The 57,671-nt window shown below is 34.3% G+C and carries 50 protein-coding genes (2 of these 50 running past the window's edge); 19 read left to right on the plus strand and 31 right to left on the minus strand.

Annotation, left to right across the window (positions count from 1 at the left end; translation table 11 throughout):
- The 3 genes from ABWH96_RS12265 to ABWH96_RS12275 all read right to left on the minus strand — a co-directional run.
- Positions 1-406, minus strand: the 5' portion of a protein-coding gene (locus tag ABWH96_RS12265; RefSeq protein ID WP_375577823.1) for an OmpA family protein. The gene continues 1,592 nt to the left of window position 1, outside the view; only the first 406 of its 1,998 coding nucleotides appear in the window; it begins with the start codon at positions 404-406; its stop codon lies beyond the left edge, outside the window.
- A gap of 64 nt (positions 407-470) precedes the next feature.
- Positions 471-1,571: a mechanosensitive ion channel family protein gene (locus tag ABWH96_RS12270; protein ID WP_375577824.1), complete on the minus strand. Its 1,101-nt coding sequence runs from the start codon at positions 1,569-1,571 to the stop codon at positions 471-473.
- Positions 1,568-4,498, minus strand: coding sequence for a hypothetical protein (locus ABWH96_RS12275; RefSeq protein ID WP_375577825.1), 2,931 nt, complete (start codon positions 4,496-4,498; stop codon positions 1,568-1,570). Before ABWH96_RS12275 ends, ABWH96_RS12270 begins: the two co-directional genes overlap by 4 nt.
- 264 nt (positions 4,499-4,762) lie before the next feature.
- On the opposite strand from ABWH96_RS12275, the gene floA reads away from it, so the two are divergent.
- The gene (gene floA / locus ABWH96_RS12280) at positions 4,763-5,650 is read left to right on the plus strand and encodes a flotillin-like protein FloA (protein ID WP_375577826.1); all 888 of its coding nucleotides are present in this window, start codon (positions 4,763-4,765) and stop codon (positions 5,648-5,650) included.
- 27 nt (positions 5,651-5,677) lie between these two features.
- On the opposite strand, the gene ABWH96_RS12285 is transcribed toward floA, so the two are convergent.
- The 6 genes from ABWH96_RS12285 to ABWH96_RS12310 all read right to left on the minus strand — a co-directional run bounded on the left by ABWH96_RS12285 (position 5,678) and on the right by ABWH96_RS12310 (position 11,035).
- A complete protein-coding gene (locus tag ABWH96_RS12285; protein WP_375577827.1) occupies positions 5,678-8,137 on the minus strand; it encodes a leucine-rich repeat domain-containing protein in 2,460 nt (819 codons plus the stop codon).
- Complete coding sequence (locus tag ABWH96_RS12290; RefSeq protein ID WP_375577828.1) at positions 8,124-8,954, minus strand: hypothetical protein; 831 nt, start codon at positions 8,952-8,954, stop codon at positions 8,124-8,126. The genes ABWH96_RS12285 and ABWH96_RS12290 overlap by 14 nt, the downstream gene beginning before the upstream one ends.
- Positions 8,951-9,490: a hypothetical protein gene (locus ABWH96_RS12295; RefSeq protein WP_375581481.1), complete on the minus strand. Its 540-nt coding sequence runs from the start codon at positions 9,488-9,490 to the stop codon at positions 8,951-8,953. The genes ABWH96_RS12290 and ABWH96_RS12295 overlap by 4 nt, the downstream gene beginning before the upstream one ends.
- Before the next feature lie 74 nt (positions 9,491-9,564).
- Positions 9,565-10,068: a nucleoid-structuring protein H-NS gene (locus ABWH96_RS12300; protein WP_375577829.1), complete on the minus strand. Its 504-nt coding sequence runs from the start codon at positions 10,066-10,068 to the stop codon at positions 9,565-9,567.
- 395 nt (positions 10,069-10,463) lie between these two features.
- Positions 10,464-10,817 carry a DUF5615 family PIN-like protein gene (locus ABWH96_RS12305; protein WP_375577830.1) on the minus strand — a complete coding sequence of 118 codons (354 nt, stop codon included), beginning with the start codon at positions 10,815-10,817 and terminating at the stop codon, positions 10,464-10,466.
- The gene (locus ABWH96_RS12310) at positions 10,814-11,035 is read right to left on the minus strand and encodes a DUF433 domain-containing protein (protein WP_375577831.1); all 222 of its coding nucleotides are present in this window, start codon (positions 11,033-11,035) and stop codon (positions 10,814-10,816) included. The genes ABWH96_RS12305 and ABWH96_RS12310 overlap by 4 nt, the downstream gene beginning before the upstream one ends.
- A 346-nt stretch (positions 11,036-11,381) precedes the next feature.
- Between ABWH96_RS12310 and ABWH96_RS12315 the strand changes: the two genes are divergently transcribed.
- From ABWH96_RS12315 to ABWH96_RS12340, 6 genes are all read left to right on the plus strand, one after another.
- The gene (locus ABWH96_RS12315) at positions 11,382-13,007 is read left to right on the plus strand and encodes an ABC-F family ATP-binding cassette domain-containing protein (protein WP_375577832.1); all 1,626 of its coding nucleotides are present in this window, start codon (positions 11,382-11,384) and stop codon (positions 13,005-13,007) included.
- 42 nt (positions 13,008-13,049) lie between these two features.
- Positions 13,050-14,162: an MBL fold metallo-hydrolase gene (locus tag ABWH96_RS12320; RefSeq protein WP_375577833.1), complete on the plus strand. Its 1,113-nt coding sequence runs from the start codon at positions 13,050-13,052 to the stop codon at positions 14,160-14,162.
- Positions 14,155-14,880 carry a pseudouridine synthase gene (locus tag ABWH96_RS12325; protein WP_375577834.1) on the plus strand — a complete coding sequence of 242 codons (726 nt, stop codon included), beginning with the start codon at positions 14,155-14,157 and terminating at the stop codon, positions 14,878-14,880. Before ABWH96_RS12320 ends, ABWH96_RS12325 begins: the two co-directional genes overlap by 8 nt.
- 43 nt (positions 14,881-14,923) lie before the next feature.
- The gene (locus ABWH96_RS12330) at positions 14,924-15,274 is read left to right on the plus strand and encodes a translation initiation factor (RefSeq protein WP_375577835.1); all 351 of its coding nucleotides are present in this window, start codon (positions 14,924-14,926) and stop codon (positions 15,272-15,274) included.
- Complete coding sequence (locus tag ABWH96_RS12335; RefSeq protein ID WP_375577836.1) at positions 15,240-15,761, plus strand: DUF2062 domain-containing protein; 522 nt, start codon at positions 15,240-15,242, stop codon at positions 15,759-15,761. Before ABWH96_RS12330 ends, ABWH96_RS12335 begins: the two co-directional genes overlap by 35 nt.
- Before the next feature lie 174 nt (positions 15,762-15,935).
- The gene (locus ABWH96_RS12340) at positions 15,936-16,793 is read left to right on the plus strand and encodes a universal stress protein (RefSeq protein WP_375577837.1); all 858 of its coding nucleotides are present in this window, start codon (positions 15,936-15,938) and stop codon (positions 16,791-16,793) included.
- Positions 16,794-16,874: 81 nt separating this feature from the next.
- Here ABWH96_RS12340 and ABWH96_RS12345 read toward each other — a convergent pair whose 3' ends face one another.
- The 9 genes from ABWH96_RS12345 to ABWH96_RS12385 all read right to left on the minus strand — a co-directional run bounded on the left by ABWH96_RS12345 (position 16,875) and on the right by ABWH96_RS12385 (position 27,213).
- Positions 16,875-18,263, minus strand: a complete 1,389-nt coding sequence (locus ABWH96_RS12345; protein WP_375577838.1) for a sodium-dependent transporter — start codon at positions 18,261-18,263, stop codon at positions 16,875-16,877.
- A gap of 95 nt (positions 18,264-18,358) precedes the next feature.
- Complete coding sequence (locus tag ABWH96_RS12350) at positions 18,359-19,243, minus strand: bile acid:sodium symporter family protein (protein ID WP_375577839.1); 885 nt, start codon at positions 19,241-19,243, stop codon at positions 18,359-18,361.
- Between the two features lie 102 nt (positions 19,244-19,345).
- Entirely contained in the window at positions 19,346-20,671 is a 1,326-nt protein-coding gene (locus tag ABWH96_RS12355; protein WP_375577840.1) for a hypothetical protein, read from the minus strand.
- A 97-nt stretch (positions 20,672-20,768) separates the two neighbouring features.
- On the minus strand, positions 20,769-21,674 hold the full coding sequence (locus ABWH96_RS12360) for an AAA family ATPase (protein ID WP_375577841.1): 906 nt from the start codon (positions 21,672-21,674) through the stop codon (positions 20,769-20,771).
- Between the two features lie 121 nt (positions 21,675-21,795).
- On the minus strand, positions 21,796-22,389 hold the full coding sequence (locus ABWH96_RS12365) for a DUF4221 family protein (protein WP_375577842.1): 594 nt from the start codon (positions 22,387-22,389) through the stop codon (positions 21,796-21,798).
- A gap of 101 nt (positions 22,390-22,490) precedes the next feature.
- The gene (locus ABWH96_RS12370; protein WP_375577843.1) at positions 22,491-22,922 is read right to left on the minus strand and encodes a DUF4221 family protein; all 432 of its coding nucleotides are present in this window, start codon (positions 22,920-22,922) and stop codon (positions 22,491-22,493) included.
- Positions 22,923-23,016: 94 nt separating this feature from the next.
- Positions 23,017-24,732 carry an MASE1 domain-containing protein gene (locus ABWH96_RS12375; RefSeq protein ID WP_375577844.1) on the minus strand — a complete coding sequence of 572 codons (1,716 nt, stop codon included), beginning with the start codon at positions 24,730-24,732 and terminating at the stop codon, positions 23,017-23,019.
- A gap of 151 nt (positions 24,733-24,883) precedes the next feature.
- Positions 24,884-26,842 (minus strand): N-acetylmuramoyl-L-alanine amidase, encoded by a 1,959-nt coding sequence (locus ABWH96_RS12380; protein ID WP_375577845.1) that lies wholly within the window; start codon positions 26,840-26,842, stop codon positions 24,884-24,886.
- Positions 26,839-27,213 carry a BlaI/MecI/CopY family transcriptional regulator gene (locus ABWH96_RS12385; protein WP_375577846.1) on the minus strand — a complete coding sequence of 125 codons (375 nt, stop codon included), beginning with the start codon at positions 27,211-27,213 and terminating at the stop codon, positions 26,839-26,841. Before ABWH96_RS12385 ends, ABWH96_RS12380 begins: the two co-directional genes overlap by 4 nt.
- A 313-nt stretch (positions 27,214-27,526) precedes the next feature.
- Between ABWH96_RS12385 and ABWH96_RS12390 the strand changes: the two genes are divergently transcribed.
- On the plus strand, positions 27,527-29,662 hold the full coding sequence (locus ABWH96_RS12390; RefSeq protein WP_375577847.1) for an amino acid carrier protein: 2,136 nt from the start codon (positions 27,527-27,529) through the stop codon (positions 29,660-29,662).
- On the opposite strand, the gene ABWH96_RS12395 is transcribed toward ABWH96_RS12390, so the two are convergent.
- Positions 29,663-30,376, minus strand: coding sequence for a LytR/AlgR family response regulator transcription factor (locus ABWH96_RS12395; RefSeq protein WP_375577848.1), 714 nt, complete (start codon positions 30,374-30,376; stop codon positions 29,663-29,665).
- Positions 30,369-31,400, minus strand: coding sequence for a sensor histidine kinase (locus ABWH96_RS12400; protein ID WP_375577849.1), 1,032 nt, complete (start codon positions 31,398-31,400; stop codon positions 30,369-30,371). The genes ABWH96_RS12395 and ABWH96_RS12400 overlap by 8 nt, the downstream gene beginning before the upstream one ends.
- Positions 31,401-31,824: 424 nt before the next feature.
- Between ABWH96_RS12400 and ABWH96_RS12405 the strand changes: the two genes are divergently transcribed.
- Complete coding sequence (locus tag ABWH96_RS12405; RefSeq protein ID WP_375577850.1) at positions 31,825-32,706, plus strand: alpha/beta fold hydrolase; 882 nt, start codon at positions 31,825-31,827, stop codon at positions 32,704-32,706.
- A 162-nt stretch (positions 32,707-32,868) separates the two neighbouring features.
- Here the strand turns inward: ABWH96_RS12405 and ABWH96_RS12410 are convergent, their stop codons facing one another.
- From ABWH96_RS12410 to ABWH96_RS12445, 8 genes are all read right to left on the minus strand, one after another.
- On the minus strand, positions 32,869-33,285 hold the full coding sequence (locus ABWH96_RS12410) for a hypothetical protein (RefSeq protein ID WP_375577851.1): 417 nt from the start codon (positions 33,283-33,285) through the stop codon (positions 32,869-32,871).
- An 18-nt stretch (positions 33,286-33,303) separates the two neighbouring features.
- The gene (locus tag ABWH96_RS12415; RefSeq protein ID WP_375577852.1) at positions 33,304-34,734 is read right to left on the minus strand and encodes an amidohydrolase family protein; all 1,431 of its coding nucleotides are present in this window, start codon (positions 34,732-34,734) and stop codon (positions 33,304-33,306) included.
- A gap of 135 nt (positions 34,735-34,869) precedes the next feature.
- Complete coding sequence (locus ABWH96_RS12420; RefSeq protein ID WP_375577853.1) at positions 34,870-36,312, minus strand: serine hydrolase domain-containing protein; 1,443 nt, start codon at positions 36,310-36,312, stop codon at positions 34,870-34,872.
- Positions 36,312-37,478: an aspartyl protease family protein gene (locus ABWH96_RS12425; RefSeq protein ID WP_375577854.1), complete on the minus strand. Its 1,167-nt coding sequence runs from the start codon at positions 37,476-37,478 to the stop codon at positions 36,312-36,314. Before ABWH96_RS12425 ends, ABWH96_RS12420 begins: the two co-directional genes overlap by 1 nt.
- On the minus strand, positions 37,475-38,116 hold the full coding sequence (locus ABWH96_RS12430) for a hypothetical protein (RefSeq protein WP_375577855.1): 642 nt from the start codon (positions 38,114-38,116) through the stop codon (positions 37,475-37,477). Before ABWH96_RS12430 ends, ABWH96_RS12425 begins: the two co-directional genes overlap by 4 nt.
- 34 nt (positions 38,117-38,150) lie before the next feature.
- Positions 38,151-39,413 carry a hypothetical protein gene (locus tag ABWH96_RS12435; RefSeq protein ID WP_375577856.1) on the minus strand — a complete coding sequence of 421 codons (1,263 nt, stop codon included), beginning with the start codon at positions 39,411-39,413 and terminating at the stop codon, positions 38,151-38,153.
- 116 nt (positions 39,414-39,529) lie between these two features.
- Positions 39,530-40,381 carry a LytR/AlgR family response regulator transcription factor gene (locus ABWH96_RS12440; protein WP_375577857.1) on the minus strand — a complete coding sequence of 284 codons (852 nt, stop codon included), beginning with the start codon at positions 40,379-40,381 and terminating at the stop codon, positions 39,530-39,532.
- A gap of 203 nt (positions 40,382-40,584) precedes the next feature.
- Entirely contained in the window at positions 40,585-41,979 is a 1,395-nt protein-coding gene (locus tag ABWH96_RS12445) for a choice-of-anchor Q domain-containing protein (protein WP_375577858.1), read from the minus strand.
- Between the two features lie 418 nt (positions 41,980-42,397).
- On the opposite strand from ABWH96_RS12445, the gene ABWH96_RS12450 reads away from it, so the two are divergent.
- The gene (locus ABWH96_RS12450; protein ID WP_375577859.1) at positions 42,398-42,934 is read left to right on the plus strand and encodes a DUF1643 domain-containing protein; all 537 of its coding nucleotides are present in this window, start codon (positions 42,398-42,400) and stop codon (positions 42,932-42,934) included.
- On the opposite strand, the gene ABWH96_RS12455 is transcribed toward ABWH96_RS12450, so the two are convergent.
- The gene (locus ABWH96_RS12455; protein WP_375577860.1) at positions 42,906-44,933 is read right to left on the minus strand and encodes a penicillin acylase family protein; all 2,028 of its coding nucleotides are present in this window, start codon (positions 44,931-44,933) and stop codon (positions 42,906-42,908) included. The two genes, ABWH96_RS12450 and ABWH96_RS12455, sit on opposite strands and share 29 nt — an antisense overlap.
- A 118-nt stretch (positions 44,934-45,051) precedes the next feature.
- On the opposite strand from ABWH96_RS12455, the gene ABWH96_RS12460 reads away from it, so the two are divergent.
- The 3 genes from ABWH96_RS12460 to folE all read left to right on the plus strand — a co-directional run bounded on the left by ABWH96_RS12460 (position 45,052) and on the right by folE (position 47,162).
- Entirely contained in the window at positions 45,052-45,921 is an 870-nt protein-coding gene (locus tag ABWH96_RS12460; protein ID WP_375577861.1) for a bestrophin family protein, read from the plus strand.
- 154 nt (positions 45,922-46,075) lie between these two features.
- Positions 46,076-46,486: a 6-pyruvoyl tetrahydropterin synthase family protein gene (locus ABWH96_RS12465; protein WP_375577862.1), complete on the plus strand. Its 411-nt coding sequence runs from the start codon at positions 46,076-46,078 to the stop codon at positions 46,484-46,486.
- Entirely contained in the window at positions 46,464-47,162 is a 699-nt protein-coding gene (gene folE, locus ABWH96_RS12470) for a GTP cyclohydrolase I FolE (protein ID WP_375577863.1), read from the plus strand. The genes ABWH96_RS12465 and folE overlap by 23 nt, the downstream gene beginning before the upstream one ends.
- A 629-nt stretch (positions 47,163-47,791) precedes the next feature.
- Here the strand turns inward: folE and ABWH96_RS12475 are convergent.
- Both ABWH96_RS12475 and ABWH96_RS12480 read right to left on the minus strand, forming a co-directional pair.
- On the minus strand, positions 47,792-48,883 hold the full coding sequence (locus ABWH96_RS12475; protein ID WP_375577864.1) for an MFS transporter: 1,092 nt from the start codon (positions 48,881-48,883) through the stop codon (positions 47,792-47,794).
- Between the two features lie 89 nt (positions 48,884-48,972).
- Positions 48,973-50,838, minus strand: coding sequence for a M1 family metallopeptidase (locus tag ABWH96_RS12480; protein WP_375577865.1), 1,866 nt, complete (start codon positions 50,836-50,838; stop codon positions 48,973-48,975).
- 505 nt (positions 50,839-51,343) lie between these two features.
- On the opposite strand from ABWH96_RS12480, the gene ABWH96_RS12485 reads away from it, so the two are divergent.
- From ABWH96_RS12485 to purL, 6 genes are all read left to right on the plus strand, one after another.
- Positions 51,344-51,982, plus strand: coding sequence for a DUF4290 domain-containing protein (locus ABWH96_RS12485; RefSeq protein ID WP_375577866.1), 639 nt, complete (start codon positions 51,344-51,346; stop codon positions 51,980-51,982).
- Between the two features lie 3 nt (positions 51,983-51,985).
- The gene (murA, locus tag ABWH96_RS12490; protein WP_375577867.1) at positions 51,986-53,293 is read left to right on the plus strand and encodes a UDP-N-acetylglucosamine 1-carboxyvinyltransferase; all 1,308 of its coding nucleotides are present in this window, start codon (positions 51,986-51,988) and stop codon (positions 53,291-53,293) included.
- Between the two features lie 681 nt (positions 53,294-53,974).
- Positions 53,975-54,364 (plus strand): rhodanese-like domain-containing protein, encoded by a 390-nt coding sequence (locus ABWH96_RS12495; RefSeq protein WP_375577868.1) that lies wholly within the window; start codon positions 53,975-53,977, stop codon positions 54,362-54,364.
- Positions 54,361-55,116, plus strand: coding sequence for an EI24 domain-containing protein (locus ABWH96_RS12500; protein WP_375577869.1), 756 nt, complete (start codon positions 54,361-54,363; stop codon positions 55,114-55,116). The genes ABWH96_RS12495 and ABWH96_RS12500 overlap by 4 nt, the downstream gene beginning before the upstream one ends.
- A 27-nt stretch (positions 55,117-55,143) precedes the next feature.
- Positions 55,144-56,499, plus strand: a complete 1,356-nt coding sequence (locus ABWH96_RS12505) for an NAD-dependent succinate-semialdehyde dehydrogenase (RefSeq protein ID WP_375577870.1) — start codon at positions 55,144-55,146, stop codon at positions 56,497-56,499.
- A 727-nt stretch (positions 56,500-57,226) separates the two neighbouring features.
- On the plus strand, positions 57,227-57,671 hold the 5' end (the start) of the coding sequence (gene purL, locus ABWH96_RS12510) for a phosphoribosylformylglycinamidine synthase (RefSeq protein ID WP_375577871.1). 3,245 nt of this gene lie beyond the right edge of the window; the window shows 445 of its 3,690 coding nt (coding positions 1-445); the start codon lies at positions 57,227-57,229; its stop codon lies off the right edge, out of view.

The raw sequence follows: 57,671 nt of genomic DNA on the forward strand, positions 1-57,671 counted from the left end.
GATATTGCCAACGACCTCCTTTTTTATGTGAGATTGAAGCCCCATCTAAAACATCACCATACTCATTATAGCCGTTAATTATTAAAATAGTATTTCCATCAGGAGTTACAGAGCTAACCCCATTTGGATATTTATCATTTAAGGGTTCTCCAATATTTTGGGCAGGTGACCAACTTCCATTTTGTCTTTGGGAAATATAAATATCTTGGGGATCATTTGCGCCTGCATAATTTTCAGGATAATTTTGCCTGGCAAAAAACAAAGTGTTTCCATCAGGTGATATAACAGGTTTAGTTTCCTGATATGAAGAGTTAATATTTGAACCCAAATTTTTAGGAATATCATTTTGGGCTGATAAAATATTTGCAGCTAAAATGAATAGTAAAAAGAATAAAGATTGACGCATACTTAGTTTTTTATGCAAATTAATTAAAATATAAGCATTTTAAGAAAGTATCCGCTTGTACTTTTTAAAATTTCCCATCCAATATCCCCTCTTTAACCAATTCTGTAATGATTAATTCAGTCATATCACTTTTAAAACGGAATTCATCACGTATATCCATCACATAGGCTTTCACTTTCATTTTATAGTAGGAATGATTATTATTGACTTCATTCAAGAAAAGAACTGTTATTGGTTTCCCTAAATAAATATATTTGGAAACAGTAGCAGCCTGAGTGGCGATTTCTCTGGTTTTAATCGTATCAATAGTTAGGGGTAAGTATATTTCCGCTACCACCTGACAATTAGGTTCTCCTGCATTTGAATTGGATAATGAACTGTTCATCATCACTGCATTAGGCACCGAAACAAGAGAATCATCAGGCGTTACGATACGAGTAGAACGCAAACCAATTTCCACCACTTCGCCATAATACTTATCTACTTCTATCTTATCGCCAGAAACAAAAGGTCTATCAAGCAATATGACAATTCCGCCAAAAATATTTTTTAAAATATCCTGTGAAGCAAAACCAATGGCAACCCCTATTGAAGCAGAAACTGCTAGCATTGAGGCTACTGAAGGTTTATAAATTACTACGACTATTAAAAGGATAATAATTACCCAGCCTACAATTTTAACTATAGGAATTGAACCTTTAAAGGCAATCCTGTATTTCGTACTACGCTCGGCTAAGGCATTTAAAATAAAAGTGATAACTTTTATAAATACAAAGCCAAATAATAGAAAAACAATGGTATAAAAGATATTAGCACTAGAAATCAGATTAGATAGTTCCTTAATTTTACTTTCCCCAAAACCATCTTTGTCTTCTGTAACTTCAGTTTTCACCACTAAAGTATCAGCCGCAATATCGTTCTTCATGCCTGAAGTATCCACCTTAGCATCTTCTTTTAAACTATCTTTTAGAGTTTTAAAAGTATCTACTCTTACCGCAGGCTTTTCAGGTCTTTTTTTATTAGCTTTTTTAGAAAGATTATCCACGATAGGCTTAACTTCCACTAAAGTATCCTTATTAGACAGGCTATCTTGTGCCTGTATTTGAACAGTAATGAAAACCCCAACAAATAGGAAAAACACCCATTTTATTTGTCCTAACTTCATAATAAATTTCTTGATTTAAGGAGTTGAACAGTATTTCTATAAATTATCGGGTTAACAAGATACTGGCTATCTTTTTCAATCAAAACGCCATCTTCAAGTAATTCCAATAGTAAAAATTTTGATTTGGTTAAGCTGTAAGATAAAACATTGGCTACTTGTTCCAATTTTAATCCATCATGCATAATTAAAGCCTGCAATACAAAAACTCTATCCATCTTTATGGAGGCCAAGAAGGTTAAATCTGGCTTTTTAAAGTTTTTAATAATAATGGTTTGGTCATCTACTTTTTTGGTGGATAAAAGCCAGAACATCAATGCCATACTGATGTTACTTTTAGCAAAATTATTTAATTCTTTAAAGAAGCGATCTTTCAAAAACTGTTGCTTTTCACTCTCATTTAATTTTTTAAATTTCTTATCATTAGCATCTTTATCTAAAGCTTCAAACTTTATTTTAAATCCACTTATGCGATTTCTCTTAATAATTAGCTGACTAATTTCATTATCGCTAAGTGGCTCAAGTGGGATATGATAACTGAAAAACGCACTCATTTTCAATGATCTCTCCAAATAATTAAAGGTATAAATAGACATAGAGCCAATCCAAAATACATTTTTTTGAGTAGCTGTCATGATGTCAATAAATTCCACCAAAGCTTTTTGTCCGTGCATTTCTCTAAGAAAAAGCTTTTGTAGATTTTCATAAATGATAATACGCTTTTTCCCTAAATTTAAATAGTCTATAATAGCTTCTTTATCAGCAAATTCCTTTTCCAGTAATTCCGAAAAGCTTTTAATTAAATTCTTTGGATCAGGATTATTGAGTTTTAACTCTGTACGTAGTGGGACATTATTAAATTTGATGTTTTTCACAGCATAATTGATCAGAGATGTCATTCCGCTCCACTTTTCAGCTGTAATTAAAACTGAAGCATATTTTCCCTCAGTCCAGACGATGTATGCTTTGGAAATTTTATCAATCTCCTTTTCTCTTCCCTCAAACAACACCATATCAGTCAATGGCTCAATGGCATATAGTCTTTTGTAAATAATAGGTAATCCTTCAATTACTTGATTAGACTCGTTTAAAAAATCAGAAACTGCACGATTCGGTTCATTCTCTATGGTTGCAGAAAGGAAGCGTTTCGAAAGTTCTTCTTTAAGTTCCCAAGCCTTCTGGTAATAAGTAAGGGTAAATTTTTTAACTATTTCAAAATAATGCCTAATAAAATCAAATGCTTGTTGGGTTAAAGCTTCTGACTTGTGAATGGCTTTAGCCTTACTGATTCGAATTTTTAGTGCAGAAACATTTTCATTTTCTTTTAACTTTTGCAACTCTTGAATCAGCTCTTCACTCATTTTTCTAAGTTCAGACTGTGCATTTTCTATTACATCCTGAATTTGACTATCTACCTCTTCAGCAGTGTTTTCAGCTCTCTCAAATCCATCTACTATGATAGTCCGTGCTTGGTTTTCATTTGTATCAGATCCTAATGAATTGGAAGCTGAACTCAAGACATAGTGTACAATCTCATCAATATCGCCAACCTTTATCAGCAACTCTCCCATTTTCTGAAAAATATTACTTTTTAAAGTTTCAAGCTTATCGTTTAGTTTTGGTTTGATTTCAAATGACAACAACTCATAATTAGAAATAGATGAAAGCTCATTATCCTCAAGAGGTTTGTCAAAATGATTGAATTTAGTGACGACATAAACATTTGCCAGCTTTTCTATTCGATCTCCAATCAAATGCTCCAGTCTATCCATCTGATTTAGGATTGTATTTTTGGAAAGACTTTCTTGCATTTTCTGAATCAGTCCTTGATCCAATTGCTTGTTGGTGATATATTTTACCTGGGTAATCTTTTTAGCTATATCATCTCCCTCCTTATCTTCTTCATCAAATGTGGTTTGTGCTTCTGCTAAGAATGATTTGATAGGGCTAATAAAATTGTCCTGCAATTTATCGTTCCATTCACCTACATTATTATTTAAACCCTTGATACTTTTTTGTAAAAAGGATTGTAAAGCAGACAATTCCAGTTCTGAGCGCCAATCTTCAAAAAGCGCATGAATAGTATTATGCCAATTATGATCTTTCTTAGCAAATTGTTTTTTGAATTGCTTAAAATCCCTCTCAAGTCGATTAGAATTTAAGAGCTTTTCCTTATACTCAAAAGTACCGACCACTTCAAACTCTTCTTCATATGATTTACACAAGCGAAGATATTCATCGTTAATTTTTAACTTCACAGATTTCACGAAACCTTCATCAAAACCAAATCTAGATTCTTCAAAACTAGTATGGTTTTTATCAGTTGGTAAATCTTCAAAATCTCTAAGTTTAACTAAAGAAGCTGTAAATTCTTTTAAGATTTCTTGATTGAGCTCATTAAAAGTATTTTGAAATCCATTAAAGAAATGGCGTTCAAATAAGGCCTTAGCATTTACTTCATGCTTCCAATATTTTAAAGGTTTCTTTTGCTTCCTGAAAAGGTTAATAAAATGAAAAGGCAATTTGCTTAAACCGAAAAAGAAAATCTTGAAAGGCTTTCTTATTTTTAATCCAAAGCTATCCTCTTTTTGAATATTAAATCGATCTGACTTTTGCTCTTTAACAATTACGTCAGGAACGGAAGAAAGTAAATTTTGGAATTCTGTTATTAAAGAAGCGTGAGAATCTTCAAATTCTACATCCTCAATTTTAGGTCGCTCCGCAAAAGTATCTTTAATAAATTCAAAGATTGCTTGCTTATATTCGTCATCGGCTTTATAATTAATTTCATCAGTTTGCACAGGTTTTTGTTCCTTAACAAACTCAATATGAGTCTTTAAAAAATCTTTTTTTTGCTGAATGAGTTTTTGAAAATACTCTTGCAAAAATGAATGCCACTGTACTGCAAGCTGTTCTTGATTTTCTTCCATTAAATAAAACCTAAGCGTTTTTTAAATTTCATGCATTTTACCAAATAATCAATTCTGGTACAAGGAAAGGAGCTAGAAGTTAGAATATTGAAGTGGGATGCCTGTCCCCAAATAGCGTTGACCGTTTTGGTTAAGCATTTATTTTGAACAAAATATCGGAATCGTATCTCTTTAAATTCTCCAGCTAAAATAAAAGCAATTAACCAAGACAAAAAATGAAAGCATTTCACTACCTTTCTGAACACTTAATAAAGCTGATATTCAATGGCATTAAATTCTATCATCCTATTAGTTGCCATTTTGGTCGGCATATGGCTTTTCTTATTCATATTCCCCATTAATATCTGGATTACCGCCATTTTTTCAGGTGTCCGAATCAATTTATTGGAATTGGTTTTTATGCGGTTTAGGAAAGTCCCTCCTGTATTGATTGCAAATGCTATGATTAATGCTACCAAAGCAGGTATTTTGGATGTTACGACTGAAGAAATGGAAACACACTATTTAGCAAATGGAAATTTACCAAACGTGATTAAAGCCTTAATCGTAGCCGATAAAGCCAACTTACAATTAACCTTTAAGCAAGCGACTGCTATTGATTTGGCTGGAAGAGACGTTTTACAAGCCGTTCAGGTTTCCGTGACACCATATATGATTGTGGTGCCCGCTATCACTGGTGTTTCCCTAGATGGTATTCAATTAGTAGCTGAAGCTCGTGTAACTGTAAGAACCAATTTAGGAAGATTGGTAGGTGGTGCCGGTGAAGAAACCATTAAAGCACGTGTGGGACAAGGAATTATCTCTTGCATTGGAACTGCAAAAACCTATTATGAAGTATTGGAGAATCCTGAGAGCATATCTAAAAAGGTTTTAGCTGATGGATTGGATTCTGGTACTGCTTTTGAAATCCTCTCTATTGACATAGCTGATATCGATATCGGGAAAAACATTGGAGCATTCCTTCAAATTGATCAAGCTTCTGCTGATTTGAATATCGCTAAAGCCAAAGCAGAAGAAAGAAGAGCAATGGCCGTTGCCTTAGAACAAGAAATGTCTGCTCGAGTGCAAAAAGCAAAAGCAATGGTTATTCAAGCAGAATCAGAGATTCCTGTTGCGCTATCAGGTGCATTTAGGACTGGGAGGTTTTATTAGAAAATTATCCCTTTAGGGATTAAGAGGCTAGTAAAACCTAACTAAACAATCAGGATGCTCTTCTTTGAAATTATTGAGGCTAAAATCAAAGATTCGTGTGTTGTAGCAGATAAATTCCTGAAGGTTGTCCAATAATTCTAGTTTCCCAATCCATCGGACTTGCGTACTTGAGATATCGAGATATTTTAAGCTAATTATGCTTTCTATTCCTTTTAGGTTTTTAATTTGTGTTCCTGCCAAGCTTAAATGCTCCAAACTTTGAATTTCTTCTATTGGCTTTAAGTTATCAACTGCTGTGAAATCCAAGATTAATTTTTCCAACTCATAAAGCTGATTTAAAGGCTCTAAATCTTTTAACGGACTTTCTTTTATACTTAAAATCTTCACATCCTTTACTGCTGATATACTTTCTAAATTTTCAAGCCCTACCCTTTCCAAATACAATTCTTGTAAATAAACAAATTGGGATAAGGCGCTTAAATCTGTTATTTCTTCATCAACAATTACAATACTTTTGATGGCTGCCAGATCGTGTAATTCTTTATAAGTTGGTATGCTGCTTAATGGAAATTGCAGCTTAAAAATTGATTGCCATGTTTCATCTAAATTAGTCCACCAAGCATCGATACCTTCTTTATCATAAATCACACTGCATTGCGTGGGTTTTTTGGAGAGGAATTTTTTAACAGTTTCTTTCTGAATTCCACTTTGATCAACATTCAATTCTATCAAACTATTCAACTTACTTAATTGCAAAAACTGCTCCTCAGAAAGTTGATTTTGAGCTAAATTTAATTTCTTTAATTTTTTAAGGCTCATAATTGACTTCACAGAATTCAAGCCAACATCCTTAATTTCCAAAACACTTAAAGAATTTAAATTTTCGATTGGGGCCAAACTTTTAATTTGATTATTGGAAATAGATAAATAGCGTAAACGAGAGAATTTTTGCAAAGGATCTAAGTCCTTCAAACCTTTATCATTGAGACTCAAGCTATCTTGCAACAATAATTTTGTCAATTGTTCTTTGCCGAAATTTTCAATCACTTCTCCATCTACATAATTAAAAAGAGCAAGCTTCCAATCTACATTCAGTTCATTCCACCATTCCATTATTTCGCCCGAATTGACCACCAATAATTTACTAGGATTGGCATCAATAAATTCATTGATTTCCAGCTCACTCACAAAGGTATTATCAGCATAAATTTTCTCCAGTTTCTTTAACCTTTCTAATGGTTCTAGGCTTTCCACTTGTGTATTATTGATATTTAAAATCTCCAGGCTATTATAATTCTTCAATGGAGACAAATCAGCAATAAAAGCAAATGAAATATCAAGCTTTTGCAATGTTTCAGGACTCATTGCATCAGTCAACTTCGATAAATTACTCCTTGACATATTGAGATCCTTAAGCATTTCCATTTCAGAAAACGTTTCTGGCTGATTAAAGAAAGTCTCACTCAAATCAAGCTTTACAAGATTGCTAAAGTTGCTCAAAACTTCAAAATCTCTAATATCAGCTCCATTCAAATGTAATTCCTTTAAAGCATTCAGATTCTCCAATTCATCAATTTTCTGAACGGGTGTGAATGAAATATTCAAATGCTCCATGTTTTCAGCATAGCGCAGGAAACTCAAATCTTCAATGGCGGTGTTTGATATATCTAAATGTTTAAGTTCAGTCAAACTGCTTAATGGAGCTATATCTTCAATTTTAGTATGGTTAAGTTTTACATATTTTAAATCCACCAAAAAACTTAAGGGTGCCAAACTGACGATATAATCATTCTGTGATAGATCTAAGGAATCAATCGAAGCAATCTTATTTAATTGATTGATTTCAACGCTATCTTCAACTATTTGCATTTCTTTTCGGAAAATATCCTTCCAGCCTAAGGAAAGGTTATTCCACCATTCTTTAATGGCTTCATCTCTACTGACTTTAGTAGTATAAATACTTGCAATCTGAAGTTCGTCCATTTCTTTATCCAAATTGATTTCCACAAATCTAGTTTTGGTATTGAGAATGGACTCTCCCTCTATTCCTGTAGCTTTTAAGGTTCGGTTGAGCTCTATTTTAAAGGACAAACCACCATTATCTCTCAAAAATGGTTCTGTTGATTTAATATCAAAATCAAACTTGGCATTTTCAAAAAAGAATTCAATATCCTTTAAATAAGCCGTTACATCTTTATTAATTAAGACATTACGATTCTCAGTCAAATCATCTTCAATTTGAACTTTACTATCTCTGAAAATTTTTAAATAACTTTCCCTTATAATAACATCTTTATCTCGATGGCTGGCATCTTTGCTTCCAAGCGTGTTTAGCAAATATTCCAAAAAACGGACTTGGTCTTCCGCTTTGGATTTATAGGATTCGATTTCTTGCTTTTCAAATCCTTCTATATCTTGAGCGGATACATTAAGACTCAATACAAAAAACAAGCTTAAAAGAATTAAAAGGGCCTTATTTTGCTTCATAGATAAATGCTTTCAAATGTGGAATATCTTCTTTTTTTATAGGGGTCAAATCTGAAATCAACCATCCGCTATTATATCCTTTGCGGTTATATTCAGCAATTTGAAAATACCACCCCTCACACTGGAAGAAATGAAATTTTGAGCCTGTAACTGTTTTAAATTGTATCTGATTGGAAGCCATTTCATACAGAAAAATAGATAATGGGTCTGCGTTAAAATCATCTCCTGTGAAATCCACAGCATTTTCCTGTTTTAAAGATTTATGTAAATTCATAAAATCCAATTCATGGCTCATGGGGTGTAAAAATGGCTTTTCCTCACTGTCATCCTTTTCAAAGAATTGTTGATAATGACTAGAGGAAACCTGCTCTAACACCCATTCATAGCCTTTTCCCTCTTCTTGAATTTTAAAGAAAAGCAAAATGTTTTCTTCCTGTCCATTTCTTGAGAAAACGGCATTTACTTCAGCAAACCAGCCATTTTCATGAAAATCAAGGAACTGGGGATTACGCTTATCGGTAACATCATTTATAAATGATTTTTTTTGCTCTGAAGGGATGTTTTGATTTTCCCTGTCAAAAAGCAAGGTGATATAGTTTTTTCGCAAGGAAACTTCCCTAAATTCTTTATCACCTTCATAAAAACGCCTTCCTTTCTGGTCTTCTTCGCCATTAAATCGTCTGAAAAACTGATTTACCTGCTTGGTAGAAGCATATAATTCAGACTCATCAAGGGTACTTCCATCTCCCTGCACAATTTGCGCAGGGAGCATGAAAGGTAAGCATATCAATAAATTAATTAAAAGGATTCGTATCATGAAGAAGTTTCAGTCACACGGATATCACCCAACATCACATCCCAAAACTCGATAGTTCTACCTGAAATTTGGGTTTTCTTCTTCTCTACATAAATAGTGATATCCTTTTTAGTGGTGTCTTTGTAATTTAGTCCATCATCAGAAGTACCTTCAAAACGCTGATAAACCGTTACAACTCCAACATATTTTCCGTCAGGTTGCTTTTCCAAATCACTGATATAATGGATGTCATACCAAGAGATTTTTACATTATCGTAATTTAGTGCCATCAAACGCTCAAAGTACTTTCTTACTTTATAATACTCTACTTCTTCAGTAGTTAAGGAAGAAACACCCATTTCGCTATCTGGAGCAAATAATTCCTCTGCCCTGTCCATCACCCTGTTAGCTTCAGAATAAGCAGTTTCTTTATCTCCAATTATGCTGATGTACTTACTTAAGTCCCTTACTTTTTCCAAAGCCAAAGAATCAATTGCTTGTTTTCTTTGTGGAGAAACATCATCTTCTTGAGCCATTGCACCCAATGAGAAGCTCATCAAAAGAGCTGTAATAGCTATATATTTTAAATTTAATATCTTCATTTCTTTATTATTTTAGTTATTTCAATAAATTATTTACGGATCAATTCAAGTTCAGTAATTCTACCTCTATCGTTGGTTTTCACCTTGTAAATGTCATTGAGGTTTTTGCCTTGATCTTTCAAATAATTCATATAATCCAAAATATTGGTTGGCTCATCATAGTCCTTGGTTCCGTCTGCAGATTCATTAATAACAATCAAAACGGGAACATCTGGAGAGGCAAACATTGATTTTGCTTCATTGATGTTGCTATTCGCCCTTGCCGTATTACCTGATGCATTAGCAATTGCATCAAAGTATTGATCTAATTTGTTTGAAATTTCTTCTTCGGAAATCTCGGTATCGGCAGTTTCCGATGCTTTTGGAGACTCCAAGTCAATCGTGGTGTCATCAGGTCTTTCCTGTTGTTCTTCGGTGGTATCAGCATCATTGGCTGCATCCGCCATTTTTTTACTACTCTTACAAGCAAATAAGCCTGCACTTAAAATCAAACACAAGGCAGTAAGCCTAAAAATAGATTTCAATTTATTCATTTCACACAAATGTTTAGTACATGACTTCTAACGTAATTTTGGTAAAAAGTTATATTTGTCGATAAAAATAATTGGTTTATCGAAGGAAATGGATTGCTAATAGTATGCTTTATCAATTTTAGTCTTACTTAATCGCAATTTCAAAATGGACACACGCGAAAACGCGTGCGCGAACGGAAGGATGCTGTGTTCCCTTGCCCCTGGTTGTGTCTCCACAACCAGATTGCTGAATATTGCTTAGCATTCCTCCATGCATTTGTGAAGACCTGCCTGTGCAGACAGGCACAAATGCTGGCGGAAAAAGAGTAGAAGTATGCCTTAACTAAACGACATTGCGATTGCGCATGCGCCAATGGGAAATTATTGATCTAAAGTCAATACTAAAAACAAAGTTTTTAAGGTAACTTACGAATTCTTATAGACTCTTTAGTCACCACTGTGAAACTATCTACTAACTCCAAAAAATGGTTCTTAAAAGTCGAATCAACAATTTTCAATTTTTCATCTCTAGTGAGTCCAGCAAACCTAAATAGTAGAACTCCATGAGCTGCCTCTTTTAAGCGAAATATCAGTTCACCAAAATCAGTATCTAAAGTTATTAATAAAGCCTTATTCTTATTGGCTATTTCCAAAACAGCAGAATCCGGGATACCTGATTTTTCTTCAAATATATAATATACTTCATAGCCAAGCGCTCTTAGATGATCTACAATAGGTTTGTCAACACCTTCATCTGCAACAATTTTCATGATGCCACTGGATAAATCACATCAGCTTTTAATGCCTGCACAGCAAAAGAAAGCGCTGCATTTATGGCCTCATCGTTGATTTGAGGATGAGCCTCTAAGATTTGCTCTCGACTCTCCCCATATGATAGCCTCTCAATGATGGATTCTACTGTTATTCGGGTTCCTGAAATTACAGGCTTCCCCTTCATTATTTTAGGATTAGATTCGACTGTAACCATTTTTATTTATTTATATATTTTAAATTTAATCAAAATTACTGGAAATTTAAATGAGAATTCATAGATAATGAATAAGAGAGCAACACAAGGTTTAAAATATTTCAAACAAAAAAGTGCAAATAATCAGTCGCTAGGAATACGTACTATTTAAGAGTCAGTTACGAAATTGTACATCGCAAAGCAAAAAGCGTGATTAGTAAACTAATTTCTAACCACTACCATTTAAAGAATGTAAGGAACTAAGATTTTTCGTCCTCAATTACAATTTTTTTATAAATAACCCTACTGTAAAGTCCACCACTCTCAATGAATATCCTTACCTTTGCGCTCTTATTGAAAAAATGCTATGATTAATACCAGTAATTTAACCCTCCAATTCGGAAAAAGAGTTCTATTTGATGAAGTAAACATCAAATTCACGCAAGGAAATTGCTATGGCGTAATTGGCGCCAACGGAGCAGGGAAATCCACTTTCCTGAAAATCCTTTCAGGTGAAATAAACCCTACCAAAGGTAATGTAAGCCTAGATGCAGGTAAAAGAATGGCTGTGCTAAAGCAGAACCATAATGAGTTCAATGAGCATTCTGTTTTGAACACGGTGATGATGGGACACGATAAATTGTGGAACAATATCAAATCCAAAGAAGAATTATATAGCAAACCAGATTTTTCGGAAGAAGACGGTATTAAAGTATCGGAATTAGAAGAAGAGTTTGCAGAGATGGATGGTTGGAATGCTGAATCAGATGCTGCTGCCCTATTGAGCGGTTTGGGCATTGAAGAAGAACATCATTATAAATTATTGAAGGATGTTGATGGTAACTATAGAGTGCGTGTCCTTTTAGCACAAGCTTTATTCGGTAATCCTGATGTATTGATTCTAGATGAGCCTACCAACGATTTAGATATCTATACCATTGCTTGGTTAGAGGATTTCCTTTTGGAATTCAAAAACACCGTAATTGTAGTTTCTCACGATAGACACTTTTTGGATACGGTTTGTACACACATCGTAGATATCGATTTCAGTCAAATCAGCATGTATTCTGGTAACTATTCTTTCTGGTATGAGTCAAGTCAGTTGGCTTTAAGCCAAAAATCATCTGCCAACAAAAAAGCAGAAGAGAAAAAGAAAGAATTGCAAGAGTTTATTGCTCGATTCAGTGCGAATGCATCGAAATCAAAGCAAGCAACCAGTAGAAGAAAATTATTGGATAAAATCAATGTAGAAAATATCAAGCCTTCTACCCGTAGATATCCTGCTATTATATTTAATCAAAATAGAGAAGCAGGTGACCAAATTTTGCAGATTGAGAAACTTAACAAAGCAGTTGAAGATAAAGTCTTGATTAAAGATTTGGATTTATTTGTAAATAAAGGCGATAAAATATCCGTTTTAAGTAAGAATAGTTTGGCTACCACTGCCCTATTTGAAATCTTGAACGGCAATATGCAAGCGGACTCAGGAAGTTTTAAATTCGGTCAGACTATTACTACTTCCTATTTACCCAATCATAATGATGAGTTTTTTCAAGGTAATGAAAACCTTATCGATTGGTTAAGGAATTATTCAGATGAAAAAGATGAGGTTTACATCCGTGGATTCTTAGGTAAAATGCTCTTTACCGGAGAAGAAACCTTTAAATCAGTGAATGTATTATCAGGAGGAGAAAAGGTTAGATGTATGGTTTCCAAAATGATGTTGACAGGTGGAAACTTGTTAATGTTGGATGAACCTACTAACCACTTGGATTTGGAATCTATTCAGGCATTTAACAATGGCTTGAAAGATTTCCCTGGAACTGTTATTTTTACTTCTCATGACCATGAGTTTACAAACACAGTTGCTAATAGAATTTTGGAGCTTACGCCAAATGGCAATATCGACAGTTTGAAAACTTACGACCAATATATGGACGATGATAGAATTCAGGCTCAGAGAGAAGAATTGTACGGTAAGGTTACGGCTTAATTTTGAAGGAACTTTATATTCATATTTCAGTTTAAGGAAATAATGAAAATTTTAATTAAAATATTAAAAGGCTTACTAATTGTAGTAGCCTTTTTCTTTTTAGGCTATTATATGGTAAAATATTTTGTTCCGTCTGTCGGTAAAGCTCCCAACTCCAAGGAAATGGCATCATCTCCTTATTATAATAAAGGAAAGTTTGTTAATGTGGTGCCCACAAAAAGTGCAGAGTTCACTCAAGTTCCTCGTATTCTTCGGAATTACTTCAAAAGAGATGTAGAAACGAATCCTACTAAGGACTATGTATTTACTGAAAATAATAAACAGGAAAACGATAGCATTCTGCAAGTCAATTGGCTAGGACATGCTGCAGTACTATTTTACAAAAACGGCAAATATATTTTGGCAGACCCAATGTTAGGAAAACGTGCGTCTCCTTTCCAGTTTATGGGACCTGAAAGGTTTAGTGCTCCACCTATTTCGGCTGAAGATCTTCCTGAATTGGAAGCTGTTGTGATTTCACATGACCACTACGATCATTTGGATTATGAAACGATCAAAAAAATAACGGCCAAGACTAAATACTTTTATGTTCCAACAGGAGTAAAAGCAAGCTTGGAATATTGGGGAGTGCCAACTGAAAAGATTAAGGAATTTAGCTGGTGGGATACTCATACTGAAAATGGTATATCTATAACCGCCACACCCGCTCGTCACTTTAGCGGAAGATTATTTAGTCAAAACAATACTTTTTGGGCTTCTTGGGTGATAGAAATGGAAGGTGAAAACATTTATTTTGGCGGAGATACTGGAATATTTGATGGTTTTCGAGAAATAGATGAGAAACTGGGTCCATTTGATTTAGCCATAATGCCAATTGGGGCTTATAATGATGCTTGGCATGACATCCATATGGATCCAATAGAAGCCATTGAAGCTTTTCAGCAAATGAGAGCTAAAAAGATCTTCCCTATTCATTGGGGCACATTTGATTTAGCTTTGCATAGTTGGTATGAACCCATTTTAGATCTTGAAAATCAAGCTGTGGAAAAAGATATCCCATTATTAAGCATTCCACAAGGCAAATGGTTCCGATTGGATGCTGAAACTGAAAATGGATGGTGGAAGCAGTATTCAGAAGAGATAAGTAGTGAGTAAACAAGCCCTAGAAATAATATACCAAGACGACTATTTAGTGGCTATCAACAAACCTCATGGATTGTTGGTGCATCGAACTAAGATTGCTACTGAAACGGATGTCTTCGCTTTGCAATTGTTAAGAGATCAATTGGGCCAGCGAGTTTATCCAGTACATAGAATAGATCGCAAAACATCTGGGGTTTTACTCTTTGCTTTGGATGAAGAAAATAATTCAAAAACCACCGCTCTTTTCAGAGACCAGCAGATTGAGAAAACTTATTTAGCAATTGTAAGAGGTTTCACAGATTCCGAAGGCACTATCGACTATGCTTTAAGGAAGGAAAGCGGTCAATTACAAGAATCCGTCACACATTACAAAACTTTAGCAAAAACGGAAATACCGGTGCCTTTAGGGAAATTTGATACTTCCCGTTATTCTTTAGTGGAAGTTAAACCAGAAACCGGAAGGATGCATCAAATCAGAAAGCATTTGGCACATATTCACCATCCTATTATAGCAGATCGTCCTCATGGTTGCAATAAGCAGAATAAACTATTCAAGGAAAAATGGGGTATGGACAGCATGCTTTTACATGCTAAGGAAGTCAAATTTAAACATCCTGTTACTCAGGAAAATTTAACTATTAAAGCTAATATCTCCTCTGAATTTGAAAGGACTTTAAGCTTTCTTAATTTTGACACTAACATTTTTCAAGAAAACTTTTCCAAAGTTTAAAACTTTGGAAAATTTAAGCGTAATAACAGTATATATTGAAAATATGAGCAAGAAAAACAAAAAGCACAGAGAAGGCATTGTCTATTCAACTTCTGATGATTTCGAATATGAATATGAAGAACAGGAAGAACAAGAAACCCTTCCTCCTTCAGAGCAGCCATTAAAAGTGCAATTAGATAAAAAAGCTAGGGCAGGTAAGAAAGTGAGCCTTATTAGCGGATTTATTGGAACTGAAAATGATTTAAAGGACTTAGGTAAAAAGTTAAAATCGAAATGTGGTGTGGGTGGTAGTGTGAAAGATGGCGAAATTCTAATCCAAGGAGATTTTCGAGATAAAATAGTGGAAGTTTTACAAAAAGATGGCTACAACAAAGTTAAAAAAGTGGGCGGTTAGACGCCTACGCTTTTACAAAGATAAATATATATTTAAACTTAAGCGGTACACCATAGCAGTATTGACTTCAGACAAATCCGATGTTTCTATTGCTTTGAGTTATGCCTTTGGGACTTTAATAGCCCTTTTACCTACTCCTGGTTTTAGTACGGCCATTGGAATTGGTTTCATGACCATTTTCAAGCAATTGAATAAAATGGCTGTATTGCTTTCCATGATGGTCTGGAATGCCATCACAATTATCCCAGTATATTGGTTGAGTTATAAATTAGGAAGTAGTATTTCTAATAGTCTCCCAGACGTTGAAGTACAGAACGAAACTATGCGTCAAATTTTATTATTCTTCAAACAATTCGCTTTAGGAAATTTAGCTTTAACTATTCCTATTTCAATTGGAAGTTACTTTTTGGCTATTCTTCTATTACAGTTAGCCAGAAGAATGAGATTAAGAAAAGTAGAAAAAAGAGAAAATAAAATTATCGCATAACATTTTTCATTCTTTAAGACAGCCAATCTTAAAAAACATGACAATTATCAGTTATTAGCCATAAACAATGTCATGGTATTTAAATTAAGATATTTCTAATTTTATATTATAGATTACAAAAGAGAAGAAAAGTAATCTGATTATTGAAATTTGAACTTTTAAAAATAAGAAGCCATGATTAAGCACATATTAGTTCCAACCGATTTTTCCGATTGCTCAATGAATGCTTTGGATTATGCAACTAAATTTGCTAAGCAAATTAACCCTCAAGCTGAAATCACCATTTTGAATGCCTATACAGTTCCTTTAGCTTATGCTGATTTCAATATTGCTGATGATGTCGGGGAAAGTGAAGATGATATTAAAGAATTTATAAACTCAGAGTTTGACAAAATAGAGGAAAAAGTTCCACTTTTAAAGGAATTTGAATACGAAACCGTTAAAACCGAGAATTATGTAAAAGATGCGGTTGAAGAATACTGCTTAGAAAATGATGTTGATTTAATCATAATGGGAACCAAAGGAGCGAGCGGTGTGGATGAAGTAATTTTGGGAACAAATGCTCATAGAGTAATTAAAGCTGAACTAGCTCCTGTTTTGGTAATTCCTGAAGATGCCAAATATGAAGACATAAAAAACATTGCTTTGACTAGTGATTACAAAGGAATAATTGTAGATCTTCTTAGCCCAGTAAAAGCCATCAGACAAGCTTATGCTTCTGAAATTCATTTGATTCATGTAAGTGCTGAACCAATGTTGGATAAAGAAAAAGCTGAAGAAGCTAAAAACTTAGAATTACATTTAAAAGGACTTCCACATCAATACCATTTCATGGTAAATAAAAATGTAGAAGAAGGGATAGATGAATTTGCAGAGAAAAATAAAATTGATCTTTTAGTAGTACTGCCAAGAAAGAAAGGTTTGTTCGAAAGCTTATTTGGTAAAAGCGAAAGCAAGTCTTTAATATTCCACACTAAAGTGCCTTTATTAGCGCTAGCTCCATCCAAGAAGAAAGTGATTGAGGCTGATTGATGTATATTTAGAAATTTTAACGATTAAAAAAGGCTCGAAAAATCGAGCCTTTTTTATTATATCTATTTTCTCAGCTATTTATTAAAACAATTGAATATTAAAGAAAATTTGTAATACGCTAATAATAAATATTGCTCCAACTACAAAAGGTGAAATAAAACGCACCATAAATAAAATCATTTTCTCTAAGAAAGTACCTTCCAATGCTGCATTTCCAAAATACAACTCTTTCTGGAAACCTTTATTTTTCCATGACCAGCCTGCAAATATAGCAATAAAGAATCCACCTAATGGTAATGCTAAATCAGAGAAGACATTTTCAATTAATGTAAAGAAGTCTTTGTCCTCGCCTCCATAATAAACAAAGTTTGTAAAGAAATCTGAGGCACCTTGAGAGAGCATTGTTGGCAAGCCTACAAAAAAGATAAATGTAGCAACAAAATAAACCGTTTTCTTTCTATTGGTTTTAAATTGGTCTGTTACAAATGCAACTGGCACTTCTAATAGAGAAACTGTAGAAGTTAAAGCAGCAAAACACAATAACAAAAAGAAAGAGGCTCCAATAAATGGCCCGATACTTCCCATTGTTTCAAATATTCCTGGTAAGGCTACAAATACTAAACCTGGGCCTGCATTAGCTTCAATGCTAGGTTGACTGAATACCAAAGGAAAAATCATTAAACCAGCTAAGAAGGCAATGGAAATATCTGCTATAGTAATTAAAGCTGCTGCTCCAACTATACTATCGTCTTTTCCAACGTAAGAACCATAGGTAATCAAAGCACCCATACCTAAAGATAAAGAGAAAAAAGCTTGAGCTAATGCAGTATAAAATGTATTAGCTGTGATTTCACTAAAATCAGGCACCAAATAAAATGATAGCCCATCCATGGCACCGTCTAATGTTAATCCATAAGAAATTAATCCCACTATCATTACCACTAATAATGGCATTAATATTTTAGTCCATCTTTCAATTCCTTTTTGTACACCACCAGCAACAATTAGAGCAGTTAAAACCATGAAACCAATAGAATACAATAAGTTATCAGTTATATCAGATACAAAGCCACCAAAGTAATCACCATAATTTACACCCTCGCTCAAGAGCCCTCCAAAACCGATTTGTATGAAATAACCGAAAGCCCAGCCTGCTACCACATTGTAGAAACTAAGGATCATTACACCAGATAAAACACCCATTAAACCAACTAACCCCCATCTACGACTTCCTATTTTATTAAAAGCCCCGAAAGGGTTTAGTCTTGTGTTTCGCCCAATCGCTGTTTCAGCTAACATAATGGGCAAACAAATTAAAAATGCACAGGCTAAATAAATTACTAAAAATGCAGCTCCGCCATTTTCTCCTACTTCATATGGGAACTTCCAAATGTTACCTAAACCTACTGCAGAACCTGCTGCTGCTGCGATAAAACCTAAACGGTTAGAAAAACCTCCTCTTGATGCCATGTATTAAATTTTAGGTCGTAAATATATAGGATTAATCCAATAGCGCAATATTAAATCCGTACGGATGTGAAGAAATTGTTATGAATGGATGAATTTCAGAATCTAAATCCTGGAATTAATCGTTTTTGCATCAAAAATGCAATACCAAAAGTGGTGATGAATGAAAAGCTACTATACAAAATAGCCATTGTACTAATAGCTGAATTTTCCACTACTTGATTAGCTATAAACAGTGCTAAAACACTATTCTGCAAACCCATTTCAATTGCAATAGTATAATTAGACTCATGTCTTAGACCTATGAATTTCCCAATGCCGTATCCAGAAAGCATTGTTATGATATTGAAAATTATTAATGGAATCAATAAATTAAGGTGATCTAGGTAATTAATTTTTTTATTATCTTCATCTAAAAAAATTACTGCTAAAAGTGCTACAATCAATATTAGTGGTAAAATATATTTTAAAGGTTTTTTTAATGGCTCTGTAAACCTCTTTGAAGAAAATTCATTTACTAGAATCCCAATTGCAGCCGGTATTATAACTGTATAAAATACCTGAGCAGTAGTTTCCCAAAAGCTTAAATCAATAGATTGTTCTTTCCCCATGAACAAATTAAAACTAAGTTGTAGAATGGCAGGAATAGTAAAAAGAATAATAAAACTGTTAAATGCTGTCATGGAGATTGAAAGAGCTACTCTCCCACCCAGTAATTTTGTTACGAGGTTAGAAGCAGTCCCACCAGGACATGCTGCTAAAAGCATTAAACCAACCTTATAAACTGGATCTATAGGCCAGAAATAAATTAATCCGAATGCGATTAAAGGCATTATAATCATTTGACTAGCAACACCAGTAATAACAGCTTTTGGCTGAATAAATACCCTTTGAAAATCTTTAAACTTTAACTCTAAACCAATACCCAACATGATGAGCGCAATGGCAAAAGGCATAATAAAATCTACAAAGGATTGTTGCATTGATAAGACGTTTTAGAAAGAGTAAATTGAGTTAAATTCCTCTATTTAACCTAATAGCTTAAATGATAATAAACTTTTTAAGTTACACCATATTAAAAATAATTAAGTATTACTCCCTTTGCTATTCATACTTCTCACTGCCCTTTCAATCCCTGCTGGGGTTAGTGGGAACATAGGGATTAATTGCTTTATCAATTGAATGGTATAAGTATGTGGCCAATATTTGATAGGTTCAGGGTTTAGCCAAACGCACTTTTTAAATTTCTGTGGAATAGCTTTAAGGCTTTCAATACTTAATGAATTGATTTCATAGGGTGCCATTGCTGCATCTCCCATTATAAATACTCGGTAATCTTTATTGTGGCTAAGTAGTTTTTCGATGGAAATGGCTTTGTTTCTTCTTTCGTCTGTATAAACCCGATCGTAAATGGTATTATGAAAATAATATACTTCCAAGTCATGTGCGAAACGAGTACGCATTTTTCTGAAAAGGTTTTGAACAGTACGTACATAAGGCGCCATTGAATAACCTCCATTATCAATCAAAACAATGATTTTTAGTTCCTCATTTTTCTCACTTGACATTTCGGGAATAAACAAACCACCACGTTTTAAGCCAGATTTAATGGTTTGAGGCACATCTAACTTTTCAGTTGCACTTTCTTCTATCACACCTTTGATAGAAGCTAAAGCTGCATCAATATTATTATCGTTTAGCGTGGAATCCCTGTCAATAGGGAAATAATTTTTATCACCAATCACTTTTCTAGCCATCTTCCCTCCTCCTTGTCCACCAACACGAATTCCATTCTTTGCAGCTCCTCCATGTCCATAAGGAGAAATTCCGCCCGTACCAATCCAATGACTACCACCGCCATGTCTGGTTTTCTGCTGCTCACGGACTTTCTCCATGCGTTCCAGCAATTCCTCTAAGGATAATTCAGAGTAATCCGCCATTTTATCCAATTTCCTTCTGGGAATGTCATCATCCTCATTAATTGGATCAGTGTCTTCTTGATCTGGATTATCTTTATCCCAAATTTCCTTACCGGAAACGACTTCCTTAATGTCATAGCTAGTTAAATGTACTTCATCCAGAAAAGTATTGACCAATTCCTCATCCGTAATATCTCGATCTACTTCTTCAACATAATCCGTTTTCCATTTCTGGAAAGTTTCAGAACGCTTTATAGCATCCTCAAGGGTTTGCCCTGGCTTAATAGGAATATGCAAAAAATAAGCATAATAAGCTTTGGTGAAAGGCCCCATATCCTCAGGGTCCTTCACAATAATACCTTTTAAAACATTGTAAATATCTCCTAAGGTTTTCACCAGCCCTTTTTGCATAGCTTTTCTGAGTAAAAGCAAAGTACGGACATCTGCTTTTAAGCCATGTGATCGGAAGTGTTCGGGTAAAGAGCTAAGCATAATAATTTGATTCTAATTTAGAAACGCAGAATAAATTGTCGTTTGGTACTATATGTCACGTAAATACTAAAGAGTCTCACATAATTGCCTAATTGGCTCAATTTAAATTCGCACCAAAGCTTTCATCAGCACCTATCATTCTGCTGACTCTTTCCATATCAGCTTGCGTTTTGATTAAAGCACCAATTCCTTCCAAACCCGCAATTTTCTTTACCGCTTCATTTGGTGCAATTTCACCCATATATTTTAGCCAATTCAAGATTTCACGAGTGGTTGGTGCTCTTTCTAATCCTAATCTTCTCAAATGATAAAATACATCTAAAGCCACCCTTACAACTTTCTCATCCATGTTTGGGTGATGCTTATCAATGATTTTGTTCATGGTATCCTGATCTGGAAAATCGATGTAATGATAAATACATCTTCCTTTAAAAGCGGTTGGCAATTCCTGCTCACGATTAGAAGTGATTACTATCGCTGGCATATCTTCTTCTGAAACTTCAATTACCTCTCCAGATTCTGGCATAATGAATTTTCTATGACTTAAGGCATACAATAAATCATTCGGGAATTCTCTTGGCGCTTTATCAATTTCGTCAATCAATAAAACCGAATTAGGTTTGCTGTAAGCCACTGCAGCAGGCCCTTTCACCACATAATCATTTAATGATTCTGGGTTTCTATCGCCAGTGGTTAATTTACTATCTAAACCTTTTTCTTCCCTTTGAGCATTCAAGATTTCAATTTGAGAGTCACGTAAATATTTAACATGATCAAATCGAGCTACAAATTGCTCTACATTACTTTTTGAACCAACAGGATAAACTTCAAGGTCTAATCCTCTATCATTAGCATAGTGAATGGGTAATTCTGTTTTCCCTGTCCCTGGTTCACCTTCAATTAAAAGCGGCATTCCTAAAGTTCTTGCCATATGAAATGCTTGTGCTAGTGCGGGGTCGCATAAATATTTTTCGGATCCTGTCCAATGAGATGTTTCTGCCATAATGATTAAAACTGACTGATATGATTATAGTTCCAAAATGAACAAGCAAAATTGAAATTAAATGTTTGGACTTGCAAGTCTGCAAGTGTTGAGGTGATTAAGTTTGTAAGTGTTGAGGTTGTTAGTTTTTCAATCCTATTCGTATAAAACCTAATTCATCTTCCATATTTAAATGGAAATGGACTTTTCCGTCTTTTACAAAAAGAGGTTCGGCATAATTATCAAATGTCATGATTTCTTTTTCACCGATTAGATCGAGCTCTTGATCATAAACCATCATAGAGACCTCCCAAGTTGGCTTATTGCTACCTTCAGCATATACTGCTTGATTTGAAAAACGATAAAATTTATTCCCCTTTTCATCAAATAAAAACCGAGTGAAGGATATCTCTTCATTCATATCAAATACCATTTGAACGACTTCCTCCCGCGATTCAGATTTTTTCTTATAAGCCTTTTCCTTTCCTTCTGGAATTAACTTATGTTTAAATGACTTATACTTTAAATCATCTGATTTGTAAATATAAAGATCGTTAAAATGGTTATTTGAAATCAGAATACTATCTCCTAGGAAATCAATATAAATTTTAGGGTTTACACTTGTCAAATAAGTTTCATTGCGGTGCAAAACAATTTTATAGTTTTCCAGCCTTTGAAATTTTGGTAAAGAAATGCTTTTCTTTTTTTCTTCCACTATATCCAAAATGAACATCATAGCTTTATATTTATCAAAACCAAAATGAATACCTGCTAATTCTGTACCCTTATCATTTACATTTATCAGCTCAAAGCTTTCTGATTTTTCTAAATCACTGATTATCCATTCTTCTTCAAAACTACTTTTTTGAATAAATTACCTTCCAAATCATGAATTTTAAATGAGGTATTATCTTCAAAACCGAATAAGTTATTTGGTAAAGAATTAGTTGAAAACAAATAATTTGATTGTAATCCTTTAGGCCCTTCCTTTTCGAAATAAATTTTGTCTTTAAGCCTATAGTTTTCAATATCTATTATTTCTAAGGCGTAATTTTTTCTGTCCCAATTAAAGAATTTAGTTTTATCAGCTGAGACGGCAGGATTATCAATATAAGCACCCGCCATTAATATCTCATTCTCTGGGTCAACTTGAACAGTATCAATTTCTAATTCAAAGTCAAAATAATCTGATTTACTGTCTTTGCTGTTTGAGGATTCACAAGACCAAAGTATGGTACTTGAAAAAAATAATATCAATAAATTCTTCATTCAAAAAGGTTTAGCCGAATTGTAACGGTGTAAAGAAACAAAAATTTGATCTTAAATGATCATTATAGAAAAAAGCTATCCGTAGACGTATAAGCTAGTTTTTCAAATTAGGAATAACAAAACTAACGGTTGTTCCTTCCTTAGGAGTAGATTCAATTTGCACATCTCCTTTTAATTTGCTTACTGTTTCTTTTACGATATAAAGTCCTAAGCCTGAACCTGCATTATCATCTGTAGCTCGATAAAACATGTCAAATACTTTATCAATATGCTCTTGACCTATACCTCTACCATTATCTTTTATATTAATAAGAGCATTTTGATTTGAGGTTGATATATCGATATTAATTTTAGGAGATTTTCCATTTCTGTAACGAATTGAATTTGAAATCACATTATTCATAATCACTTTCAATCTCCAAGGATCAGAATAAAAAGGGTCTTTCAAATCTATCTTCAAAGTCTTTTCTACATCTTCATTTGTATTTGAGTATTTTAGTTGTTCAAAAGACTCATTTATGATTTTTTCGAAATCAATGGGTTCCCTTTTAACTTCTAGTCTGGCATTTCTTGACTGATCAAGAATTTCAGTGATAAAAGTGTCTTGCAAATTTGCACTTTGCTCAATTTTACTCAAATAAACAGCTTTCATTTCTGCATTTTTATCTGACTTAGCTAAATGCAATAATCCAAGCATACTAGCGATTGGAGCTCTTAGGTCATGGGAAACCCGATAAACAAAATTATCTAATTCTGCATTAATTTTCCTTAATTCCAGGTTAGAAGTTTTAAGTTCAAATTCTGCTTTTTTACGAGTTGCATTTTCCTTTTCAAGTTCTTTGGTTCTTGTTTTTACAATCTCTTCCAAATTAGTGTTTAAGCTTTTTAATTCTTCTTGAGCTTCAGTTCTTTCCCTCTGTGTAGCTGAAAGGATAATGGTTGACACACTTATTACACCTAAAAATGTCTGTAAAATCAACATGGCATTTCCAGATGTTTCCATGACAAACGGTCCAACTCCTTGTGTTGTCATGTAAACAGAAATCAACCCAATAATAATGGTTCCGGTCATGGCAACAGCCAAATGAAAACGAAAGGCCATCCAAAGTAGCATCGGTAATACTAAAAATGGAATAGACTGTTGAACAGGATATCTTAAGCTTTCCTGCTGTAAAAGGATAAATACGATTAATACCGCTATGCTAAAGAAGATCACTTCTATTAGATGCCCCTTCTTGAAATCTTTAGTAATAGGTTCTTTAAAGGATAAAATAAAAGGAGTGAAAAGTAATATACCTACAAGGTTTCCTACCCACCAAGTAACAAAACGGGTTAAAAATTCATCTATGCCGAATAAACCCTGAAAATAAAGTGCTCCGGTACCAATAATTGCACTTACTAAAGCGATAATGAAACCTATCCCCAGAAATCGAAAAACATGAATTGATTTATTGAATAACTGATCTTTCTTTATCCATTTTTCAATTAAATAATTTCCTAATAAAGCCTCAAGAGTATGTCCAGCCGCAATAACTGAAGAGAGCAAAATTACTGAATCAGAAGCAAGATCCCCAGTATTCCAATAAGCTAAAATATTGGCCAAAAGCGCACCTATAGTAATACCAGGCCAAGATTTACGTCCTAACAGAATCAAAAAAGCTAACGCCAAACCAGAAGGTGGCCAGGTGGGTAAAATATAGATATCCTCAAATACTAAAAAGTAGCCAAGGCGGGCAAAAAAGAAATAGCCCAGAGCGACAAAAAGTATTTTTAAATCTTGCTTATATTTAACTATAGCTTTGAGGTTCATTGCTTAAGTAGCTTATTATAAGGTAAATATGATATATTTTTTTGGTATTATTTCTATGAATCACTAATTTTTCCCGATTAATAACATAAAAAAGGCGGTAACAAGTAAATAACTACCTGAATACCGCCCTTTATCAGTTTAATAATATTCCTTATAGTGCCGCCACAATTGCATCTGATAATTCCTTGGCAATTTCCTTCATTCCTTTTTCAGAATTCAAGTATTCAACCGATTCTGGATTAGAAAAATAACCCATACAGAACATTACTGCAGGAGATTTTGCATTTTTTAGAATGTAATACCCCCTTGTATATCCAACTCTGAATTTTTTATTAATACCAGAAAATTCATGACTCAGTTGTTCAGAAAAATACTTTGAAGCTTCAGTGTTTTCATTGTTGTCATTATAAAAAGCCAGCATCATATTTTCTTCGGTGTCTTCATGCGCTTCAGCATTTAGAGAAACAAATAAATCTGAATTCTCAGAATAATTAATTCTATCCTCTAAACTAACCATTTCATCTTTATCTCTAGTCAAAATAATTTCAACTTTATCCGAGTTTTGAAAGTTTTTAGCTACTTCGTTCGCAACTAATAATGCTATTTCTTTTTCAGCATAGTTTGAGGAAGATATACCTTTATCTTTACCACCATGTCCTGGATCAAGTACTACCTTTAATTTTTGGTTGGGTTTCCCTAATTTTATAATAGTAGATAAACCAAGATCAGAATTTGTTTTAAAATCATAATCCTTGATAAAATCCACTGGGTTTAGATAATTTTTACCTATCTCTTTTACTCCATAATGTAAATGAGGTTCGACAGATTGACCAGAAGTCCCTGCAGTTCCAATTATATCGCCTTTTTTTACTTGATCGCCTTTTTCAACATTTATTTCAGATAAATGCGCATAAGCTGTTTCATATATACCATTATGCTCTATTCTAATTATTTTACCATATGCACCCTCAATAATTGAACCTGATTCTACAACAATCCCATCTGCTGTTGCCAAAACTGAATTCCCTTTATAAGTAGCCAAATCTATGCCCTCATGCATTCTTTCTTCTTTAAGAATTGGATGCATTCTATTTCCAAAACCCTTAGTAAGTTTAACATCTTTCACATTCTTCAATGGAAAAATAGAAGGAGTAAAATTATCAGATGAATTTAATACATTCTCAAACACTTCTGAAACATCGGATTTCACTGGTTCTACAAATTCTACATTTTCTTTATTGGCAAAAGAAAAAGTCATAAGCGCTAAAGCAGGCAATATCAATAAATAATGCCATTTCGATAGTTTTGTTTTCTTGTTCATCATTTTGATTCTAGTTTTAATAGTATTTAATTTAAAATGGTTGGCAGTTACCAAATTGTACTTGGAGTTAAGCTGTTGATAAAGTACCTTCTGGTAATGAATCGGATCATTTTGAAGTAAAATCACTTCTTCATCAGCTTGAAATTCGTGAGTTTCTATTAAGCGGTTTCTGAATAAATAATGAAATGGGTTAAACCAGCAAATAGCTAAAATAATCTCAAGGAATATCCTATCAATTGAATGTCCTTTATGTACATGAACTAATTCATGCTTGAGTATTATGTCGAATGAGGATGATTCTATTATACTTTTTGGAATAAAAACCGAGCTGAAATAACTAAATGGACTTTCTATATTACAGCAATAAATATTGAATCCATTTTTTACTACTTGCTCTGATTGCCTTTTCAAGTTTACTAATTTGAAATGACTAAAGATCAACCTTGCCAATAAAAATAAACTCAATAAAGAAATAGCAAGGATGATAAATTCTGTTATGTAATTAGATTGATTAGCTGTTTCAACTGGTATTAATTCTGTTTGAATTGTTGTAATTTCAGATAATTCATTCCAAACTGTTTTTTCAGTTTCAATAATCTCAGTGGCTGTTTCGTAGTTCAGATTCGGTAATGAAATAAAGGGAATAAGAAAACTTACAACTAACGCTAAGATTAAGTAAAACCTATTAATTGCATACCTTCCGCTTTTATGAAATATCAAGTTGTATATCAAGTATAAAATTGCCTGAACACCAACTACCTTAAGAAAATATATCAATAGAGCATTCATTTGCCTTTCTTTTTAATTTCATCATCAATCATCTTTCTGATTTCTTTCAACTCATCTACTGACAATTCCTTTCTTGAAGTAAAAAAGGAAGCAAACTGTTGGTATGAGTTATTGAAAAAATTAGTGACCAAGCCCTTTATGGATTGATTAGAATAATCTTCTTTGCTAATAAGCGGATAATAATGTTTGGCTTTTCCATGCAAATCAAATCCAATAATCCCTTTTCTCACCAAAACATTCACTACAGTACTGATGGTAGTGTATGCTGGCTTGGGTTCATCATATTCATCTACTATATCTTTTAGATAGGCTTTTTCAAGCTTCCATAGATGTCTCATGAGCTGCTCTTCTGCTTTGGTTAATTCTTTCATGTCACAATTATATTACTATTACGATAGTAATACAACTATTTATTAAATTATTTTACTATTTATATAGTAATAACCCAGTTCTACGATGACATAACACTCAAAAATAGGTTGATAGGGATCCAAAATCGTCCGTAACACTGTTTGTTAAGAGGTTGGTAAGCCAAAAAATTATCCCTAGTTTTGAACAATTTTGTTGTAAAGCAGTTGCTTTTGTAACTATTTACCTATCAAATCGCTATTTAAGACTTAATTAAGTTCTTAACTACGTACAACAAAGTTTAAAATCAGTTTTTAATTAACTTTTAAGTTATCTATGAACAAAATTTTAAGATTAGTACTCATTCCATTTTTTTTACTTGCATTACTTCAATCAAATTTACAAGCCAATTCTTCACCCACTAATGATTCTCTACAAGTAGAAGTAGAAGTCATTAACCCTTCTTCTACAATCAATAATGGAGAAATCAGGTTGAAGGTGACTGGTGGAAAAGAACCCTATCAATATAAATGGTCAAATCAAAATACGGCTTTAACAGCTTCTAAAGCATCCGGTCTGATCGAAGGAAAGGAATACACGGTAAGAATTTCTGATGCAAATAATCAAGTCCTAGATAAAAAAATTACTATTGAAGCAGAATCTATCACTGAAAATTTTAATGCGGTTTTTGATCCCGTGGTTGAAGTCATGGGAAATGTCCTTTTTTGGGATCCATTTGCTGCTATTGGATTGTATGATCCAGTAGTGATGACGGATCAGGAAATGATTAGAACTCCAGATTGGAATGCGAGAACGGATAAAATTTTCATCTTGAAAGAAAAACTTGTAGCCGATGGTGAGCAAGTTAAGGAAGGAGATCCACTTGCTATTGTTTCAATAGATAAACAAGATGCTGACACTGTGAAGGCTACCGCTGACGGAGAAATCAACTTTAATGTAGAAGAAGGTGCAGTAATTTTTAGTCCTGACAATACAAAAGATTTAATCGAACAAGGAGCTCAATATTTCGCAAGCATCAAATTTGATGAGGAACAACCATTGCTTTACGCAAACGGAGATATTAGGAAAAATAGCATTCCTTTCATTGTAGTTTGGTTGATTGCAGGTGCTGCTTTCTTTACTGTCAGAATGGGCTTCATTAATGTCAGAGGGTTTAAACATTCCATTGATCTGGCTAGAGGAAAACACAGTGATCCAAATGCTCCTGGTAAAGTAACCCACTTTCAAGCTTTAGCAACAGCAGTTTCAGCCACTGTAGGATTAGGAAATATAGCAGGTGTGGCTGTGGCAGTGTCCATTGGTGGTGCTGGTGCTACTTTCTGGATGATATTGGCAGGTCTATTGGGTATGTCCTCGAAATTTGTCGAATGTACACTAGGTGTAAAATACAGAGAGATAAAAGCCGATGGGAAAATATTTGGTGGCCCAATGAATTATTTGCGATACGGACTTGAAAAGCGAAATATCAAAGGGGTCGGAAAAGTGTTGGCAGGAATATTTGCTGTACTTTGCATAGGAGCATCTTTTGGAGCTGGAAACATGTTCCAATCCAATCAATCATTCCAAATTATGGCGTCTCAGTTTACCGTCTTAGAAGGTTGGGGCTTTTGGTTCGGAATTGGTTTGGCTGTTTTAGTGGGTGTAGTAATCATCGGAGGAATCGAAAGTATTGCCAAGGTAACCGAAAAAGTGGTGCCCATTATGGCCATTGTTTATGTAGTGGCCGCCTTGGTTATTATTGGAATTAATTTTGAAAATATAGGCCCTGCATTTTCAGCTATCTATAATGGTGCATTAAATTCTAGTGCCCTTAAAGGTGGATTTTTAGGTGTATTAATTATAGGATTCCAAAGAGCTGCCTTTTCCAATGAGGCTGGTGTAGGTTCTGCTGCGATTGCGCACAGTGCCACCAAAACCCATAACGCACCTTCAGAAGGTTTTGTAGGTTTGATGGAGCCATTTATCGATACGGTTGTGGTTTGTACGCTGACTGCATTAGTTTTGATCTTTACAGGAATGCACGAAGTACCAGATGTGACAGGCGTGAAATTAACCGCACAAGCCTTCGGTTCTGTGATTGGTTGGTTCCCTTATGTATTGGCAATTGCCGTTTTCCTCTTTGCATTTTCCACCATGATTTCATGGTCATATTATGGAATGAGAGGCTGGACTTATCTTTTTGGCAAGACCAATAAATCAGAATTAGCCTATAAAATTACTTTTTTGGTATTTGTGGTAGTGGGTGCATCTGTTAGTTTAGGAGCAGTTTTAGATTTCTCTGATATGATGATTTTGGCCATGGCTGTCCCAAATATGATTGGGCTATATATTATGTCTGGTGAGGTAAGGAAAGATTTAGCGCATTATTTTGAGAAAATGAAGGCAGGTAAATTAGGGCAACCTGATGATGATTTAAAAGCAGACGTATCTGCCATAAAAGGTGACGACTGATCATCTAATAATTCTACTCAAGACTTCTTGTTTATTTTGTCTTGAAATAGGCAACTGTTTGGATTTCACATTCAGGCAGTTGCCTTCAATTGATTCCACCTTGCTAATGTTGACTATATAGCTTTTATGGGATCTTATAAACTGATCTAGAGGCAATTTTTCTTCCATACTCTTCATCGTCATTAAAGACATAATTTTCTGCGAATCAGTATGAATAATGACGTAATTCTCCATTGCTTCAACATAGCAAATTTCATTTACCACCACTTTTTCAAGCTTCTGCTCTGATTTCACAAAGAAGTAATCTATCTCCCTATTTTTTGCTGATTCCTGATTGCTTGAATTCTCCAAAATAAATCGATCTTTGGCTTTATTGACCGCTTTCAAAAAGCGATCAAAAGGATAAGGCTTCACTAGATAATCGATCACATCCAATTCATAACCTTGCAAAGCATAGTTTGGGTATGCTGTGGTAAAAATCACCATTGGCGGTTTAGAAAGTGATTTTAAGAATTCAATTCCTGTAATTTTTGGCATTTGAATATCTAGAAATATCAAATCGATTGATTGTTCCGATAATATTTTATTGGCTTCCAATGCATTTTCGCAATAAGCAACCAGATGTAAAAACTCAATTTCCGCTACGTATGATTTTAAACCTTCCGCTGCCAGATGTTCATCTTCAACAATTAAAACTTTCAAGTTCTTACTCATAATCAGATAAGTCTAATTCAAGATTTACTATAAATAATTCATCTGTTCTATTGATTTCCAACTGGTGTTTGTCTGGGAAAAGCAATGATAGTCTTCTTTTAACATTAGCTAAGCCAATTCCTCCCTCCTTACGTGGTGCTGATTGCTTGTCAAAAGTATTAGAGAATTCTACCTTTAGTTTATGGTTTTGTTTGGCCATATTAATTCTAACTTGATTGGGCTTATCCGTATTGGAAGAAAGATGCTTAAAGCAGTTTTCTAAAAAAGGAATCATCAATAATGGAGGCAAAGAAAAATCATGTAGCGCTCCCTGTTTTTCAAAATTTACTTCCACTCGATGTGCCCTTCTTAGTTTTTCTAATTCAATATAGTTCTCCAAATAGTTGATTTCTTCTTCTATGCTAATTTTATCACTGCTGAAATCATATAATTGAGACCTTAGTAAATCTGATAATTTAATTAGCATATCAGCGGCCTTATCGGGATTTATTTTGATTAAAACATATACACTATTAATCGTATTAAACAAAAAATGAGGGTTTACTTGAGCTTTTAAATAGCTAAGCTCTGACAATAGACTCTCCTGTTTTCGTTCCTTCTCCAACTTTTGCTGACGAGATTTGTCTATCATAGATTTGACCCCAATCAGAACGCCTCCCATAAAGAGATTAGAGATCAAAAATACAGAGAATATGGTAAGAAACTCTTTTCCAAAATAAAGCGGCATCTTCTCACCAAGAATCAAATAAATTGCTCCATACATCACAAACGAAAGCAAAACTGCAAGCAGGACATAGCCGAGGAAAAATAACCACGGTTTGCCTTTTTTGAAACTGAAAGCTGTCAATACATATTGCGATATGTAATACATCATTGCATGTGAAAAAACATAAACCGCAGTTACTAATAGTAAATCGAGTTTATTGTCATAAAAACGGTTGTAGCCAGTAGCAGCAATGGAAAAGTAAAGTAGCCATCCTAAAACATGATGAATTTTGTACTGGGTTAATCTTTTTAAAATCATTCCCTAAAGATAGAAAAGAAGGTTTTAATCTCAACTTGTATTGACAAACTGTAGGGATAACTTGACGAATGGTGAGAAAATAAGCTTTATCATTCACAAACAATAAATATGACATGAAATAGTGATAAACCCAGCATACCAACCGAAATGAATGTAACATGTCATTAAAGGTTGGTTTACTAGGTTTCTCTGGTCTAAGGGTCCTTCTCTGGTCTAAGCGTCTCGCTTAGACTTTGTTTTTAGCTTAAGTAAGGTTCATTCTTTTAGATTTTAGTTTCAAGCGAGACGCTTGAACCAGTGCGGGGAAGTAAACAATAATATACTCATAAAATGCATTTGGTCAAGAAATTGATTCCACTGGTCAATCAAATTTACCTATTTAAAAATCTATGAGTTGATTTGGGCAAACAAAATCAAAAAACTCATGCAAAAACTTATTTACAAATTACACACAGTCTTTTTTGCCTTAGCAATTCTATTTATGGTAAATACAATGAAAGCAGAAGGAATTATAAGCACAACAGTTGTAGGAAAGGGACAACCCATGATTCTAATCCATGGAATGTCCTGCTCAGCCGATGTCTGGAATGAAGTAACTGAGCACTACAAAAATGATTACGAAATTCACCTGGTTACTTTAAAAGGATTTGGAAATAAGGAAAGCGTAGAAAGTGAGCATTTCCTAAAAGAGGTTAGAGATGAGTTGATTGACTATGTAAAAACTAATGAATTAAGGAATTCAATACTAATGGGACATAGCATGGGAGGTTTTCTATCGCTCTGGGCCGCTTCAGAGGCTCCTGATCTTTTTGCCAAGATCATTTCAGTTGATGGGATTCCCTATTTTCCTGCTATCCAAATGCCAGGGCTCACTCCTGAAAGAGCACAAAACATGGCTCAACAGATGCAGGCAAATATGAAAAATGTAAGTGAAGATGCTTTTGCACAACAGCAAAATATGATTATTTCCGGAATGATTGCAACTCCTGAAAAAAGAGCAGAAGTGGTAGAAATGGGAATTAACAGTAATAGAACTGTTACTACTCAAGCTTATGGAGAAATGTACACCACCGATATTCGTTCGGAAATGAGTAAAGTAAAAACGCCTGTTTTAGTATTGGGCGCATGGGCTGCCTATGAACAATATGGAAGTACAAAACAAGCTGTTGAAAACAATTACAAATCGCAATGCAAAGACATCAAAAATGTAAAAGTGGCAGTAGCTGATGAAGCCTATCATTTTATTTTCTACGATGAGCCTAAGTGGTTTTTTAATCAGGTGGACAGTTTTTTAGCTTCAAAATAATTGAAATCTAGAGTGTGATATCGAATCACACTCTATTCTTATTCACCAAAAAATAATAAAATCATGATGATCATGTCCGTATTATTAAGTGTGGCAATTACATTCTACATCCTCATAGTAACAGGAAAAATCAAAAAAATTGAAAAGTAAAAAAGCCTTCCATTATCTTTTTCTAATTGGCTCTAAAATAATCCTAAGCAGTAGTATGGCAATCATAATTGTTACTAAAGCTAAGGATTTCTCAAAGACCGATGCCGCCAATATATTTCCTAGGGTATTTAACAGAAACATTAAAAAGAATAAACTCAAGCCTATTCTTGATATCATTAACCAAACTGTAGATTTAGCATTCTTTCTTAATAAAATCAATGAAAAACAGAAGCTTGAAGCCAAGATTGAAATCATCTCCAATTTTATAAACTCATCTGAACTTGTAATTTCCCCACCCCAAGTATATTTCATAAAAAAATCGATCTCAAAAAGCGTGAGGGATACAATCAAGATGTGAAATGCAGTTAAGAAGCCAATCAATAACTGGCTTATAGTTAGAGCCTTTTGAAAAGTAATAATTTGTGACATAGCAGAACTTTCAAAGATTTATTTAAAAAGTAAAAATTCAACATAACGGAAGGCTGATGCTAAAAGATTTGATCTTTCTGCTGCTTTTACCTCAAAAGTATCGAGGGTAGTTCGATTGATCATTCTGCCCCCAGAAAAGACAATCTGAGGTTGTTCTAGTGCAGCTAAATTATCAAGAGGATTATCATCGATAAGTAACAAATTTGCCACTTTACCACTTTCAATGGTACCCAAGTCATTTAAAAAATTATGAGTTTTGGATGGATTTATGGTCGCTGTTTTTAAAACTTCATAATTGCTTAGTCCAGCCTGCTTGTAAAATGCAAGTTCTTGATGAATGGATTTTCCTGGAATAGTCACCCCTATTCCCGCATCAGTACCACAAACTATGTTTACCCCAGCCTCATGCAATTTTTTAATAGCCAATAAATGAAATTCATGTTGATTTTTAATGCTGCTTTCAATTGTGCTTTCATTTCTTTTCGCACTATTCCATCGACTAAATTGCGCCTCACTATCCACCATCCTTATTAAGGGATTCATATAATCTAAATCCGATGAATTTAGAATACTATCATTGATAATCATTTTATAAATATTGTGATATACAGTAAGTGTGGGGCAAAAGGATGTACCTTCAGCTTTCGAGAAATCTTCCACTACTTCTTCCAATTTCGCTGAATCCAATTTGTATTCTAATGGTTGCTGTACTATATCTTCTGCATGCTCAATAGTTTTAATCTGCGGATTAAAATGATAATCATAAGAAACTTTATTACTCGGATGCGCTGCAATATCCAATCCGCTCAACTTAGCTTGATCTATAACCACGTCAAAATACTCCTGAGGTAATCCATAATAGGTTTTGATGAAATCATAGCCTTTTTCCTTCGTATCTATAACTACCTGTCGAGCTTCTTCTTCACTGAAAATCTGATAATTATCATCCCCCATGAATTCTGAACCCGTCAACTTGGGGCCACTAGTAAAAAAAATAGGACTTAAAATCTCTCCAGATTCAATCAGTTCCTTCATTCTTAAATGCATGGGCTGACCCCATAAATTTCTTACAGTAGTTACTCCATTGGCTAAATACAAACCTAATTCATATTTATCCCAAACATGCACATGCATATCGATCAATCCAGGTATTATATATTGATCTTTACCATCAATGACAATGTGTTGCCCTACACTAATATCACTTGAAATTTCAGTAATAACTCCATCTTCGATAAGCACCATTTTATCAACTAAAATAGTATCGGAGGACATGGGTACAATATTTACATTTTTAATCAGATAAGAATTTCTTTCCCCTTCAGGATGGTTTGAAATTTTTAGATAACGAGTGTTTTGGTTATCCAATATAAACACGGCCAGAATAAAAATTACGATAACTGAAATAAGTACTGCAATAGCTTTAGCTACTATTTTCAGGAATTTCATTTTTTTTTAAAAGTAAAGTCTACTAGAGTTAATACACTAGTAAATATAGCAGTTTCCGAATAATTTCACTAGAAATCTAAGTAATGTTATTCCATCTTGACCTATTCACTTTATTTAACCAGAATTTAAATTGTATCACTTTTTAAATGATACTTCCCTTCCTTTCCAAAATTCATCTTCATCCTCATTAGGCTTGCGCACAAATTCGTGTTGCCACTCTCCCTCTAAATTGTCATTGGAATTTATTCGTAAATGAAAATCGGCAAACATGGGCGTCACGGCTATTAGGTGCAGGGAATCCTTTGTACTTCCGTTTATAACAACTGGATAAGTTTTTTTCTTACGACTTCTCTTGAACTCGATTTCTCCTGTAATTATATTATTTTCAGTCCTTTTTAATGTGAGTTTAGCTTTTTTCCTTTTGTCATATAAAGAAGTGACTTTACCTGTCCATACTCCAGTCAAATACTCACTGTTTGAATTAAGACCTGCTTTTGCTCTTTTGGCATCCAGAAAAATTTTGGCGATGGCGTGTGCTTCTGCATCATTAAAGAATACATGTTCGCCTGTATTACTCATATAAGCAAATACTATCTTCTCTTCTGGCAAAAGCACCCAGTGCGTTCTGGCAGTAGGCATGCTTCCATTATGATACCAGACTTCAGTATCGATTTTGCTTGATCCTAGCTCCCATCCCAATCCATAGTAGGTCAACGCTCCATTCTTGAGATGTAATGACTTGGTCAATGTATCTACTGTTGATTTTTTGAGAAAATCGAAATTGATAAACTGATGCCCAATTCTGACCAAATCTTCCGCAGTTGACAAATAACCGCCACCAGCATACATGAATGACCTATTTTCAAAAGCTGCCAATTCCCTGCTTTTTCTTCCTTTAATATAAAATTTACTGATGTCCTCAGAATCATGATTAGGAGAATCAAATGAAGTATTGTCAACTCCAAGCTGATTCCAACTGATATTCATTATTTTTTCAAAAGAAACACCAGCAGCTTTCTCCATTATAGCGCTCAAGAGTACCCAGCCATAGCTTGAATAGCCATATTCAGTAGCTGGCTCAAAATCCAGTGGATCATCTCGAAAAATAGCTAATGCTTCTTCCACGGTTTCATAATTTTCAGTTCTGAACTTAGGGTCGGCATCATTATAATGTCGAATTCCTGAAATAGAGCCGGCTAATTGCCGTACTGTAATTTGCTTTGTGGGAGCAGGATAATCAGGATAGAAATCTTCAACAGTATTGTCTAAACTTATCAGATTATCTTCCAGCATTTTTCCTAGTGCTATAGAGGTCAATGGTTTTGCAAGACTAGCCGTTCTAAACTGAGTTTTGCTCGTAACTGGAACAGCATTTTCCAGATCAGCATAACCCATGTATTCATTCCAAATCATTTCACCATCAATCATTACGGCTACTTGCAGCCCAGGAATATTAGTTTGCTTTTGATGTTCCAGAATGAGGAATCTCGCTTTGGCAATTGCTTGATCATATTCTTGTGCTACCAAAGAATAGCTCAGTAAGAAATATGAAATTAATACTGTGATTCTTCTGACCATCACTTCGAAATAGATTTATTATTAATAATGAATTCTTCTCCATTTGATTTCACAAGCTTTAAGCTGTCCGAATTAATTAGGGTCCCAACATGCATTAGATAGTCACAGTAATTATCAAATAATTCGTCTGGTGTTTTGCCATTTACTGAAGTTAATGTGTCCCCCAAATCAAAAGTTAAATCTTCAGTAGTTCTATCAACCACCCATTGATTATCATTCAAAATGCCTGGAATGAATGTAGCATTAGGCTCAATACTTACAGTCTTTCTTTCAATCAACTGAATTATATTCTTATCATAATTAATGATTACCTCAAAGTGCTTCAAAAACTCATTGCCCAAGAGCGCTTTTCCGTTTGCGGAGAAATTAACAGGAATACTAGTCTGAAATCCATCAATTTCAACTTCCAGCTGTTTTTCAATAAGTGTATCCGCTTTGGCTCCGTAAATTCCAGTAGTTGATCTGTCGAAAAATATCTTTTCACTACCTTCAAATTCTGCGGCTAAGGCAATGGGTAATACCAAACCACCATTATAGCCTAAATCAAATAGGATGTTCTGCGCTTCCTTTCCTCCTATTTTCATACTAATCAAGGGCGTTCCAGAAAGCAATGGGTTATCAAATTCAATATTGAAAGCTGATTCTTTAACTTCAAAGGGTTGATCTGAAAAATAGATCATCTGATGTTCGTAATCAATTTTCCAGTGGGCTAGCTTCATAATATTGGCTCCTATGATACCATGCTGCGCTATGCAAGGACTAGCAGACTGCTCATCATACTCAACTTTTCCAGCTCCGACATTATAAAAAGCCGTTTCTCCAAAAACTAAAGAATCTATTCTAGTGACCTCAATGATTCTAGTGACTCCAGCAGCTGTAGAATTGGATTTGGTAGTGATGGTTTTCAAGCTGAGCGACTCTGCCAATCCCTTTTCAATTTTGCTATTGAAAGCGCCCGTATCAAAAATGAATTCTCGCTCTGTGCTATCACCATTTACTTTTGCTTTTACCACAATCAAATCCTTTCTCATCTCAAAAGGGATTGCTTGTACAAACTGCTGACGCTTTAATTCTCCACCACTCAATAGCTGTACATTTTTCAAATAACTACAGCTTGTCAACGTACTGGAAAGGATGATGAATACTACGTTAAAAATATTTTTCATTTTGTCTTAAATTTTAATTCTGTTATGTTGGTCCAATATATTATAAATGGAATTCCGATTAGTGAAGGTAATGCAAACGCTAAAAATGGATTCATAAATTCAAATCGCGTTACCATAGTGGAGAAAAAAGCTGTGAAGGTGGCAATATAGCCGCCCATCATATTTCCTAAATGATAAGTGTACCAATGATGTGCTTTTTCAGGTTTGGAAATAAATGGTTTCATATTGATGTAACTGAGATACATTCCCCCTATACCAAAACCTGCAGAAAGCAATACGCCAGGCACATTTACATCTGGTGTCACAGCATAGTAAACAGCCATGCAAACAAATGAAAAGTTGGCTATGAAATTTATTGATCCTGCCAACCAATCAAACCATCTGGCTTCCTGCCCTTTGTGAAGCTTTTTCAATTTTAATATGCGAACTCCAGCAAAAACACTGTAGTAGCTGATGAAAGCGATTAAAAATAAGAACTTATTGAATTTATATGAAGCAATTGTGATTCCAGTGATAAAGACCACTAACATTGCCACTGCGTATATTTTCCCAGCTTTTTGATGCTTTTCCTTTCCTTTGGTGGTACTTATAGCTAATGCGCCACTCAATAAAGCAAGCGCCCCTGCGCAAATATGCATGTATAATATATTTTGAATTATGTAATTCATCTGATCAACGGGTATTTATGATTCTATTTGGATAAATGACCAATTGAATTATATTGAATTCAAATTGATCGACTCTTGATATTTCTCCAGTAGGATTTTTGACTTTTTGTAGCGGATAATATCGAAGGTTTGTTCGTAAAATCCAGGTCTCCAAGGGAGAAGCAATGATGTCCCAGCCAAATATAATTCCAGGCGAAATCATTTTAGTTCTGGCTACTTCATTTGTCATCACATCATTCTCAAATTCCGCTGCACCCCATCTTTCATAGCTAAGGCTTGGTCCAATGAATGGTACAAATCCATTGTAATCCCAGAAGAATTTTATCACTTCAAATGCCACAGATCTTCTTCGAATTACGTGCTCTAGACCGTAACTATTTGAATTTGAGCTGTAATCTCTATAGCTAAAACCAATATGAAGCCCCGCATCATGAAATAAGTAGCCTAGCCCAAAATCCCAATTAAATTCGCCTTTATGCCGTGGTAAAGACTGCTGCTCACCTTGAGAAAATTGCGGGGCTTGCAAGAAATATGCTGCACTCGGTGCGACTCCTACAGAAAAGCTATTTAATTTCCCTTTACTTCTCAATTCGTCTTCCTTCCTCTTAGTAGATCCATTTTTATAGCCTTTCTCTTCCTTTAGTGTAGTATCGAAAAACTTTACAATCCCAACTGAAAAATAATTTTGTGGTAAATGGAATATTTCTCTTTGATTTCGGCTTGTATAGAACTCTTTTTTGTTCGTGGGTACCCACATGAGTTCCGCATTGAGTTGCCACCCCTTATAAGCATAGGAAACACCTGCTAAGGGAGATGCAGTGAAAAATAAATCATCTCTGCTACCTAGCTCTTCATGATCCAACTTGAAAACCATCTGGTTAACTGAAACTCCAGCATAAGGTCTCAATTTGCCAAATTCCATTCTCCATGGATAGTATCGGGCACTTAAATCTGCTCCTGGTTGAAAGAAATACTCAGTTTCTTCTGCCACTTTTTTATCCCCCAAATGACCAAGCGGAAGGTTTACATTGAAATCCCATTTTCCCCAGAAATGTAAGCCTCCTATATTAAACCTAGGAGAAAAAAGCGTTGGGAATTTATTGCTTAAACCGTCTGATACAAATTGACCTTGTGCTGGTACTATCTGTGTATTAAATCCTATATAGGTTTGGGCAAATCTATGCTTGCTTTTCTCCTGCATGTAAACTTGCGCATGGAGTAATTCAGAAGTGAATAAAATAATAAATGCTAATAGAACCTGCTTCATTTTTTACTTTTGTGTTTATGAATGATGAAGCAAATATGAGTTGTCAAATCAGCATTTGAGCAGTCTTGAGTACTGTTTGGTATTAATGGGAACGATTAGGTATAAAAAGGAAGCACCTATATAGTACGACTGATTTTCTGCTTTAATTCGGAAGATTTTGATCTTGCTACAGGTATAGGAGAATTGCCATATCTTAGTATAACTTCAAAGTTTCTAGCATTACCCTGGACTTTCTGAACCTGATGCAGATTAATGAGAAAACTTTTATGGCAATGGAAGAAGGTATCATTTGGAAGTAGCTCTGCTAAGTTTTTTAATCTATTTCGAATGAGCTCTTTCTTGATTTCCTTAGCTTCGTTCAAATAAAATAATTCCAGGTAATTACCATCTGATTGCGCCCAAAGGATTTCATTAGTCTTTAACTGCAAAATAAGCTGACCATTTTCAGCAGTAATGGAATGAATAACATCCAAATCTCCATTTTCTGCTTTTACTTTTTGATTCAACTTTTCAGCTTCCTTCAACTGTTTCCTTTGGTAATTGTATTGTTCAAATAATACCATAAAAAGAATAGGGAAAGCACTAAATAAAAGTGTTTTGATGAAAACCATTTTAAATAGCTCCCAGGGACCATGCTCGGTTACATTGATACCGAAAAAAATAAAGAATATAGTTAATACGATAAAAACCAGCACCGTAAAGATCAAAAGGACCTCTTTGCCCAAAGTCCAACTATCTTCATCCATCCATTTAGGAGCAATAAATTTCAAAATCTTGACTGTGAACCAAACCACTGTTGAGGCAATCAATCCAAAGCCTAATGCAAAAGCTACAACATAATTTAATGGTAGGCTATTAAAACCAAGTGGTCTAAAAAGCAGAATCAACAGGAAAGTAAAAATACCAGGAATAAGAATACTTCCGGAATTGAAAATGAAGGGATGAGGTCGGTTAAAAATGAACGGCATGACAGCAAAATTAATTGATGCCTTTCGTTTAAATTAATAACTACACCAAAAAACAAACGGCAACTTTTTCAAAAATATTTTTATTAAGAGCAAATATAGAGAAATCTTGGAGCTGTATAATACTTATAACTAATTCAGGATGCAGAAAACTTATTTAGAGAAAGTAGGTAAAAGGTATCAAATGTACTTTCAATCATTTAGATTTATTGTTGTTCAAAAGCTCCAACATCAAATCCGGATCCGGAAGGTCTAGGTCTCCTCATGATATCAATATCTACTCCGAAATTAGAGAGATCAGTTCCCGCATCTATTGCCGGTGATTCCGGAAGTAATTCAAATTCATATGAATTAATACTCTTAAATTTCACAAAATCCAAATCCTGAGTAGTTATATTATGAGAAGTATCAATAGCATCTATTTGTGAACCAATAGCAAGCAACTGATCGCTAGCATTAATGACTAAATTATTTTTAAATCTCCTGTCTGCAGCTCTTTTATCAAAGATAACAAAGCCATATTCACCAGAATTTACGATATGATTATTAAAGAAGTTTAAATAAGGATTATTAAATATTAAATCAAATTCGTTTCCGCCATCAATACGAATACCACTCTTGCCTGACTCCATAATGATATTATTATACACGTCATTATTCCCTCCAATATTTAACATTCTAAGGCCATTTCCTGTACCTTTAATAATTACATTATTATAGAATAATCCTGTTATAGGACCTCCTAATAATACCCCTTCATTCTGACCATTTTCTCCACGTGTACCATAATTAAAAATATAATTATCATATATCTCAATATCCTCGTCTCCATTCTTTATTTGCATACCATCATACCCTGTGTTTTCTATGATATTTGAATAAACCTTAAGTCGTTTAATAACATGAGGATATACAATATTAGGGCAAGCATTTCCAGTCCACCCAGCATGGAAACCATGACCAATGTAAAGTCCTTCTCCATTTACATCATGGACATAATTATTCCTTATAGTAATGTCAGTCATAGTCCAAGGTCTAGATGGATCTTCAAATAATTGACAATCCTCATATGGACTAGTTTTTAGTCCAATTCCTGCAAAACCATCACTATTACCTGCAATCTCTAAATGGGCTATTTCAAATTGATTGGTAAATGTTCTCATCAGTACATAAAAACCAGTATTGGTAGTTACTTTTATGCCGTAATTAGAACCCCCACCATCCCCAAGCAATTTAAAATGTGAAGAATACTCAAAACTAATTCCACCAGGTTTTGTAGCTTGTATTATTGCCTGACCACCACAATTTCTAATAATAATAGGTTTTTCTGCAGTCCCATTAATGTTTGAAAACAAAAGTCTATCATATGCTATCTCACTATCTAAACAAATGACATCACCAGGCTTAAAATTCAATTCTGCTCCATCTGTTTTATAGTCTGTAACAATGTAGGTACATTGAGAACAATCAAAAGTTTCAAAATCAAAATCGTTAGAGGGTATCAAAGAGGATTTACTTTCTGGCTCAACATCGTCATTTTTGCCACAACTCACAATAAAAAATAATGCTCCAAAAAATATAAGAAATAAAAACTTCCTCATGATATTACTGATTTTTATAATAAAGATAGGAAAAAATAATAATAAATCAAGTTTAACTAATATTCTTTCTAGATCACCCGATTATTGCATTTCCAACCTCAAAATGCTTCTTAAGATTATTCAACGTAGATTTCAACAGAAGCTTCTTCAGTTGCATCTAGATGCTCGCACTACTCTTGCTATCAAGTATGTACTGGACAAAAAAAGAAAGCAACGTATCATAAACAATCAAACTGGCCATATCCAACACAGTAAAAATTAAGGCAAAAATGGCTCACTAGCAGTACCAAAACCAATTGATCGAAAAGATATTTTTTTTGTCCGAGTGCAATGTCCTATTGACTAGAAATAATGATAGGGAAATAGAAATGTCAAGTTTTATTTACATTTGCTTTTAAGACCTAGCTTAAATTATAATATGGATTGGATTTACGAGACTGATAAAAGTGGTGAGTACCGCTATTCTTTAGGTAAAAAAGGAAAAAAGACCTTGATATGTATTGGTGTAAATCCAAGTCAGGCCAAACCTGAACAATATGATGGAACAGTATCTTCAGTGGAAAGAATATCTAGTCACAATCAATTTGATAGTTGGATCATGCTGAATATTTATCCTCAAAGAAGTGCGGATCCAAAACTGCTTCATTACAAAATTGAAAAGAAATACCATGAAGAGAATCTAGAGATTATTGAATCTTATCTTGAAGAGGATGAGGTATTTATATGGGCAGCATGGGGAAATCTTATTGATTCAAGACCTTTTCTAAAGCACTGTTTATCAGATATTTTTAATATGAGTCAATTTTATGAATGTCAATGGCTATCTGCTGGTAAACCATTGAAAGCTGGACACCCAAGACATCCTTTGTATTTAAAAAGGACTACGGAATTATCTCAATTCGATATGGAGCTCTATATGGAAACCGTCATTCAACCTGAGGATGATAGACCTTAGCTGCATTTTTATAAATCTCCTCTTTATCTAAGGTCATTGGTTTTAATTCCTTATTCACAAACATCTCCATTTGATCTGTGTAGTGCGGACTTTCAGGCTTAGAAGATGCTCCATAAGGCATGATGGATTCCAATTTTGGCAAACCTTCCCCAAATCGAGCTAATAAAATGTAGGATTCTCCCACATAGGTCTTTTCCTTCAAGCCCACTCCCATTTTTATGGTGTACATAGGTGCAATGACATCTGGCAGTCCATCAATAGCCATTTCTTTCTTCCCTCGCTTATGTACCTGTAACTTACTAAGTGGTACTTCAATTGTCCCAAATTCGTCTATCAGTTGAGCTTGGGATTTTTTAACAATTTCAACAGCTGTGGCCCTATCAATTTCTTTTCCTTTTGCATTACTAATCAGCACTTTCATTAAACCTGCACCAATACTTTCTTTTTCTGCTCTTCTGTCCCACTCTTGAAGGATTTCTAGGGACTTCTGAATTTCAGGATAATTCTCAGGTTTTAGCTCAAAAACAATATTCACATTTTCCTTGAATTGAAATTCATCAGGATACTGGATATCGAATTTTAGCCTTTTAAAATCTTCATAACTTAATTTCTCTTCTTTGCTCATGAGGTTTTGAAATCGAATGCTTCTATTGTTATCCGTTATAGAAAAACCCATTTCTTGTGGAAAATCCAAAGAATCAAGATTGTCATCATAAGCAGTAGCATTAAATGGAGTATTATTCATATTAAATAAGTAACCTGCCTTTGGATCTGTATATTGAGGTAATTCTTCAAAAGAATGATACTTGCTCCATAGGGTAGCGGAGGTATCACCTGGCAAAACGTTTCGCCAGTTATATGCTTGATTCCTAACAGGTAATTTGGCATTGCTTACATAATAAATATGATGGTCTTTATCGGCATAAACAATATTAAAATCAGGTAAATATAGCTGTGAAACTACGCTTTTAAACTGCTCTAGATTTTTTGTTTTGGTCATTTCATACCATTGTTGGATTGCTTTCAAATCTTGATTTGCAGCAAAAGTTAAAGCAAAAAAACCATGATCATTTTTTAAGGTCGGACCATATACACTTTCATAATAGGTTTTGGAAATAGGAATAGGAATTCCTAAAATCTTGACCTTCAATTTAGCTTTCCGCTTTTCAAGAGCTAGGATTTCTCCATCGAAATAGTAATGCTCCTTTTTATCAGGATGCATTCGTAATTGATAAATATCCATTTTATCTGGGTGATTGACTGTATGCGCCCATCCTAAATCTTCATTCACTCCATGAAAAATAGTGGGGCTTCCTGGGAATAATGAACCCAGCATATTCCAACCTTCTTCACTACTCAAATGGACTTCATACCAGCTGGCAGGCCCTTCAAAAGGTTGGTGAGAATTAACAGCTAAAAAGCTTTCTCCTGAAGTTGTTTTAGATTTACTAATGGCAATTCCATTTGAGCCAATTCCTACATAAGGATTGTTAAATGATTTATTGGCTACAATATCGCCCAGTACCTTATCTGCACCGCTCATGGCGGATAGGGATAAAACAAAAGCCGTAAGCATATCATCTTCAGTAACTGGAAATAACTTTCTATGCAATACTTCTTTTTTATGATGGTGTGCATAGGAATTAATACCTTGAATATAGCCATCCAGGAGTGCCAAAAACTCTGGTGAGAGTTCATCCTTTTTTTCTTTCACTACATCAGGTGCTCCAATAAATTGTGTGAAGAAATCAATTCCAGCTCCATCCTTTCCAAATTGTCTACCTGCCATTAATTTGCCAGCCAATAAAGTAGATTGGATGGTTTTGAAATCATCTTCTGCATGTGCCCATGCCAAGCCATAAGCTACTTCAGCATCTTTCTCAGCATAAATATGAGCTACTCCCCATTTATCTCGAACAATATCAATTTTATCAGGAGATATTTGTGCAAATACCAAGAAGGAATTTAACAAACATAAAAGTAGAAGGATGTTTTTCATTTATGAATAAATAAACTGGCGATTTAAGTACTAAATTTATTAAGGAAAATTTAATCTGAGCATAAATTCTCATAATATTGCACATCCAGAATTTATATTTTTTTTAATTTTTTGAATAATGGTTAAATACAATCCCAAAAACTGGTTTGGACTTATTTTTCATTCCTACAGCCGACAAGTAGTAAAAACCCTCACCCCATTTCTATTGATTATGGTGGTTTATACTGCTTTAATCACTTTTTTAATAGAAGATTATTTCAAATTGGATTTTCATAGCACCACTGTAGTGCATTCCTTATTAGGTATAGTATTGGGTTTATTCCTAGTTTTTAGAGTAAATTCTGCTTATGACAGATGGTATGAAGGGCGAAAGTTATGGGGTTTGTTGCTTAACAATTCCCGTAACCTTGCTTCAAAGCTAAATGCTATGATTTCGCAGGAAAATGAAGAAGACAGAAAGTTTTTCAGGGAATTGATCCCTGCTTTTGCTTTTGCCATGAAAGATCATTTGAGAAAAGGGGTTAACATCAAATATTTGAAAATAACGGATGAAAATATCAAAAAGCAATTAGGAGAAAAGGAACATATACCCAATTTCATTACTTCTTTACTTTACCAAAAACTAAATAATCTACTGTTAAAGTCTAAATTAACTCCAAACCAATTCCTTGTTTTAGATAAAGAAATGAAGGAGTTTTCGGATATCTTGGGAGGATGTGAAAGAATAAAAAACACGCCTATTCCTTATTCTTATAGCATGTTTATAAAGAAATTTATTTTCACATATACTGTAACACTTCCTTTAGCATTTATAAGTGAATTTCATTATATCACCATTCCAATTGTGATATTTGTCTTTTTCATTTTAGTAAGTGTTGAATTAATTGCTGAGGAAATTGAAGAACCATTTGGTGGAGATACCAATGACTTGCCTACTCAGGAATTAGCAGATAAGATTGAAAAAAATGTTAAAGAGTTACTTGATTAAGATTATTTAATCATTCAAATCAATATTTTTCAAGGAATTGTGATATAGGCTAGACTAATATCGAATATTCGTTTAACTTTTTAATGTTTTTATTAAACACTTCAAACTCTTCCGTGTTATTGCCGTATATTTGACCTTCAGTAAATAAAAGTTAATGAAAGTAGCAGTTTTCAGGAAAGAGCATTTTAACGCAGCCCATAGATTAAACAATCCAAATTGGACGGAAGAGAAAAATCAAAAGGTTTTCGGAAAATGTAACAATCCCAATTTTCACGGACATAACTATGAACTTATCGTAAAAGTAACAGGAGAAGTGGATCCTGATACTGGTTATGTAATGGATATGAAAGTACTTAGTGATTTAATAAAGGAAAGGGTTTTGGATAGATTCGATCATAAAAATCTGAATTTAGATACAGATGAATTTTCCAATCTTAATCCAACTGCCGAAAATATTGCTATCGTAATTTTTAATTTGTTGAGGGAAAAAATTGACCCTAATAAAGAATTAAAAATTAAGTTGTACGAAACGGAAAGAAATTATGTTGAATACCCCACAGAATAATAAAGATTTGGAAAATATTAATGAATTTGATGAGCTAGGTGATGATCATGTTGCTTCCAATTTTGAAACACCATTGAGAGCAGATGCTTTTGAAATGGACGATGACTTAAAAATGGAAATGATTGCCAAACATTTTAAGGAAATCATGCACATTTTAGGTATGGATCTAAGTGATGATAGCCTAAAAGGCACTCCCAATAGAGTGGCTAAAATGTACGTTAAAGAAGTTTTCAGTGGTTTAAATCCAAAAAATAAACCACAACCAAAACTTTTTGAAAATAAGTATAAATACAGCCAAATGTTGGTGGAAAAAGACATCACTTTCTACTCACATTGCGAACATCACTTTGTACCGATTTATGGTAAAGCCCATGTTGCTTATATATCAAGCGGTAAAGTAATTGGTCTTTCAAAGATCAACAGGATTGTGCAGTATTATGCTAAAAGACCTCAAGTGCAGGAAAGACTCACAGTTCAAATTGCTGAAGAACTGAGAAAAGTAATGGAGACTGAAGATGTGGCAGTCGTTATGGATGCCAATCATATGTGTGTATCCTCTAGAGGTGTAGGTGACACAAACAGTAGAACGGGTACTTCATATTTTGGAGGTAAATTTAATGATGAGGCCACAAGAAGGGAATTTTTGGATTACATTAATTCACCTAACAATAGCTGAAGTTAATACAAAACTTAAAAAAACCTGTCTAGAAATATTATTTCAGACAGGTTTTTTACTTTATAACCACTATCAACTACTACGCTATATTACTATATTCCTGCTTTCCTCGCTGGGACACCCTTGTTATTTAAAGTATAAATATTTTAGTCAAATATTCTAAAAGTATCCTGAAACAAGTAAAACGAGGTTAAAGTAAGGGTATAATATGACCGAATTTATTTGCTGAGTTCATTAATGGCTAACTCCCCCAATTTCGCCTAAGCGAAAAAGCGGGCTGGAGGGTAAAATGGCGGGCGGGCGTTGGCATTTGCGGGAAGTAGCATCATTTTACCTAGATTTTTTGCCAGCCAATAGCTGGTCAGCCTCTGGCCGACATACTTTTTCATCAATGGAAAAAGTATGAATGATTAAGCTAGCATTAATATTCAATAATTGGCAATTTAATGCTTAATTCTGCTCTCTGGGGCACCATAAAACAATAGAAAAGTGCTTTTAATGCAATATTCTAATTTTACCAAAGAAAACAGGACATAAAAAAACCTGTCTAGAAATATTATTTCAGACAGGTTTTTTACTTTATAACCACACTATTAACTACTACTCAATTACTAGATTTTATTTATTCATTAAATAAGTAAAACATCAATTACGCTATTCGGAATTTCAAACCCACAGAAAAACACACCAACTCCTAAAACTTTTTGCTTCACACTAGTATTTTGTAAAGCCAATGGCAAAGCGGTAACATTAACCATTGCATAAAAAACGGCAAAAATAACAAGTGATATGATGATTAGTATATTGCTAGGGATTATAAAAATACCTGCCGTACTTACTCCAGCGAAAACCAATCCTATCAAAAATAATTTTACAATGTTGTCTTTAGTTACTTTTCTACTGATAATAATGGAGAAAATAGCAGTGAGTATTAAAACTAGAGAAGAAACCCACTGACCACTCATTCCCATAATGGATTGAAGCTTATTAAGGTAATCTGGAAAAACTTCTATGATTATTCCAGAAAATAACCCCATTCCAACACCAAGTATAATTACTTTCCCCATTTTGGTTTTGGGTCTATATTCATCAGGTCTGCTTTCTTCACCATCAACCGTCACTTTTAATGAATATTTTCTTAGTAAATAACCTGATACGGATACAATTATACCTCCGACTGCAAAGGTTGCAGCTCCTCCTAGGAAATCTATAATATCCACAATTACAGGCTCCAATGAATAAAGTAAATCAGAAGTAATAGTTAAGGCAGCTACTGTGATTGGCAATTTTGCGCTAGGACTAAATAGCTCTATAGTGGATATGGCAGGGCTGGTAAAAAGACTCATAGCAAATAGCCAAAGGATCACTAAAACAGGTAATGCATAAAGTACAAAAGAACGTGGTGGGTTTACGATCAATGTAAAAGCAACCGTCATAAAAATCATAGCTGCAAAACTTACACCTAGCGTGATAATCCTTAACCTATTACCTAATCTATCCCGATACTTATCTCCTAAATACCCTGCTATAGGAGGTGTGAGAATTAATATTATTGCTTGAGCCCATATCAACATAGGCTTAAATTCTGTCATATTAAAAGTATCAAGAAGTGCTGGTTGATATCTATGATAAGCTATCCAGCCAATAATTACGGAAGCATAAAGAGCTAATAAGCTGAACATTTGCTTCCATTGAATTGAAGAAGTTGATTGGTTATCCATAATAAAAAAGTCTTTACAGTTTTTCCAATTTACGAAAGCTCATCACTTTTTGGATTTCCTGTAAAGACTTTTTTATGGATAATATTTAATTATTTGTCAAATGTTGGCTGTAAATGCTTCTCCGCATTGAAAGAATTATTATCTCTATCAACATCTGCCATACCTTCTTTCTCATCTATCACCATACTTTTAATGTTAGAAGCGGGTTGATCTAACTCAAAAGTATAAGTAGGGTAAACCCATGGCCAATCTGCTATAGTTTTAACATTAGCATCATCACTAAATGATTTCTCTCCTCTCATGATTCTTAAAGGAATATAAACTAATTCAGTTTTGCCATCATTATAAGTAATTGACACTTCCAATGGCATAGGCATCTCTCCTATTTTTTCTAAAGTAACATAAGACTTTCCGTCTTTTTCCAATACAGATTTAATTCCGTAATCAATTTGTTTGGTAGAATAAACAAAATACTCTTTATACCAATCTAATTCTAAACCTGAAGCTTTTTCCATTACTCTAATGAAATCATTATCATTTGGATGCTTGTATTTCCACTCATTGAAATAAGTTCTCATAGCAGGATAAAAAACATCTTCACCTACTATGTATCTTAATTGACCTAAGAAAGTAGCTCCCTTAGAATAAGCTGCTCTACCATATGCAAAGTTAGTCATATAATGATCTGCATGAGTACTCATTGGTTCTTCATATCCACTTTCAGCCAGTGCTAAATATCCTCTATAATTTCCTGCCTGAGGATTTTCCTGACCTTGCTCCATAATTACATTCATCGTTTCGGCTGAACCAAATGAAGTAAAACCTTCATCCATCCATTCGTATAAAGATTCGTTTGAAGCTAAAACCCCCTGATACCAGCTATGGAACATTTCATGTACCGTAACACCTACAAGGCTTCCCAAGCTTCTTTCACCCGTAATTAAAGTGGACATTGGATATTCCATTCCACCATCTCCACCTTGAATAACTGAATATTGATCATATGGATATTTTCCAAAAGTTTTGTTCATATATTCGAAGGCTTTTACAGTATACTCAGGTAACTTTTCCCAGTTTTCTTTGGTTTTATCATTTTCCTGGTAAAGAAAATGCAATTCAGGTCCATTAGGAACTTGAGCCTTCACATGCTTATAATCAGGATCAGCTGCCCACATAAAGTCAATTACTTTTGGTGCTTTAAAATGCCAAGTTAATTTTCCTTTCTTACCTTTTCCACCTTCAGTTCCTTCTTTTTGGTATCCATGTCCAACTTCTTCAGGATTTTGAATATAACCTGTTCCGCCTAATACATATGTTTCATCTATGCTGATTTTAACATCAAAGTCACCCCAAACACCATGAAATTCTCTGCCGATATATGGGTTTGAATGCCATCCTTGGTAATCATATTCCGACATTTTAGGATACCACTGTGCCATTGAATAGCTTATACCTTCTTCATTATTTCGACCTGTTCTTCTAATTTGCTCAGGAACCTGCGCTTCAAATTCCATTTCGAATGTAACAGTTTCTCCAGAATTGATGGGTTTATTCAAATCCACTTCAAGTATAGTCCCTACAACCTCAAAATCAACAGCTTTTCCGTTTTGCTTTAAGCTTTTAATTTTTTGATAGCCTATTTCAGTATCATTTAATTTACTAATTCTGTCACCTACTCTTCTATCTGGATCTTTAATGGTTCTAGAACGAACATCCATCATACTGTTAGGTTGGAAGGCATTGAAATACAAATGATAAAACACCTTATCCAACTTATCAGGTGAGTTATTAGTATATTCTACTTTTTGTTCTCCTTCAAATCGATGTTTTTCCACATCCATATCAATTTCCATTTCATATTTTATAGCTTGTTGCCAACGATCTTTCGTCTGTCCAAAAGCAAGGACAGAAGTCATCAACATAGCCATTACAAATCCTAATAATTTTATTTTCATAATGATTATATTTTGGTTTTACATCAATTTCAAAAATGGTCATTTCTAATTAATATGCCAATCTATTTTATATAAGGTTTATGATTTAGCTGATGAAAAGAGTTTAAATGCATGATATTCATTTAAAAATTGTAGATACTCCCCTAGAAAAATGTACAGAAGCAATATTTTCTTCTGAGCAAGTTCACTGCATTTTAAATAAAAAAAGCCAAGAAAAACCTTGGGTGACTAATTCTTATATTTGTTCTAAAGCTAAAATTAATTAGTCCAAAACACCAAAATTGGGTGTTTTCAGCAAACTTTGCATTGACCCCCACGAAATCTCAGAGAAACTTGAAGGTGAAAACACCTTCAAAAGGGAGTTGGTGCATGAGAATTGGTGAAGTATAAAATTATATTATATGTAGCTCAGTAGTTAGTGAAAAGTTATTTTTTACACTATAAAATTGTAATGCCTGTTATTTCTTTCTAATTTTCTACCTTTGTGAAAGAATAAGCTAAGACTATGTTAGATTATAATACCCAGAGACCCGAAATGAAGTTAAAAGAATATGGACGCAATGTCCAAATGTTGGTTAAACATTTGCGCACTGTAGAAGATAAAGAAACGCGCAATAAAATGGCCTACACGGTTGTAGATTTAATTAAGCAGTTAAGTAGTGGGCCTAAAGACCACAATAATGATAATATGCAGAAATACTGGGATGATCTATACATCATGTCTGATTTCAATTTAGATGTGGACAGTCCCTTTCCTATGCCTGAGAAAGAAATTTTAGGTAAAAAACCACAGCCCGTAAAATATGCTTCCAGCGAAGTAAAATTCAAGCATTATGGTCGTAATATTGAATTATTAGTAGATAAAGCCATAAGTATAGAAGATGAGGAAGAGAAGCGTTCAGCTGTTTACTATATTGGCCGTTTAATGAAAACTTTCTATACTACTTGGAATAGAGACAATGTAACTGAAGAAGCCATTGCAGACAATATAAAGCAATTATCAGGCGGAAAACTCACTGTTGATATTGATCACGTGAAATCTACTAATGGTTTTGATGCTATTTTCAAAGACAACAGACCAAGAAATAACAACAAAGGCAAAAGAACAAACAAAGGAAGTAATCCAAAAAGAAGAAGAAACTAATCAATGGCATCATTTAAAATTACCGGAGGGCAAAAACTCTCTGGTGAAATTCATCCTCAAGGTGCAAAAAATGAGGCATTACAAATTCTTTGCGCTGTTCTATTAACTCCCGAGAAAGTTACCATTCATAAAGTACCCAATATAGTAGATGTCAATAAGTTAATTGACTTACTGAAGGATTTGGGCGTTGAGGTCAATCAAATCGGAGACGAAAGCTATGAGTTTACGGCCAAAACTGTAAATCTTGATTTCTTTGGTACAGCTGAGTATACCAAAAAAGCAGCTTCATTAAGAGGCTCAATTATGCTTTTAGGCCCGCTTTTAGCAAGGTTTGGAAAAGCCATGATCCCAAAACCAGGTGGCGATAAAATAGGAAGAAGAAGATTAGATACTCACTTTATTGGTTTTCAAAAACTAGGAGCAAAATTCCTCTTTGAATCAGAAAAGAATTACTACCACATAGATGCATCCAGCCTAAAAGGTGCATACATTCATTTAGATGAAGCTTCTGTTACAGGAACGGCCAATATTGTAATGGCTGCCTCCATGGCTGAAGGTAAAACTACCATCTATAATGCTGCATGTGAGCCCTATTTGCAACAATTATGCAAAATGTTGGTGAGAATGGGTGCAAAAATAGAAGGTATAGGTTCAAATCTCTTGCACATTCATGGAGTTAAAGAACTAAAAGGTACTGAACATACAATGCTGCCCGATATGATTGAAATCGGGAGTTTCATTGGCTTAGCTGCTATGACTCAGTCTGAAATTACCATCAAAAATGCAGGGATTGAGCATTTGGGAATAATTCCAGAAACATTTCAAAGGCTTGGAATCAAAATGGAATTCAGAGGAGATGATATTTTCATTCCTTCTCAACAGCATTATGAAATTGAAACTTTTATTGATGGTTCTATCATGACCATAGCCGATGCGATTTGGCCAGGCTTCACTCCTGACTTGCTAAGCATTGTTTTGGTTGTGGCTACTCAAGCTAAAGGAACTGTCTTGGTGCATCAAAAGATGTTTGAAAGCAGATTATTCTTTGTAGACAAACTAATCGACATGGGTGCTCAAATCATTTTATGTGATCCACACAGAGCTACCGTAATTGGGCTGGACAGACAAATCAACTTAAGAGGAATCTCTATGACTTCTCCTGACATTAGAGCGGGAGTTTCCTTATTAATAGCTGCTTTATCTGCTGAAGGTGAAAGCACTATTCATAATGTAGAACAAATTGACAGAGGTTATCAGAATATTGATGATAGATTGAATGCGCTAGGCGCTATGATTGAGAGGGTGAATTAAAGCCCCCTAACCCCCAAAGAGGGGAATTAGTTGGAAATTTGAAATCGGAAGTAGAAAGTGAAGGATATTGGGTGTTGGATGTAGGGTGATGGGTGATTGAAAAATTTGTACAAATCTTGCAGGCAAGAGATTCGTTCGTTCCTCGCAATGACGGTAAATACTCTCATTATCAATAATTAAAGCACTCTACTTATTAACTACGTCATTGCGAATCCCTTTAGGGTGAAGCAATCTCCTTTCAGCTAATAGCTAGCTTTAGATTACTTCCCTTCGGTCGTAATGACGGATATTATTAACAATATTAGTTAAAAATATACTCTGATCTCCTATATCGTCATTGAGAAGCAGGCACAACTGAAACAATCTGAGGTTACATATTCTCCATTTCAAAATTATTTCTTTACAATGATGGTAATTAACAGACTTAGTTTGCTCATTGCGTCATTGCGAACCTGCCTGGCGGCAGACAGGTCCCTTTAGGGTGAAGCAATCTCCAATCAGCTATTGGCTAGCATTAGATTACTTCCCTTCGGTCGTAATGACGGATATAAAAACAATATCGTTTAATAGCATACACTAAAATATACAAAGTCTTAGTCTTGAATCAATAAATAGTAACCTTTGATACATTGAATTTTATTTAAAGTATTACGTTTGTATATTAGAATTAAATATATTTTTATGAAAACCCTATTCACTTTTATTGTATCCGCATTTTTAATTACAGCATGCTCTCAAGGAAATGCGCAGGAAAACATGACCGTTGATGAATTAAATGCTCTTGAATTTAATGAAGATGGCAGCAAAGTAGTCTTGGATGTTAGAACAGCTCAGGAATACGCAGAAGGCAAAATTGCTGGCAGTGAAAATTTGGATGTGTTAAAAACTGACCTATTCACTACCTCCATTGAGAAACTTGATAAGGATAAAACCTATTATGTGATTTGTCGATCTGGTAGCAGAAGTTTGAAAGCTGCAAATCAAATGAAAGAAGCTGGTTTTGAAAATGTCATAAACATCTCTGGAGGAATGCAAGCTTGGGAAGCAGCAAATTTCCCTGTTGAAAAATGAGAAAATTTTTTCAAGAATTTAGTCAATCAACTGTAGCCTATTATGAAGCCTTTCAATTTGTAAAAAAACACAATCTGAAAGGCTTTGTTTTAAGTGCTGCATTCTTCAATCTCTTTGCTTTCGTTTTTGTGGGGGTATTCGCCTGGATTTACACTGGCAAACTAATCGACCTAATCTACACTACCTTTAGCTTTCCTGATGATTGGGAAGAATGGGGCAATATCCTGCAAATTCTTACGGCTATTTTCATAAGAATCTTACTGATTTCACTTTATATAAACCTTTACAAATACATTGTTCTGATCATATTCGCTCCTGTTTTGGCCATCCTTTCAGAGCGAACGCAAAATATTTTAAACCATCAAAAGAAGACAATCAATTTAATAAGGTTAGTATCTGAAATTGGAAGAGGGATGATAATGGGTATAATATTGGTAAGCCTCAATATTATAATTTATGCTATTTTACTAATCTTAAGTTTAACAATCCCTTTCCTCGCTCCTGCTTTCGCTATTTTAGTATTCCTTGTGGAGAGTTTTTTCTTTGGTGCTTCCATGCTCGATTATCGAAATGAATACTTCCAATTGAGTGTAAAATCAAGCCTAAAGGAAATTTTTGAACATAAAGGTTTGGTTTTAGGTAACGGTTTGGCTTTAAATCTGTTTATACTAATACCATTTTTCGGAGTCTTATTTGCACCTTCCTTTGCTTTAATAGCAGCAGGAATCCATGCAAATAAAGTGATTCGATAATTTTTTAAACTAAACCGTAAAACCATTATGTCAATAGAAAGCAGAAATCCCTTCAACAATGAAGTTATCAAAACCTTTGAAGAGGAAAGTGATCAACAAATTATAGATAAAATTGAATTAGCAGAAAATACTTATCAAGATTGGAAAACCTCCAATTTCACCCATAGAAAAGAGTTGATGCTAAAGACAGCTGTCTTACTTCGTAATAGAAAAGAAGAATATGCAAGATTGATGACGGTGGAAATGGGTAAAGCTAAAAGAGAAGCTATTGCTGAGATTGAAAAGTGTGCTTTAGCCTGTGATTATTATGCCGAAAATGCTGAGAAATTTCTATCCGATAAGCCACTGGAAGTCCCAGAAGGTGAAGCTTATTTTGCCCATGACCCCATTGGAATCGTATTAGCAGTAATGCCATGGAACTTCCCTTTTTGGCAGGTTTTCCGTTTCCTAGCCCCTAATTTAATGGCAGGTAATGTGGGGTTATTAAAACATTCCTCTAATGTTCCACAATGTGCTTTGGCCATAGAAGAAGTGCTTATAGATGCAGGTTTTCCTGAAGGTTGCTTTCAAACTTTATTAATATCCTCTTCCAAAGTAAATATGATATTAGATGATGAGCGAGTGAAAGCTGCCACATTAACGGGTAGTGAAGGAGCAGGAAGTAAAGTAGCGGAAAGAGCAGGAAAAAATTTAAAGAAGACTGTTTTAGAATTAGGTGGAAGTGATCCTTTCATTGTCTTAAAAGATGCTGACATTAAAGAAGCTGCCAAAACAGGTGCTAAAGCGAGAATGATCAATAATGGTCAGAGTTGCATAGCCGCAAAACGTTTTATTTTGGAAGAGTCTATTGCAGATGAATTTCTCAAAATATTCAAAAGTGAATTTGAAAAAATCAAAATTGGCGATCCTTCTGATGATAATTTTGACTATGGCTCTATGGCAAGAGAAGATTTAGCGGAAGAACTGGAAGAACAAGTCAATAAATCTGTTAAAAAGGGTGCTAAAATTCTCATAGGAGGAAAAAGAGATAAAGCATTTTTTGAGCCTACCATTCTAACTGATGTAAAATCTGGCATGCCCGCTTATGAAGAAGAGTTATTTGGGCCAGTGGCTGTGGTTTTAATAGCCAAAGACGAAAAGCATGGAATAGAACTAGCCAATGATTCTAGATTTGGTTTGGGAGGCTCTGTATGGAGTAAAGACATCAAAAAAGCTAAAAAGCTTGTGCGAGAAGTAGAAAGTGGAGCGGTTTACATTAATAAACTTATGGCCTCCCATCCTGCTGTACCTTTTGGAGGAGTGAAAATGAGCGGTTACGGCAGGGAATTATCTGAAATGGGAATTAAAGAATTCGTAAATCAAAAAACTGTTTGGGTGGGTTAAAATCAATTTACTCTTCCTACTAACCTGAGTTCGACATTAATTTGGAAATTCAGATTTTTCACCCAAGGGGTGACCAGCCTATGGCTGGCATCCATTCAATAGACAAGGCGTCTTTTTGAAGATATAGCGAGCTATATCGAAGAAAGACAACGCTGTATATTGGATTTTATGGGAAAGTTTTTCTGATTCCGCTTGTAAACAGCGATTTTCTTCCTAAAAATTTCTTACAATAGCTCGCTATTGCTTCAAAATTTTTAGTTGAAACTCACTATTTACAAACGGTCTGAATCCTAAATTAATAATCGAACTCAGGTTACTATAAAACAAGAATCGTCTGCTCGTGTCTTTGATGCAAAAAATGTCTCGCATAAGCTGTCCCACATAGGTCGGGAGTGGCTACCTGCATGATCGGCAGACAGGGCCGCAAAGATTTTGCAAAAGGAAATTATTTTCATCTCTTTTGATGTTCAGTTTTCAGCTAAAAGCAGACCAACCTCTGGTTGAAAAGACTGCGATGACTTGAAGAGATAGAGAGATTGTTGCAGCAATAATATTTAGACTCAATAGCATTATCAATTCCCAGATGAGAAATTATATATTAAAGTCTAACAAACTTATTAAGCTGACAACTTGAAAACCTGTTAACTTATTTAAGCATTCTCTATTCTAAATAATGGATAATTTCTAACTTTGCAGCTTTATTAATTCCACCTACATAAAACACATTATGCTTAGCTTTTTTCAGGGTAAAAATCACCAAATCTACGCTTTAGGACATCAAAATCCTTTTTCAGAAACCGAATTAGAAAAACTTATATGGCTACTGGATGCAGAAAAAAATATCCCTTCTTCTGAACTGACAAGCATTTATGTTGGCCCTCGTAAAGAAATGGTGAGTCCGTGGAGTACCAATGCGGTGGAGATTACGCAAACCATGGGCTTAAATGGCATCTTCAGAATTGAGATGTTTGAAGCCATTGAAAAACTGACGGACATAATTGATCCTATGCTCCAAGCTAAATACCAAGGCTTGAACGAAGATATTTTCACCATTGATAAACAACCAGATCCTGTAGAATTAATTGATGACATTGCTGCCTACAATGAAAAAGAAGGCTTAGCGCTAAGCAAGGAAGAAATAGAATACCTTGAGCAAGTAAGCAAAGATTTAG

It is taken from the genome of Marivirga tractuosa (assembly GCF_042140215.1).
Classification (GTDB): domain Bacteria; phylum Bacteroidota; class Bacteroidia; order Cytophagales; family Cyclobacteriaceae; genus Marivirga; species Marivirga tractuosa_A.

What these genes read in the sequence shown, in the direction of transcription:
- ABWH96_RS12400 (WP_375577849.1), bottom strand. Translation starts at nt 31,400, where the DNA reads ATGATTTTAAAAAGATTAACCCAGTACAAAATTCATCATGTTTTAGGA.
- ABWH96_RS12310 (WP_375577831.1), bottom strand. Translation starts at nt 11,035, where the DNA reads ATGGTTACAGTCGAATCTAATCCTAAAATAATGAAGGGGAAGCCTGTA.
- ABWH96_RS12475 (WP_375577864.1), bottom strand. Translation starts at nt 48,883, where the DNA reads ATGGATAACCAATCAACTTCTTCAATTCAATGGAAGCAAATGTTCAGC.
- ABWH96_RS12440 (WP_375577857.1), bottom strand. Translation starts at nt 40,381, where the DNA reads ATGCCGTTCATTTTTAACCGACCTCATCCCTTCATTTTCAATTCCGGA.
- ABWH96_RS12370 (WP_375577843.1), bottom strand. Translation starts at nt 22,922, where the DNA reads ATGAAGAATTTATTGATATTATTTTTTTCAAGTACCATACTTTGGTCT.
- ABWH96_RS12335 (WP_375577836.1), top strand. Translation starts at nt 15,240, where the DNA reads ATGGCTACAACAAAGTTAAAAAAGTGGGCGGTTAGACGCCTACGCTTT.
- ABWH96_RS12405 (WP_375577850.1), top strand. Translation starts at nt 31,825, where the DNA reads ATGCAAAAACTTATTTACAAATTACACACAGTCTTTTTTGCCTTAGCA.
- ABWH96_RS12300 (WP_375577829.1), bottom strand. Translation starts at nt 10,068, where the DNA reads ATGAATAAATTGAAATCTATTTTTAGGCTTACTGCCTTGTGTTTGATT.
- ABWH96_RS12485 (WP_375577866.1), top strand. Translation starts at nt 51,344, where the DNA reads ATGTTAGATTATAATACCCAGAGACCCGAAATGAAGTTAAAAGAATAT.
- folE (WP_375577863.1), top strand. Translation starts at nt 46,464, where the DNA reads ATGTTGAATACCCCACAGAATAATAAAGATTTGGAAAATATTAATGAA.
- ABWH96_RS12295 (WP_375581481.1), bottom strand. Translation starts at nt 9,490, where the DNA reads ATGAGCTTCTCATTGGGTGCAATGGCTCAAGAAGATGATGTTTCTCCA.
- ABWH96_RS12360 (WP_375577841.1), bottom strand. Translation starts at nt 21,674, where the DNA reads ATGGCAGAAACATCTCATTGGACAGGATCCGAAAAATATTTATGCGAC.
- ABWH96_RS12315 (WP_375577832.1), top strand. Translation starts at nt 11,382, where the DNA reads ATGATTAATACCAGTAATTTAACCCTCCAATTCGGAAAAAGAGTTCTA.
- ABWH96_RS12365 (WP_375577842.1), bottom strand. Translation starts at nt 22,389, where the DNA reads ATGATGTTCATTTTGGATATAGTGGAAGAAAAAAAGAAAAGCATTTCT.
- ABWH96_RS12270 (WP_375577824.1), bottom strand. Translation starts at nt 1,571, where the DNA reads ATGAAGTTAGGACAAATAAAATGGGTGTTTTTCCTATTTGTTGGGGTT.
- ABWH96_RS12420 (WP_375577853.1), bottom strand. Translation starts at nt 36,312, where the DNA reads ATGGTCAGAAGAATCACAGTATTAATTTCATATTTCTTACTGAGCTAT.
- ABWH96_RS12355 (WP_375577840.1), bottom strand. Translation starts at nt 20,671, where the DNA reads ATGCTTAGCTCTTTACCCGAACACTTCCGATCACATGGCTTAAAAGCA.
- ABWH96_RS12345 (WP_375577838.1), bottom strand. Translation starts at nt 18,263, where the DNA reads ATGGCATCAAGAGGAGGTTTTTCTAACCGTTTAGGTTTTATCGCAGCA.
- ABWH96_RS12505 (WP_375577870.1), top strand. Translation starts at nt 55,144, where the DNA reads ATGTCAATAGAAAGCAGAAATCCCTTCAACAATGAAGTTATCAAAACC.
- ABWH96_RS12455 (WP_375577860.1), bottom strand. Translation starts at nt 44,933, where the DNA reads ATGAAAAACATCCTTCTACTTTTATGTTTGTTAAATTCCTTCTTGGTA.
- ABWH96_RS12330 (WP_375577835.1), top strand. Translation starts at nt 14,924, where the DNA reads ATGAGCAAGAAAAACAAAAAGCACAGAGAAGGCATTGTCTATTCAACT.
- ABWH96_RS12275 (WP_375577825.1), bottom strand. Translation starts at nt 4,498, where the DNA reads ATGGAAGAAAATCAAGAACAGCTTGCAGTACAGTGGCATTCATTTTTG.
- ABWH96_RS12305 (WP_375577830.1), bottom strand. Translation starts at nt 10,817, where the DNA reads ATGAAAATTGTTGCAGATGAAGGTGTTGACAAACCTATTGTAGATCAT.
- ABWH96_RS12375 (WP_375577844.1), bottom strand. Translation starts at nt 24,732, where the DNA reads ATGAACCTCAAAGCTATAGTTAAATATAAGCAAGATTTAAAAATACTT.
- ABWH96_RS12340 (WP_375577837.1), top strand. Translation starts at nt 15,936, where the DNA reads ATGATTAAGCACATATTAGTTCCAACCGATTTTTCCGATTGCTCAATG.
- ABWH96_RS12430 (WP_375577855.1), bottom strand. Translation starts at nt 38,116, where the DNA reads ATGCATATTTGCGCAGGGGCGCTTGCTTTATTGAGTGGCGCATTAGCT.
- ABWH96_RS12390 (WP_375577847.1), top strand. Translation starts at nt 27,527, where the DNA reads ATGAACAAAATTTTAAGATTAGTACTCATTCCATTTTTTTTACTTGCA.
- ABWH96_RS12290 (WP_375577828.1), bottom strand. Translation starts at nt 8,954, where the DNA reads ATGATACGAATCCTTTTAATTAATTTATTGATATGCTTACCTTTCATG.
- ABWH96_RS12350 (WP_375577839.1), bottom strand. Translation starts at nt 19,243, where the DNA reads ATGCAACAATCCTTTGTAGATTTTATTATGCCTTTTGCCATTGCGCTC.
- ABWH96_RS12385 (WP_375577846.1), bottom strand. Translation starts at nt 27,213, where the DNA reads ATGAAAGAATTAACCAAAGCAGAAGAGCAGCTCATGAGACATCTATGG.
- ABWH96_RS12450 (WP_375577859.1), top strand. Translation starts at nt 42,398, where the DNA reads ATGGATTGGATTTACGAGACTGATAAAAGTGGTGAGTACCGCTATTCT.
- ABWH96_RS12500 (WP_375577869.1), top strand. Translation starts at nt 54,361, where the DNA reads ATGAGAAAATTTTTTCAAGAATTTAGTCAATCAACTGTAGCCTATTAT.
- ABWH96_RS12285 (WP_375577827.1), bottom strand. Translation starts at nt 8,137, where the DNA reads ATGAAGCAAAATAAGGCCCTTTTAATTCTTTTAAGCTTGTTTTTTGTA.
- ABWH96_RS12435 (WP_375577856.1), bottom strand. Translation starts at nt 39,413, where the DNA reads ATGAAGCAGGTTCTATTAGCATTTATTATTTTATTCACTTCTGAATTA.
- ABWH96_RS12465 (WP_375577862.1), top strand. Translation starts at nt 46,076, where the DNA reads ATGAAAGTAGCAGTTTTCAGGAAAGAGCATTTTAACGCAGCCCATAGA.
- ABWH96_RS12380 (WP_375577845.1), bottom strand. Translation starts at nt 26,842, where the DNA reads ATGAATGCTCTATTGATATATTTTCTTAAGGTAGTTGGTGTTCAGGCA.
- ABWH96_RS12395 (WP_375577848.1), bottom strand. Translation starts at nt 30,376, where the DNA reads ATGAGTAAGAACTTGAAAGTTTTAATTGTTGAAGATGAACATCTGGCA.
- ABWH96_RS12320 (WP_375577833.1), top strand. Translation starts at nt 13,050, where the DNA reads ATGAAAATTTTAATTAAAATATTAAAAGGCTTACTAATTGTAGTAGCC.
- ABWH96_RS12445 (WP_375577858.1), bottom strand. Translation starts at nt 41,979, where the DNA reads ATGAGGAAGTTTTTATTTCTTATATTTTTTGGAGCATTATTTTTTATT.
- murA (WP_375577867.1), top strand. Translation starts at nt 51,986, where the DNA reads ATGGCATCATTTAAAATTACCGGAGGGCAAAAACTCTCTGGTGAAATT.
- ABWH96_RS12415 (WP_375577852.1), bottom strand. Translation starts at nt 34,734, where the DNA reads ATGAAATTCCTGAAAATAGTAGCTAAAGCTATTGCAGTACTTATTTCA.
- ABWH96_RS12425 (WP_375577854.1), bottom strand. Translation starts at nt 37,478, where the DNA reads ATGAAAAATATTTTTAACGTAGTATTCATCATCCTTTCCAGTACGTTG.
- ABWH96_RS12460 (WP_375577861.1), top strand. Translation starts at nt 45,052, where the DNA reads ATGGTTAAATACAATCCCAAAAACTGGTTTGGACTTATTTTTCATTCC.
- ABWH96_RS12495 (WP_375577868.1), top strand. Translation starts at nt 53,975, where the DNA reads ATGAAAACCCTATTCACTTTTATTGTATCCGCATTTTTAATTACAGCA.
- floA (WP_375577826.1), top strand. Translation starts at nt 4,763, where the DNA reads ATGGCATTAAATTCTATCATCCTATTAGTTGCCATTTTGGTCGGCATA.
- ABWH96_RS12410 (WP_375577851.1), bottom strand. Translation starts at nt 33,285, where the DNA reads ATGTCACAAATTATTACTTTTCAAAAGGCTCTAACTATAAGCCAGTTA.
- ABWH96_RS12480 (WP_375577865.1), bottom strand. Translation starts at nt 50,838, where the DNA reads ATGAAAATAAAATTATTAGGATTTGTAATGGCTATGTTGATGACTTCT.